Source organism: Thalassolituus sp. UBA6592 (assembly GCF_002433655.1).
GTDB lineage: Bacteria > Pseudomonadota > Gammaproteobacteria > Pseudomonadales > Oceanobacteraceae > Venatoribacter.
The window spans coordinates 1-57671 of sequence record NZ_DJIO01000105.1 but is presented as its reverse complement, the minus strand read 5'-3'; the positions used below and the strand labels follow the sequence as shown (position 1 = coordinate 57671).

The 57671-nt window shown below is 53.1% G+C and carries 49 protein-coding genes; 29 read left to right on the top strand and 20 right to left on the bottom strand.

The features are described from left to right. The first annotated feature begins 88 nt into the window (after nucleotides 1–88). The 3 genes from rep (at nucleotide 89) to B2Z72_RS09895 (ending at nucleotide 6600) form a co-directional block, all read left to right on the top strand. Nucleotides 89–2116, top strand: coding sequence for a DNA helicase Rep (rep, locus tag B2Z72_RS09905; protein WP_296986009.1), 2028 nt, complete (start codon nucleotides 89–91; stop codon nucleotides 2114–2116). A 306-nt stretch (nucleotides 2117–2422) separates the two neighbouring features. Beyond that, nucleotides 2423–3499 carry an efflux RND transporter periplasmic adaptor subunit gene (locus B2Z72_RS09900; protein ID WP_296986011.1) on the top strand — a complete coding sequence of 359 codons (1077 nt, stop codon included), beginning with the start codon at nucleotides 2423–2425 and terminating at the stop codon, nucleotides 3497–3499. Beyond that, nucleotides 3499–6600: an efflux RND transporter permease subunit gene (locus tag B2Z72_RS09895; RefSeq protein WP_296986012.1), complete on the top strand. Its 3102-nt coding sequence runs from the start codon at nucleotides 3499–3501 to the stop codon at nucleotides 6598–6600. Before B2Z72_RS09900 ends, B2Z72_RS09895 begins: the two co-directional genes overlap by 1 nt. A 9-nt stretch (nucleotides 6601–6609) precedes the next feature. On the opposite strand, the gene B2Z72_RS09890 is transcribed toward B2Z72_RS09895, so the two are convergent. Next, nucleotides 6610–7236 carry a TetR/AcrR family transcriptional regulator gene (locus tag B2Z72_RS09890; RefSeq protein WP_296986013.1) on the bottom strand — a complete coding sequence of 209 codons (627 nt, stop codon included), beginning with the start codon at nucleotides 7234–7236 and terminating at the stop codon, nucleotides 6610–6612. A gap of 100 nt (nucleotides 7237–7336) precedes the next feature. On the opposite strand from B2Z72_RS09890, the gene B2Z72_RS09885 reads away from it, so the two are divergent. Genes B2Z72_RS09885 through B2Z72_RS09870 form a run of 4 tightly spaced genes read left to right on the top strand, consistent with a single transcriptional unit; the run spans nucleotide 7337 to nucleotide 12175 of the window. Beyond that, on the top strand, nucleotides 7337–9124 hold the full coding sequence (locus B2Z72_RS09885; protein ID WP_349681243.1) for an efflux transporter outer membrane subunit: 1788 nt from the start codon (nucleotides 7337–7339) through the stop codon (nucleotides 9122–9124). Then, nucleotides 9117–10733, top strand: coding sequence for an MFS transporter (locus B2Z72_RS09880; protein WP_296986017.1), 1617 nt, complete (start codon nucleotides 9117–9119; stop codon nucleotides 10731–10733). Before B2Z72_RS09885 ends, B2Z72_RS09880 begins: the two co-directional genes overlap by 8 nt. Nucleotides 10734–10787: 54 nt before the next feature. Further along, complete coding sequence (locus B2Z72_RS09875) at nucleotides 10788–11813, top strand: HlyD family secretion protein (RefSeq protein WP_296986020.1); 1026 nt, start codon at nucleotides 10788–10790, stop codon at nucleotides 11811–11813. Nucleotides 11814–11857: 44 nt separating this feature from the next. Beyond that, on the top strand, nucleotides 11858–12175 hold the full coding sequence (locus tag B2Z72_RS09870; RefSeq protein ID WP_296986023.1) for a DUF190 domain-containing protein: 318 nt from the start codon (nucleotides 11858–11860) through the stop codon (nucleotides 12173–12175). Nucleotides 12176–12333: 158 nt separating this feature from the next. Here the strand turns inward: B2Z72_RS09870 and B2Z72_RS09865 are convergent, their stop codons facing one another. The 3 genes from B2Z72_RS09865 to B2Z72_RS09855 all read right to left on the bottom strand — a co-directional run bounded on the left by B2Z72_RS09865 (nucleotide 12334) and on the right by B2Z72_RS09855 (nucleotide 15748). Then, nucleotides 12334–12909 (bottom strand): YceI family protein, encoded by a 576-nt coding sequence (locus B2Z72_RS09865; protein WP_296986025.1) that lies wholly within the window; start codon nucleotides 12907–12909, stop codon nucleotides 12334–12336. Nucleotides 12910–13250: 341 nt separating this feature from the next. Then, nucleotides 13251–14333, bottom strand: a complete 1083-nt coding sequence (locus B2Z72_RS09860) for an extracellular solute-binding protein (protein WP_296986026.1) — start codon at nucleotides 14331–14333, stop codon at nucleotides 13251–13253. A gap of 140 nt (nucleotides 14334–14473) precedes the next feature. Next, complete coding sequence (locus tag B2Z72_RS09855) at nucleotides 14474–15748, bottom strand: serine hydrolase domain-containing protein (RefSeq protein WP_296986027.1); 1275 nt, start codon at nucleotides 15746–15748, stop codon at nucleotides 14474–14476. Nucleotides 15749–15876: 128 nt separating this feature from the next. On the opposite strand from B2Z72_RS09855, the gene B2Z72_RS09850 reads away from it, so the two are divergent. Then, nucleotides 15877–16488 carry a TetR/AcrR family transcriptional regulator gene (locus tag B2Z72_RS09850; protein ID WP_296986028.1) on the top strand — a complete coding sequence of 204 codons (612 nt, stop codon included), beginning with the start codon at nucleotides 15877–15879 and terminating at the stop codon, nucleotides 16486–16488. Nucleotides 16489–16501: 13 nt separating this feature from the next. Here the strand turns inward: B2Z72_RS09850 and B2Z72_RS09845 are convergent, their stop codons facing one another. Together B2Z72_RS09845 and B2Z72_RS09840 are read right to left on the bottom strand one after the other, a co-directional pair. Beyond that, nucleotides 16502–17170 carry an anti-sigma factor family protein gene (locus B2Z72_RS09845; RefSeq protein WP_296986031.1) on the bottom strand — a complete coding sequence of 223 codons (669 nt, stop codon included), beginning with the start codon at nucleotides 17168–17170 and terminating at the stop codon, nucleotides 16502–16504. Next, a complete protein-coding gene (locus B2Z72_RS09840; RefSeq protein WP_296986033.1) occupies nucleotides 17167–17679 on the bottom strand; it encodes an RNA polymerase sigma factor in 513 nt (170 codons plus the stop codon). Before B2Z72_RS09840 ends, B2Z72_RS09845 begins: the two co-directional genes overlap by 4 nt. Nucleotides 17680–17783: 104 nt before the next feature. On the opposite strand from B2Z72_RS09840, the gene B2Z72_RS09835 reads away from it, so the two are divergent. From B2Z72_RS09835 to B2Z72_RS09825, 3 genes are all read left to right on the top strand, one after another. Further along, nucleotides 17784–19148 (top strand): S8 family serine peptidase, encoded by a 1365-nt coding sequence (locus B2Z72_RS09835; protein WP_296986036.1) that lies wholly within the window; start codon nucleotides 17784–17786, stop codon nucleotides 19146–19148. 106 nt (nucleotides 19149–19254) lie between these two features. Further along, nucleotides 19255–20682 (top strand): DUF5666 domain-containing protein, encoded by a 1428-nt coding sequence (locus B2Z72_RS09830; RefSeq protein WP_296986038.1) that lies wholly within the window; start codon nucleotides 19255–19257, stop codon nucleotides 20680–20682. Between the two features lie 63 nt (nucleotides 20683–20745). Next, nucleotides 20746–21600 (top strand): surface lipoprotein assembly modifier, encoded by an 855-nt coding sequence (locus B2Z72_RS09825; protein WP_296986040.1) that lies wholly within the window; start codon nucleotides 20746–20748, stop codon nucleotides 21598–21600. Between the two features lie 13 nt (nucleotides 21601–21613). On the opposite strand, the gene B2Z72_RS09820 is transcribed toward B2Z72_RS09825, so the two are convergent. From B2Z72_RS09820 to B2Z72_RS09805, 4 genes are all read right to left on the bottom strand, one after another. Further along, the gene (locus B2Z72_RS09820; RefSeq protein WP_349681244.1) at nucleotides 21614–21775 is read right to left on the bottom strand and encodes an IclR family transcriptional regulator domain-containing protein; all 162 of its coding nucleotides are present in this window, start codon (nucleotides 21773–21775) and stop codon (nucleotides 21614–21616) included. A gap of 166 nt (nucleotides 21776–21941) precedes the next feature. After that, complete coding sequence (locus tag B2Z72_RS09815; RefSeq protein ID WP_349676762.1) at nucleotides 21942–22523, bottom strand: DUF411 domain-containing protein; 582 nt, start codon at nucleotides 22521–22523, stop codon at nucleotides 21942–21944. A 49-nt stretch (nucleotides 22524–22572) separates the two neighbouring features. After that, nucleotides 22573–23550 (bottom strand): copper resistance protein B, encoded by a 978-nt coding sequence (locus tag B2Z72_RS09810; RefSeq protein WP_296986041.1) that lies wholly within the window; start codon nucleotides 23548–23550, stop codon nucleotides 22573–22575. Then, nucleotides 23547–25382: a copper resistance system multicopper oxidase gene (locus B2Z72_RS09805; protein ID WP_296986044.1), complete on the bottom strand. Its 1836-nt coding sequence runs from the start codon at nucleotides 25380–25382 to the stop codon at nucleotides 23547–23549. The genes B2Z72_RS09810 and B2Z72_RS09805 overlap by 4 nt, the downstream gene beginning before the upstream one ends. 154 nt (nucleotides 25383–25536) lie before the next feature. Here B2Z72_RS09805 and B2Z72_RS09800 point away from each other — a divergent pair, with 154 nt between their 5' ends. The 3 genes from B2Z72_RS09800 to B2Z72_RS09790 all read left to right on the top strand — a co-directional run bounded on the left by B2Z72_RS09800 (nucleotide 25537) and on the right by B2Z72_RS09790 (nucleotide 28430). Further along, nucleotides 25537–26223 (top strand): heavy metal response regulator transcription factor, encoded by a 687-nt coding sequence (locus tag B2Z72_RS09800; protein ID WP_296986047.1) that lies wholly within the window; start codon nucleotides 25537–25539, stop codon nucleotides 26221–26223. Next, on the top strand, nucleotides 26213–27601 hold the full coding sequence (locus B2Z72_RS09795; RefSeq protein WP_296986049.1) for a heavy metal sensor histidine kinase: 1389 nt from the start codon (nucleotides 26213–26215) through the stop codon (nucleotides 27599–27601). The genes B2Z72_RS09800 and B2Z72_RS09795 overlap by 11 nt, the downstream gene beginning before the upstream one ends. A gap of 223 nt (nucleotides 27602–27824) precedes the next feature. Continuing rightward, a complete protein-coding gene (locus B2Z72_RS09790; protein ID WP_296986052.1) occupies nucleotides 27825–28430 on the top strand; it encodes a hypothetical protein in 606 nt (201 codons plus the stop codon). A gap of 72 nt (nucleotides 28431–28502) precedes the next feature. On the opposite strand, the gene B2Z72_RS09785 is transcribed toward B2Z72_RS09790, so the two are convergent. The 3 genes from B2Z72_RS09785 to B2Z72_RS09775 form a co-directional block, all read right to left on the bottom strand. Continuing rightward, on the bottom strand, nucleotides 28503–29243 hold the full coding sequence (locus B2Z72_RS09785) for an SDR family NAD(P)-dependent oxidoreductase (protein WP_296986054.1): 741 nt from the start codon (nucleotides 29241–29243) through the stop codon (nucleotides 28503–28505). Between the two features lie 103 nt (nucleotides 29244–29346). Beyond that, nucleotides 29347–29796: a MarR family winged helix-turn-helix transcriptional regulator gene (locus B2Z72_RS09780; protein ID WP_296986057.1), complete on the bottom strand. Its 450-nt coding sequence runs from the start codon at nucleotides 29794–29796 to the stop codon at nucleotides 29347–29349. Nucleotides 29797–29954: 158 nt separating this feature from the next. Continuing rightward, complete coding sequence (locus tag B2Z72_RS09775; protein ID WP_296986059.1) at nucleotides 29955–31898, bottom strand: methyl-accepting chemotaxis protein; 1944 nt, start codon at nucleotides 31896–31898, stop codon at nucleotides 29955–29957. A 284-nt stretch (nucleotides 31899–32182) separates the two neighbouring features. Between B2Z72_RS09775 and B2Z72_RS09770 the strand changes: the two genes are divergently transcribed. The 7 genes from B2Z72_RS09770 to B2Z72_RS09740 all read left to right on the top strand — a co-directional run bounded on the left by B2Z72_RS09770 (nucleotide 32183) and on the right by B2Z72_RS09740 (nucleotide 37407). After that, entirely contained in the window at nucleotides 32183–33079 is an 897-nt protein-coding gene (locus tag B2Z72_RS09770) for a LysR family transcriptional regulator (RefSeq protein WP_296986061.1), read from the top strand. Between the two features lie 421 nt (nucleotides 33080–33500). After that, entirely contained in the window at nucleotides 33501–34805 is a 1305-nt protein-coding gene (locus tag B2Z72_RS09765; RefSeq protein ID WP_296986064.1) for a hypothetical protein, read from the top strand. Nucleotides 34806–35044: 239 nt separating this feature from the next. Continuing rightward, nucleotides 35045–35245: a hypothetical protein gene (locus B2Z72_RS09760; protein ID WP_296986065.1), complete on the top strand. Its 201-nt coding sequence runs from the start codon at nucleotides 35045–35047 to the stop codon at nucleotides 35243–35245. Between the two features lie 10 nt (nucleotides 35246–35255). Next, nucleotides 35256–36071 (top strand): DUF692 domain-containing protein, encoded by an 816-nt coding sequence (locus B2Z72_RS09755; RefSeq protein WP_296986068.1) that lies wholly within the window; start codon nucleotides 35256–35258, stop codon nucleotides 36069–36071. Continuing rightward, nucleotides 36011–36343 carry a putative DNA-binding domain-containing protein gene (locus tag B2Z72_RS09750; protein ID WP_296986070.1) on the top strand — a complete coding sequence of 111 codons (333 nt, stop codon included), beginning with the start codon at nucleotides 36011–36013 and terminating at the stop codon, nucleotides 36341–36343. The genes B2Z72_RS09755 and B2Z72_RS09750 overlap by 61 nt, the downstream gene beginning before the upstream one ends. Next, nucleotides 36303–36854 (top strand): DoxX family protein, encoded by a 552-nt coding sequence (locus B2Z72_RS09745; RefSeq protein ID WP_296986073.1) that lies wholly within the window; start codon nucleotides 36303–36305, stop codon nucleotides 36852–36854. The genes B2Z72_RS09750 and B2Z72_RS09745 overlap by 41 nt, the downstream gene beginning before the upstream one ends. Then, nucleotides 36838–37407 (top strand): sigma-70 family RNA polymerase sigma factor, encoded by a 570-nt coding sequence (locus tag B2Z72_RS09740; protein ID WP_296986075.1) that lies wholly within the window; start codon nucleotides 36838–36840, stop codon nucleotides 37405–37407. Before B2Z72_RS09745 ends, B2Z72_RS09740 begins: the two co-directional genes overlap by 17 nt. 218 nt (nucleotides 37408–37625) lie before the next feature. Here B2Z72_RS09740 and B2Z72_RS09735 read toward each other — a convergent pair whose 3' ends face one another. From B2Z72_RS09735 to B2Z72_RS09725, 3 genes are all read right to left on the bottom strand, one after another. Beyond that, nucleotides 37626–38678 (bottom strand): lipase family protein, encoded by a 1053-nt coding sequence (locus B2Z72_RS09735; RefSeq protein ID WP_296986078.1) that lies wholly within the window; start codon nucleotides 38676–38678, stop codon nucleotides 37626–37628. Between the two features lie 30 nt (nucleotides 38679–38708). Then, entirely contained in the window at nucleotides 38709–41531 is a 2823-nt protein-coding gene (locus tag B2Z72_RS09730; protein ID WP_296986081.1) for a DUF2339 domain-containing protein, read from the bottom strand. 209 nt (nucleotides 41532–41740) lie between these two features. Next, complete coding sequence (locus B2Z72_RS09725) at nucleotides 41741–43141, bottom strand: PLP-dependent aminotransferase family protein (RefSeq protein WP_296986084.1); 1401 nt, start codon at nucleotides 43139–43141, stop codon at nucleotides 41741–41743. A gap of 423 nt (nucleotides 43142–43564) precedes the next feature. Between B2Z72_RS09725 and B2Z72_RS09720 the strand changes: the two genes are divergently transcribed. The 7 genes from B2Z72_RS09720 to B2Z72_RS09690 all read left to right on the top strand — a co-directional run bounded on the left by B2Z72_RS09720 (nucleotide 43565) and on the right by B2Z72_RS09690 (nucleotide 49536). Then, nucleotides 43565–44047, top strand: a complete 483-nt coding sequence (locus tag B2Z72_RS09720; protein WP_296986086.1) for an MSMEG_0572/Sll0783 family nitrogen starvation response protein — start codon at nucleotides 43565–43567, stop codon at nucleotides 44045–44047. 14 nt (nucleotides 44048–44061) lie between these two features. Beyond that, nucleotides 44062–45099: a Nit6803 family nitrilase gene (locus B2Z72_RS09715; protein WP_296986088.1), complete on the top strand. Its 1038-nt coding sequence runs from the start codon at nucleotides 44062–44064 to the stop codon at nucleotides 45097–45099. Next, nucleotides 45059–46210: an MSMEG_0568 family radical SAM protein gene (locus B2Z72_RS09710; RefSeq protein ID WP_296986090.1), complete on the top strand. Its 1152-nt coding sequence runs from the start codon at nucleotides 45059–45061 to the stop codon at nucleotides 46208–46210. Before B2Z72_RS09715 ends, B2Z72_RS09710 begins: the two co-directional genes overlap by 41 nt. 2 nt (nucleotides 46211–46212) lie before the next feature. Next, on the top strand, nucleotides 46213–46806 hold the full coding sequence (locus B2Z72_RS09705; protein ID WP_296986094.1) for an MSMEG_0567/Sll0786 family nitrogen starvation N-acetyltransferase: 594 nt from the start codon (nucleotides 46213–46215) through the stop codon (nucleotides 46804–46806). Continuing rightward, nucleotides 46803–47792: a sll0787 family AIR synthase-like protein gene (locus B2Z72_RS09700; protein WP_296986097.1), complete on the top strand. Its 990-nt coding sequence runs from the start codon at nucleotides 46803–46805 to the stop codon at nucleotides 47790–47792. Before B2Z72_RS09705 ends, B2Z72_RS09700 begins: the two co-directional genes overlap by 4 nt. A gap of 80 nt (nucleotides 47793–47872) precedes the next feature. Further along, entirely contained in the window at nucleotides 47873–48166 is a 294-nt protein-coding gene (locus tag B2Z72_RS09695) for an MSMEG_0570 family nitrogen starvation response protein (protein WP_296986099.1), read from the top strand. 86 nt (nucleotides 48167–48252) lie between these two features. Next, complete coding sequence (locus B2Z72_RS09690; RefSeq protein WP_296986101.1) at nucleotides 48253–49536, top strand: MSMEG_0569 family flavin-dependent oxidoreductase; 1284 nt, start codon at nucleotides 48253–48255, stop codon at nucleotides 49534–49536. 189 nt (nucleotides 49537–49725) lie between these two features. Here B2Z72_RS09690 and B2Z72_RS09685 read toward each other — a convergent pair whose 3' ends face one another. From B2Z72_RS09685 to B2Z72_RS09675, 3 genes are read right to left on the bottom strand one after another with little or no spacing between them, the layout of a single operon-like run. After that, nucleotides 49726–54498, bottom strand: coding sequence for a DUF3883 domain-containing protein (locus B2Z72_RS09685; protein WP_296986104.1), 4773 nt, complete (start codon nucleotides 54496–54498; stop codon nucleotides 49726–49728). A 52-nt stretch (nucleotides 54499–54550) separates the two neighbouring features. Next, nucleotides 54551–55879, bottom strand: coding sequence for a DEAD/DEAH box helicase (locus B2Z72_RS09680; protein WP_296986106.1), 1329 nt, complete (start codon nucleotides 55877–55879; stop codon nucleotides 54551–54553). 41 nt (nucleotides 55880–55920) lie between these two features. Next, nucleotides 55921–56523, bottom strand: a complete 603-nt coding sequence (locus tag B2Z72_RS09675) for a hypothetical protein (RefSeq protein WP_296986109.1) — start codon at nucleotides 56521–56523, stop codon at nucleotides 55921–55923. A gap of 87 nt (nucleotides 56524–56610) precedes the next feature. Between B2Z72_RS09675 and B2Z72_RS09670 the strand changes: the two genes are divergently transcribed. Further along, nucleotides 56611–56817, top strand: coding sequence for a helix-turn-helix domain-containing protein (locus tag B2Z72_RS09670; protein WP_296986111.1), 207 nt, complete (start codon nucleotides 56611–56613; stop codon nucleotides 56815–56817). 5 nt (nucleotides 56818–56822) lie between these two features. Here B2Z72_RS09670 and B2Z72_RS09665 read toward each other — a convergent pair. After that, nucleotides 56823–57671 (bottom strand): HNH endonuclease (locus tag B2Z72_RS09665; RefSeq protein ID WP_296986112.1); only part of this gene is annotated, 849 nt, incomplete at its 5' end.

The following is a 57671-nucleotide window of genomic DNA, read 5'->3' as shown; positions in this document are numbered from 1 at the left end:
AGTATGAGGCTGGTTACACAGAAGCGATTTCATAACCGCGGTGAGCTGTTAAAATGCCTGCCCATTCAGCAGGTACTCAGAGACATCCGTGGTCGATTTATCCCAGCTTAACCCCCGTCAGAAAGAAGCCGCCAAGTACATCGATGGCCCGTTGCTGGTGCTGGCAGGTGCGGGCTCGGGTAAGACCTCGGTAATTACCCGTAAGATCGCTTATCTGATTGATGTGTGTGGCATCAAGTCGTATCACATAGCCGCGGTGACCTTTACCAACAAGGCCGCACGCGAGATGAAAGAGCGGGTCATGGCGCTGACCGGTAAAGGCGGTGCCAAGGGCCTGACAGTGTCGACCTTCCACAACCTCGGCCTGAATATTATCCGTCATGAGCTGGCCACGGCTGGTTATAAGCAGGGCTTTTCGATTCTCGATCAGGACGACTGTAAAGGCATCATCCGCGATGTTATGCACCGTGAACACGGTGACGACGGCGATATGATCGAGCTGGTACAGAATGCCATCTCCAATCACAAGAACGACCTGATCACCCCGGATCAGGCCATGACCGCCGCGGCGACGCCGCAGGAAATGCTGATCGCCCAGACCTACGTTGTCTACCAGCGCATGCTGAAAGCCTACAACGCGGTGGATTTCGACGACCTGATTATGGTGCCAACGGTGCTGTTCCGTGATAATCCGGAAGTGCTCACCCGCTGGCAGAAGAAGATCCGCTATCTGCTGGTGGACGAATATCAGGACACCAACACCTCCCAGTATGAACTGGTGAAGCTGTTAGTCGGCCACCGCACCGGCCTCACCGTGGTCGGTGATGACGACCAGTCGATTTATGCCTGGCGCGGTGCGCGTCCGGAAAACCTGGTGCAGCTGGGCAAAGATTTCCCGACGCTGAAGATCGTCAAGCTGGAGCAGAATTACCGTTCCACCGGCCTGATCCTCAACGCCGCCAACCATGTTATCGATAACAACCCCCACGAGTTCGAGAAAAAGCTGTGGTCCGATATGGGCTACGGTGACCCGATCCGCATTCTTAAATGCCGCAACGACGACGTCGAATCCGAGCGCATCGCCACTGAAATCGTTGAACGTCGCCTGCGCTATGGCTGTGGCTATCGCGACTTTGCCGTGCTGTATCGTGGAAACCACCAGTCGCGTGCCATCGAGATGAAGCTGCAGGCCTATCAGGTGCCGTACAAGCTGAGTGGTGGGCAGTCGTTCTTTGGCCGCAACGAAATCAAAGACATCATGGGTTATCTGCGTCTGCTGATTAACCCATCCGATGATTCTGCGTTTCTGCGTGTGATCAACACGCCACGCCGTGAAATCGGTCCGACCACCATTGAAAAGCTGGGCGAATACTCCGCCATGCGCGGTATTTCCATGATGGCGGCCACGCAGGAATTTGGTTTAGAGCAGCAGCTGATGCCGAAGGCGCTGGATCGTCTGCGCCGTTTTGGTCACTGGCTGGAGGGGATCACCCGCAACGCCTACACCAATGACCCGGTGGAAGCGGTGAAGGAGATGATCCGCGACATCGATTATGAAAGTTATCTGTTGCAAAACTCGGGTACGCCGAATCAGGCTGAACGGCGGATGAAGAACGTCTGGTTCCTGGTGGATTCGATCAGCAAGATGATTGAAAAAGCCGATGAGCTGGGCGACGAATGCACCATCGAAGACGCCGTCAGCAAACTGATTCTGCGCGATATGATGGAGCAGCAGGAGCAGGAAGACGAATCCGATCAGGTGCAGCTGATGACTCTGCACGCCTCCAAAGGTCTGGAATTCCCGCACGTGTACATCATGGGCATGGAAGAAGAGCTGATGCCGCACCGCAACAGCATCGAAGCCGACACCATCGAGGAAGAACGGCGCCTGATGTACGTGGGCATTACCCGCGCCAAGCGTACCCTGACCCTTACTTATGCCGGCAAGCGCCGCCAGTATGGCGAAGCCATGGATACCACCCATTCACGTTTTCTCGATGAGCTGCCCCACGACGATGTGGAATGGGAAGGCAAAACCGAAGTATCAGCGGAAGAACAGAAACAGCGTGGTCAGGAGACCCTGTCCAGCCTGAAAAACATGCTGTCGGATTTCTGATCCGGCAGCGTTGTTCCTGTTCCATACCAGTCAAATCTGAGCCCGTCCCAGCGCCCCCAGTATAAAACCAGTCATGAAAGACTCAGTTCCAGCCGTTCTGCCTGAGCTTAGTCACGCTTTTCCCAACTGATCTCCCTATCTGTTTGATCTGTCATACGGGCGTGTTACTTTGCCTGTATAACCCGACCATAACTGAATATTTATATAGCGGCTGTGCGCTTTCATCCAGCGCCGCTGCGCGTTGCCCCGTCTGTTTGGCAACTGCTCGATTGTGGTCCTTCCCCTGTTCAGCCTGCGGAGTCCTTTATGAAAAAAGCCGGAATGTTTCTGTGTCTGTCACTCAGCCTGCTGCCCGTAGCAGCATCGGCAGACGGCCCGGCGGTGATCGTCGAAAGCGTGGCGCTGCAGCCGGTGGAATATTCGCCGTCCATGCTCGGGCGGGTGGTGGCGGCGCGGCGCGCCGATGTGATGCCCAGAGTCAGCGGCATGCTGGAAGACGGTCTGCACTGTGAAGGCGCTATGGTGGAAAAAGGCGACCTGCTGTTCCGCCTTGATCCTGAGCCATTTCAGATTCAGGTTGCCAGTGCTGAGGCCGGGCTGATGAATGCCAGAGCCGTGCTGAAACAGGCTGAAGCGGAACTGCAGCGGGTGCAGACGCTGCGCCGCTCCAGCGCCGCCTCGCAGTCGGATCTCGACAGCGCCGAAGCCAATCGTGATGTGGCGAAGTCGCAGGTGGCCGCGGCCCAGGCGCAGTTAAAAGAAGCCAGGCTGAATCTGAGTTACAGCGAAGTCCGCAGCCCATTGGCCGGGCGGGTTGGTAAGGCAGAAGTCACCGAAGGCAATCTGGTAACGGCCAACAGCACGCTGCTGACCAGCGTTGTGCAGACCCATCCTGTTTATGTCGAGCTGGCGGTGAGCAGCGGCGATATCCTCAAACGTCAGCGCGCATCCGGTCTGCCATCGGCAGAGGAGGTATATGCGGAGCTTACGCTGAGCACCGGCGAAACCTTCAGCGAGAAAGGCCGTTTTAACTATATGTCGCCGGAGGTGAATCAACAGACTGATACCCTGCTGGTGCGGGCGGAATTTGCCAACGACAACAACCAGCTGATTCCCGGAGAATTTGTCCGCGTGCGGGCCGGCCAGGTGCAGCCTGAACAGGTACTGATGGTGCCGCAGAAAGCGGTGCAGCGTGATAAAGACGGTTATTTCGTTCTGGTGGTGAGTGACGACAACATCGTCAGTCAGCGCCGTGTCGAGCTTGGTAGCAAGCACAACAGCCTGTGGGCGGTGGCGTCCGGCTTAGCCGCCGGGGAGCGCATCATCAGCGAAGGCCTGCAGAAGGTGCGGGTGGGTGATACTGTCAGCGTGAGGGAAGAGTAATGTTTTCCCGGTTCTTTATTCATCGGCCCAAGTTTGCGCTGGTTATTTCCATTGTCATCATGCTCGCCGGTGGGCTGGCGGTCAGCGGTTTACCGGTCACCCAGTTTCCGGAAATTTCACCACCCCAGGTGCAGGTAAGTGCCACCTATCCGGGCGCGGATGCGCGCACGGTGGAAGAGGCGGTGGCCATTCCCATTGAAGGCATGGTGAACGGTGTGGATGACATGCTCTATATGACGTCCACCAGTCGTGATAACGGCAGCTATGCTCTGACCGTCACCTTTGAGGTGGGCACCGATCCCGATCAGGCGGCGATCAATGTGCAGAACCGGGTGGCGCTGGCCAATTCATCTTTGCCGCAGGAAGTCGTGCAGCGTGGGGTTACCACAAGTAAACAGTCCGACTCCATGCTGATGCTGGCGGCGATTTCCTCGCCGGGTGGCAGCCACGATTCGCTGTTTATGAGTAACTATGTGTCGCGTTACCTGCAGGACGCCATTGCCCGTATCAACGGCGTTGGCGGCACCAGTCAGTTTGGTGGCATGGAATACGGCATGCGCGTCTGGCTCAATCCGGATCGTCTGCTGGCACTGAACCTGACGCCATCCGATATCAATGCGGCGATCACCAGTCAGAGTTCGCAGGCGGCGCTGGGTCAGGTTGGCGCACCGCCGATCAGTTCGGACGGCCAGCAGTTTCAGTACACCTTAACCGCGCAGGGGCGGCTGACCACACCGGAAGAATTCGGCAATATCGTTGTGCGGACCGCCGCCGACGGCTCTCAGGTACGGCTGAAAGATGTCGCCCGGGTGGAACTGGGCTCGCAGGAATACGGCTTTGACATGCGCATCAATGGTAAGCCAGGTGTGCCTCTGGTGGTCTACCAGGCACCGGGGGCAAACGCGCTGGATGTGGCCGACGATGTGTACGCCGAGCTGGAACGTCTGAGTCAGTATTTCCCTGAGGATCTGCAATATCAGATCTTCTACGACTCTACCGACTTCGTGCGCAGCTCGGTGCAGGAAGTGATTGTGTCTCTGTTGTTTACCTTTCTGCTGGTGGTCGGCGTTACCTGGCTGTTCCTCGGTGACTGGCGCGCCACGCTGATTCCGGCAGCGACCATTCCGGTGTCGCTGATCGGTACCTTTGCCGCGCTGCAGGTGTTCGGTTTTACCATCAATACCATCTCACTGTTTGCCCTGATTCTGGCCATTGGCATCGTGGTGGACGACGCTATCGTGGTGGTGGAAAACGTCAAACGCCATCTGGATGAAGACAACAGTACGGCGGCAGAAGCGACTTCCAAAGCCATGGGCGAAGTGTTCTCGCCGGTGATTGCCACCACGCTGGTGCTGCTGGCGGTGTTCGTGCCGGTGGCCTTTATGCCGGGCCTGACCGGCAAACTGTATACCCAGTTTGCGGTGACGATTTCGGTGGCGGTGAGCCTGTCATCGCTGAACGCTCTTACTCTGTCGCCAGCGCTGTGCACGCTGCTGCTGAAACCGGGTGTGCAGCCCCGGGGTCTGTTTGCCTGGTTTGGTCATGGTGTTGAGCATGCCCGTTCTGTGTATGTAAAAGGGGCCATGCTGCTGGCCCGGCGCATTGGTCTGGCTGTAGTGCTGTTGCTGGCAGTGATTGGCGCGGATGCTTTCCTGTTCAGCGCAACACCGACCGGCTTTCTGCCTACGGAAGACCGCGGCGCTTTCTTTGATGAACTGAGTCTGCCCAAAGGGGCATCGCTGAACCGCACCAACGAACTGGTAGAGAAGCTCGATCAGCAGATCCGCGATATTCCTGAAGTTGACCGCAGTATGACGATTTCCGGTATGGGGCTGATTTCCGGTGCCGGTTCCAGCAGCGCCTTTATGCTGCAGGTGATGAAGCCGTGGGAAGAGCGCAACGGCGTGCACTGGTATCAGACCTTCCAGCAGGTGGTGGGTATTCTGAACTCTGAGCCGGGGGCGACCGGGATTGCGTTTCCGCCACCGCAGATCAGTGGTGTGGGCATGACAGGTGGTCTGGAAGGGCGGTTGCTGGATCTGGAAGGCGGCAGTGCCGAAGACCTGTCGCAGGTGGCGCGCAGCCTGGTGCTGGCGCTTAACAGCCGCGCTGAAATTCAGCAGGCGTATACCTCGTTTGATGCTTCAACACCCAAGCTGAAACTGGAGCTGGATCGCGACAAAGCCCTGATGCTGGGGGTGACACCGCAGGCGCTGTACAGCGCGCTGCAGAGTCAGGTGGGCAGTGCCTACGTGAACGATTTCAATATGCAGGGGCGCAGTTACCGGGTGATGCTGCAGGCCGATGCAGACTTCCGCAGCACCGCCGATGAGATCCGTAATCTGCATGTGCGCTCAGATGATGGCCAGATGGTACCGGTCGGCGCGCTGGTGAACATCACGACCGTGCTGGGCGCGCAGTCGCTGGGACGCTACAACACCTACAGTGCGGCGGCGATCAACATCACTCCGGCGGACGGCTACAGCAGTGGTGATGTGATGACCACGGTGGAACTGGTGGCACTGGATACTCTGCCGGCGCAGTACCGTCTCGACTGGTATGGCAGCGCGGTACAGGAACGCCAGGCTGCCAGCGCCACGTTGCTGGTATTCAGCCTGTCGCTGGTGTTCGCTTACCTGTTCCTGGTGGCGCAGTACGAAAGCTGGAGTATTCCGTTTGCGGTGATTCTGTCGGTGACGGTGGCTGCGCTGGGGGCCTTGCTGCCGCTGTATCTGGTGCCGGGTTTTGACAACAACCTGTACGCCCAGATCGGACTGGTGATGCTGATCGCGCTGGCCAGTAAATCGGCCATTCTGATTGTCGAGTTTGCTCTGCGCCGACGTCAGGAAGAAGGGGCCGGTATTCTCGCCGCCGCTCAGGAAGCCGCCAGTCTGCGTTTCCGTGCGGTGATGATGACGGCACTGTCGTTTATTGTCGGCATCGCGCCGCTGCTGATGTCCAGCGGACCGGGTTCTATGAGTCGTCTGTCGATCGGTATGACGGTGTTCGGCGGTATGCTGTTTGCCACCGTGCTGGGGATCTTCCTGATTCCGGTGCTGTTTGTGATGTTTCAGTCGCTGCGTGAACGGACCCGTCACTGACGAACCAGATCAGTCACTCAGTTCCGTGCCGTAGGCTTTGAGAAAGGTATCTACGGCGCGGGTGACCCACTGATTGATCTGTACTTCGGAGGCCTGAGAGCCCGGATGCGTCAGCGCAATCAGCTGCGGCTCGCCGCGCACCATACCCATAAACAGCGACGCAGCCCCTTCCAGCCCAACCGACTGCACATTGATTTCCCCTGCTTCTGCCGCCACTTCCAGCAAGCCTGACACGATGGCGCTCATGGTTGCCGGACCGGCCTGATAAAAACCGTGGGCCAGATGCGGAAACTTGGCTGCTTCCGCCAGCACCACGCGATGCATGGCCAGCGCCTCATCAGACAGCAGAATGGTGAGGTAGGTATGACCGATGTCTTCCAGCACTTTGCGGATATTGCCGGGCTTCACTTCCAGCTGTTGAACGCGCTGGGTAAAGGTGGCGCATTTGTCTTCCACCACGGCGGCGAACAGGGCTTCTTTATTGGCGTAACGGGAGTAGACCGTGGCTTTGGAGACACCGGCGGCACGCTGAATCATATCGGTGGTGGCGGCACTGAAACCGTGCTGAAGAAAGACCTCGGTGGCAGCATGTAAAACGCTGAGCGATTTATTATCGGGCTGGGGTAACTTGCTCATCGGATCTTCCCGGCTGTCCCTGTTCTTCCAATTTTGGATCACACTATACCTTTAATGGGACTGGACTCAACTGTACCCATCAGTTTAAATCCGCGCCATCATGCTGCAAATTCTTCCCTCATCGCAGCAAAAATCAATGTTTATGACAAGAATTGGGGCTGCTATGCGCCTTGGGATACCTTTATTCCACAACTGTACTGAACGGTACAGTTTATCTGCTTCGTCTGTTCCTGCTGCTGGCCGGACGACTCAGCTGCGATCGCCACGGGCGATTTCTGTACCTTCCCGGCTGTCGGCCTGTATCCGCTTGCTGACTGTGGCAAGCGCAGTGTCGATGTCAGCCTGCGCCTTTATGCCGGACGAACAGCAGGATGACGACGTTGTTAATGTGTTAATGGACCAACCTGAGTATCCACAGGCAGAGACGCTGACAGATGTGGCGACTCCTGCGCAGTGGTGGCAGCTGTTTAATGACGATCTGCTGACCCGGCTGGAAGGGGAAGCCTTTGCCTCCAACCTCGATCTGATGAGCGCCATCTCGGCCACAGAGCAAAGTCAGGCGGCACTGGGACTGACTCAGTCGGCTCAGGGCATTCAGGCCGGTTTGTCGGCCAGCTACGATCGCAGCCGCATCAGTGAACATTCACGTATGGCGATGCTTGGTGCACCGGCTGAGCCGAATAATTACTGGACCCTTGGTGCTGCCGCCAGCTGGGAACTGGATTTGTGGGGACATCTGAGCAGCCTTACCGATGCGGCCGTTCAGCGTCTGCGCGCCAGCGAAGCGGCACAGCAGATGGTACGGGTTTCCCTCAGTGCCGATGTGGCGCGGACGTATCTGCTGTTGCGTGGCAGTCAGCAGCAGCTGGCGCTGGCCAGCGAAAACCGTGACATTGCCCAGGCACTGCTGGATCTGCAACTGAGCCGGGTGCGCAATGGTGTGGCGACCGATTATCAGACTGCCACCGCGCGGGCGGCCGTGGCGTCGGCAGAGGCCGTGCTGCCGGCGCTGGAAGATCAGCGCTCAGTACTGATGAACCGTCTGGCGCGACTGTTGGGAAAAGCACCGGGCGTGCTGAATAAAACTCTGCTCGACGCTCAGCCGATTCCGTCAATGCCCGGCAGCATACCGGTTGGTGTGCCATCCGAACTGGCATTACGCCGCCCGGATATTATTCAGGCGGATGCACAATTGCATGCGGCTGTGGCCGACGTGGCAGCAGCAAAAGCTGACTTCTATCCGCGCATCAGCCTGAACGCCAGTGCCGGTACAGAAGCGTTTGATTTTTCCGACATGGGCAGCTGGGGCTCCCGCACATACTCTGTGGGGCCGAGTTTTTATCTGCCTATTTTTCAGGGCGGACGTCTGCGCCACATGCTGGAGCTGACTAAAGCCCGGCATCAGTCTGCAGCCATCGATTACCAGCGTACTGTCCTCAATGCCTGGCACGAAGTCGCGGATGCGTTTAACAGCTATGACTCTGAGGCTCAGCGTTATCAGTCCCTGCTGCTTGCCCGTCAGGAAACGGATAAAGCCCTGCAGTCGGCGCAGCGTTCCTGGAAAGAAGGACACGCCAGCAAAATGACTGTGTTGCAGGCGCGCCAGTTACAGCTACAGGCCAAACTGGCACTGAATGATTCTGCAACGGCTTCGGCGCTGAGTGTGGTGGCACTTTACCGGGCGTTGGGTGGTGGCTGGCAATTAACGGACGAGCAGACACAGACGATGGCCGCTGCACAGTCTGCTGAACCGCTGGCCGGACCAGCTGGCGATAAGGCAAGCGATCAGAAAGCGGATGATACCGCTGTTCCGGCAAGCGGCCCTGCAATAAAACAGGGACCGCTGAATTACCTCAATCCACCTGAGGGCTGGGACAGTCATGAGTGATACTCAGGCTGCACCTGCATCATCTGCCGGGCAGGCGGGTGCGGCTGCTCCGGCAAAGCCAGCGGCCAAAGCGCCGCCGGCACCCATACCTTTTACACCGCGTCTGGCGATGGGCCTGTTCGGCATTCTGCTGGCGGCGATGGCATCGGGTCTGAATGGCCGTGTACCGGGTCTGGCTCTGGCAGAAATCAGTGGCCTCAGTGGTATCAGTCACGATCAGGCCAGCTGGCTGAGTGCTCTGTATTCGGCCGGTGAAATGGTCGCGATGCCTTTTTCCAGTTGGTTTGCGATCACCTTTTCTCTGCGCCGTTTTCACCTGCTGATGCTGGGTGGAATGATGTTGCTGGCATTGGTCATCCCCTGCATTCATGACTTTAACCTGATGGCGACGCTGCGCTTCACGCAGGGTGTGTTTTCCGGTGCCCTGATTCCGATGCTGATGATGTCGGCGCTGCGCTTTCTGCCGCCTCCGATCCGTTTGCACGGTCTGGCTCTGTATGCCATGACGGCAACACTGGCGCCCAATGTCGGTGTCTGGCTGGCCGCACTGGTGATGACAGACCCGGTATCGCTGCAATGGATTTACTGGAACATTCTGCCGCTGGGTTGTCTGGCGGCGGTTATGGTGTTTTTTGGTATTCCCAAACTGCCGCTGATGTTGCCGCGTATGAAGCAGGGCAACTGGTGGGGCATGGCGCTGGGTATGCCGGGGCTGGCGATGCTCGGCGTTGGCGTGTCGGAAGGTGTGCGACTGGAGTGGTTTCACTCACCGCTGGATGGGGCACTGCTGATCGCCGGCGGTACGCTGACGGCGATGTTCCTCTACAGCGAATGGCATCATCCGACCCCGTTTATGCGGCTGCAGATGTTGGGGCGCCGCAATCTCGGCCTTGGCTTTGCTGTGTTTCTGCTGATGCTGATCGCCATGAGCAGCGCGGTGGGAATGCCCATGAGTGTGCTGGCACAGAGTCAGGGGCTGAAGCCGGAGCAGATGACCGCGCTGGGTCTGATTGTTGGTCTGCCGCAGATCTTTCTGGGATCTGTGGTCGCCATGTTGCTGTATCAGCGCTGGGTGGATGCGCGCTATCTGTTTGTCGCCGGGCTGCTGATGATGGCCACCGCCTGTTTCCTGTCGTCCCGCGTGACCAGTGAGTGGATGGTGGATCAGTTCTTCTGGTCACAGGTGCTGAATGCCCTCGGCCAGCCCATCGCCGTGGTGTGTATGTTGTTCCTCGGGACCAGTGTGGTGCAGCCGATGGAGGGGCCATTTGTCTCCGGCATCATCAATACCCTGCGTGCTCTGGGAACCCTGTTGGGCGGGGCCTTTGTGGCACAGATGCAACAGAATCGTGGCCAGTTCCATCATGACATGCTGCTCAATCAGGCCGGTCTGTGGATGAGTCAGAACAGCATTACTGAGGCCACAACCAACATGTTCAGCATTGTTACAGCAGAAGCGGCGGTGTTGGCCAACGCGGATATTTTCCGGATTTTTATGGTGCTTATTCTGTTGCTGATACCGGCGGTTCTGTATCTGCAGCACATTCCTGCACCGGTCATCGTTCGCCCCCCTGCCGTCAAACCGGCTGCCAGCGAGCGTCAGGCATAAGAATTCATGCGCTGTAAAAAGGCGCGGCAATATTATTTGAGAACATCTGAGATTATGAAAAAGAAAGTAATTGTTACCACCATTGCGGTGGTTGTTCTGGGGTTAACGGGCGCTGTTGTGGCGCTTAATCATCATCCGTCAGACGCTGCCGTGCAGGCCACGGATGACGCTTACGTGCGCGCGGATTTCACCCGGGTTGCCCCCCAGGTGTCAGGCCTGATTGCCAGTGTGGATGTCGACAGTTATGAAGAGGTAAAAGCCGGCAGTCTGCTGTTTACCATCGACGACAGCGATCTGAATAATGCCTTGCAGCAGGCTCTTGCCGATGTGGCGCGGGCAACTGCAGCCGTGGGGCAGGCCGAAGCACGGCTGAAAGCCCACGACAGTATTATCAGCCAGGCCCGGGCGGTACTCAGTGTCGACGACGCCAATCTGGTTCTGGCAAAAGCTAACCAGACCCGTTTTACCAACCTGGCAGCAGATGGCTCAGGTACCGCACAGGATAAACAACAGGCCGATGCAGTGCTGGGCGTGCAACAGGCGACCCGCAAGCGCGACGAACAGGCACTGAATGCCGCGCTGGAGCAGAAGAATGTGCTGGCCGCTGAGCTGAAAAGTGCTCAGGCGCAGCTGCAGGCGGCGCAGGCCGGAGAAGCTCAGGCACGACTCAATCTTTCCTACACCAGAATTACTGCACCGGTGGCGGGGATTGTTGCAGAACGCCAGGCCCGCAGCGGCAGTTATGCCCATGCCGGACAATCGCTGATGACACTGGTTCCGCTCGACGCATTGTATGTGGAAGCTAACTACCGTGAGACGCAGACGGCTCATATCCAGTCCGGGCAGAAGGTGGATATTCATGTGGATGCCTTACCCGGTGTGACCCTGCACGGCACTGTCGGACGCCTGGGGCCAGCATCTGGTGTCAGTTATTCGTCCGTGGCGCCGCATAACGCCACCGGCAATTTCACCAAGATTGTTCAGCGCTTACCTATCCGTATCCGTCTTGATCAGGGTCAGCAGGCATTGTCGCGGTTACGTGTTGGAATGTCGGTTCATCCGGAAATTCACACTCACTGATTTTTATTGTGACCCATTCAGGGTCTTCATGTGCGGGAGATAACATGAACACAGGCTATCAGGTCACCTTTTTTACTCAGCAGGACCGTACGCATAGCCAGCAGCCACTGGCACAGTGGCTGGTCGCTAAAGCGGCAGAGCTGGGACTGCCCGGCGCTACGCTGAATGGCGCACTGGAAGGGCTGGGTCATGATGGCCGGGTACACAGCCTGAACATGTACGACTTCTCGGATCAGCCGGTACAGATCGTGATGATCCTCGGTGAGGATGAATATGAGCGCCTGATGGCGGCACTGAAAGAGGAAGGTGTGACCGTGTTCTATACCCGCACCCGGGTAGAGTATGAAACGCTGAACGGCTGAATGCTTTCAGGCAAATAAACATCCGGCCCTGCCATCGGCAGTGCCGGATTTTTTTGTCTTGCACGTATCCCGAAGAATAACAGGCAAAAAAAAGCCCGGTGGGGAAACCGGGCAGCGGAGAGAAAATTCTCTCAGGAAGGGATAGGGTGCTGTGGCTATTACTTAGCCTGTGCTTCCGTAGTGATGGTCAGAGTCACTTCATCGCTCACGTACGGTGCGTATTTACCGAGGTTGAATTCGGTACGTTTGATAACAGTGCTGGCGTCAAAACCGATAGCGGTTTTCTTGGACATTGGGTGTTCGCCCAGCTTGTTCAGAGTTGCGCTGAAAACAACTGGCTTAGTAACACCTTTAATGGTCAGGTCACCGGCAACGTCAAATTTGTTGTCGCCTTTCGCAGTTACTTTGGTGCTTTTGAACGTTGCTGTAGGGAATTTGGCAACGTCGAAGTATTCAGCGTCGTTCAGGAATTCTTCAGTCAGTGCTGGCACTTTGGTATCAACGGTTTTAACCGGGATAGTGACGTTCACAGAAGATTTTGCCGGTGCTTTTTCGTCGTAAGAGATGGTGCCGCTTACGTCAGAAAAAGATGCCGTTGGGTTGGAGAAGCCAAAGTGGTTCCAGCTGGCGATAACAGCAGTGTGAGTTGGATCGATACCGAAATCCTGAGCCAGAGCAGAACCGCTTGCCAGAGCTGCAACCAGAGTCAGACCAAGTTTGGTTTTAGTGAACATATTCATTGCCTCCTGTGTGACCGGCTCTTGCCAGCCACCTGTGTTTTTACCCGGTCGCCCGGAGTTCGTAATGTGGTATTCATCTTACAAACGGCCTGAAAAACAACAATATCGAAAAATTCATGGCTGGAATCGAAAAAATCGAAGAGTTCGGTCCCAGAGGTGGTTTTAACCCCGGTTAATCAGAAGAAAGGCCCACTGAAAGGCTGCTACTGGTGGATTATAACGTTGAATACTGAAACAGACGGATGGTGGAATTATGCGTTCGCCCAGTGTTCAGAGTGTGGCCAGAAAACAAAAAAGGGAGCCGCAGCTCCCTTTTCTTTCACCTGCCGTCAGTCTCAGCTGTCGGTTTTGATTTTGGTCCAGGCACGGGTACGGATCTTCTCAGCTTTTAACGGCAGAGCAACCAGAGGGTAAAGTTTTTCTTTGATCTCATCGGTTGGATACAGAGCCGGGTTGCTGCTCAGGGCTTCATCAACCAGTGAATCGGCCGCTGTGTTCGGGTTGGCGTACATCGCCATATTGGAACAGCGGGCGATCACTTCCGGACGCATCAGATAGTCGATGAACTTGTGTGCCGCCGCTTCGTTTGGCGCACCGGCCGGAATCACCATGCTGTCGAACCACACTGGCGCACCGCTTTCCGGCAGTGTCAGGTCGATGGTGAAGTCTTTACCGGCCTTAGCTGCATTCTGACCGGAAACCGCCAGAGCACCGGACCAGGCAACGGCAACACACACTTCGCCGTCGGCGAGGTTGGCCATAAAGGTGGAGGAGTTGAAGCTGCGGATATAAGGACGGATGGTTTTCAGGTAGTCCTCAACTTTTTCGTAATCCGCTTTTTTGGTGCTGTCCGGTGGCAGGCCCAGGTAGGACAGGAAAATTGGCATGATTTCGGATGGCGAATCGAGGAAGGTCACACCACAGCTGCTCAGCTTTTTGATGTTATCCAGCGCCAGAATATCGTCCCAGGTGCTCAGGGTATCTTTACCGGTTGCTGCTTTTACCGCTTCTTTGTTGTAACCAATGATGTTGGTACCCCACAGGTACGGCACAGCATATTCGTTGCTGGTATCGCCGGCACTGCGTTCCAGTTTCATAAAGGCTTCGCCGATATTACCGAGGTTGGAGAGTTTGCTCTTATCCAGCTTAACAATGGATTTAGCCTGAATCAGACGGTCGATACCCACCGCGCCGGAAAATGCCAGATCATAGCCGGAACCGCCGGTCAGCAGTTTGGCTTCCATGGCTTCCTGACTGTCGTAGGCATCGTAAATTACCTTGGTGCCGGTTTCTTTTTCGAAGTCACTGATCACATCATCCGGAATGTATTCATACCAGTTGTAGATACGCAGTTCGTCGGCATGGGTCATGCAGCTGACGGAAACCATCAGAGCGCTGAATAAACGAAGTAATTTCATAATTTAACCTGCTATTTCAGTTGTTAAAGGCTGTTATACGCAGAGCAATTTCTTGTTTTAAAAACGTGTAATTTAAAACTTACGAAGGGGAGGTCTTTGCCTCCCTTTATCGTTTAAAAGGGTATCGCTTGAATCCGGTATTATTTGTCCAGCATACGCGCCAGCGTACGGAACATATAAGGTGTATCGGTATCCTCTTTCGGCTCGGCTGTTGGCAGTGATGATTGCTTCACAATTACTGTGCCGGATTTAAAGTCGATAAAAATATACTGGCCGTGAATACCGCTGCCGAGCATGCATGGATAGTCATCGTTATAGACGTACCACTGGCTCTTGTAAGACGCCCCTGGCAGCCAGAAATTAAAGTATTTATCGGTGGCAAAAATCTCCGGTTTGGCACCGGCCGCGATGGTTTCTACCACAGCGGCAGGCACAATCTGCTGACCGTTAAATTCACCTTTATTGGCGATCATGCTGGTGTAGCGGGCCATGTCCCGTGCCGTGGCATTAAAGCCTGCACCGACGCCACAGCGTCCGGCATTGTCGGTCAGGAAAAAAGCATCCTGCTCGCAACCCAGTGCTTTCCAGATAACGCTCATGGCTTTTGCCGGAGTGTCGCCGGTGATGCGTTCGTAAACCCAGCCCAATACTTCAGTAACCGCCGTCACATAGTGGAATTTATTACCGTGTTCGCCTTTCTTTTTCAGCGCCGGTAAAAATTCATACATGCTGAAACTGTTCGGATATTCTTTCGGTGCTTTTTTGTAGTTACCAACATAGAAGAACTGACACACGGTGGAATCCGGGTCGTTGTAATCTTCGACATAGTCGATGCCCACCGCCATATTCAGCATGTCGCGGATGCTGGCGTCGGCAAAAGCAGAGCCTTTTACTTCCGGCAGAATTTCTTCAACCAGAGTGTCTTCGGCCAGTTTGTTTTCGTAAATCAGAGTTTCCAGTAATACGCCGGTCAGCGACTTGGTGACGGAAAACATGATGTGGCAGTCGTCAGCCTGCTGGCCGTTAAAATAATTTTCGTATAGCAGTTTGCCGTGCTGCATCACCACAAAGGCATCGGTACGGGTAACGTGCAGATGATGCAGTAAATTCTGTTCGCCACCGCCAATGGACGGGAACATCAGTCCTTCAATTTCTTTGCTCAGATCATTAACCGGCAGTTCGCTGATTTCTTTGCCGCGCTTAACCGGTGTGCCCGGAGCCATATTGCGCACATTGTGCATTCCCCAGCGATTGTACGGAGCTGTCATCCAGTTGGCATAAGTCACCAGATTTTCCGCTGCCGGCGGGCAGCCTTTCATCAGGTCAGGGGTGAGAAAGGTGTTCTCGTCGGTGGTGGCGTACATGCCGGCAACGTGAGCTGCAATTTCCGGTGTCAGATGCGGATGGTCTTTCATAATCATCTCCGATTAATTCTTAATCAGAAATTATGTCACTCTAAAATTTTGGTCAATCAAAAGTTTTTGTGATGCAAAGAATGTCCGGATTGTGCAGAATGCAGTCAGAATAAATTGAATGGTGCGATATGGCGGGTTTACGCGAGCAGAAAAAACAGCGCCGGCGGGAGGCTATTGCCCAGGCCGGAATGCAGTTGTTTGTGGAAAAAGGGTTTAACAAAACCCGTATGGAAGACATTGCGGCGGCGGTCGATGTTTCGGGCCAGACCGTGTTCAACTACTTCCCCAGTAAACAGACGATTCTGTTCGAATTCCTGCGCCGCGCGGATAACTCCGCGTTGGAAGAGGTGTACAAAAGCCTTGATCCGGCGGGCGATCCGGTGGATGTGCTGTGCGGTCTGGTGGAGATTATTACCGAGCTGGAACTGCAGCTGATGCCAGCCCCGCTGTGGCGCGAAATCCTGCCGATGATCATGTTCCACCCGAAAGATGAACTGCCGGAAACCTATGCCCGGGGCAACGACGAGCTGGTCGCTGAGATCCGTAAGTTCCTGCAGGCGATGCTCGATGCCGGCAGCATCAGCGCCGATACTGACCTCGATTTTGCCGCCTTTATGATCAACGACTATGGCCACCTGCAGCTGGTGCGGCTGGTGACCTCAGACGAGCCTGACTGGGATGCGTTCCGCCAGAATGTGCGCAGCAGCATTACCCTGTTTGTGCAGGGCATGCTGGGCTGACGTGGCTGGCAGATCAGCGTTGTAGCCACTGGCGCTCTTCATCGACAGTTAACCGCTGATCAGTGGCGATCATCGTGTTGCCACTGGCAGTCTGATACTGCACAGGCGATGCTATTTCCTGCCATTGCCAGTCACCTGGCTCACCACAGGCCGTCATTATACGGGTATGTGCTGAAGTATGGCGGCGAACCTCACGGCAGCGTGTGCCATCTGCAGCCTGCCAACTCATCACCAGCTCGGCTTTCCATTCACCACTATCGAGAACGTCTCCACTGAGAGCGGTATCAGCGAACCGGTTCAACTGCGGATCCTGCAGCTGTGACGGCTCCATTTGCCACAACTCCATTTGCCACAACAGGGTAACTGCCAGCAGTACACTGGCGGCTATGCCATACACGGGGCGGAATACTTTTCGCTTTACTGATGGGAGTGTCACGACGTTCGTTTCTGCGTGAACCGGCATAGGTGCTGAGCGGATCATCTGTTCCAGGCCCGAAGGCAGAGGAGACTCATCGATATCACTGAACCATTCCTGAGCAGCCTGATTGGCGAGGCGCAGTTCCTCCAGCTGCTGGCGTAGCGGTTCGGAGTTCTGCAATGCCTCATGTACTTTGTGCTGTTTGTCTTCTGCCAGCTCATCGTCGAGGTAGGCGGATAGCTCTGACTGGGTAATCTGCGTCATTCTGATGCCTCCTTCATCTCGTTGTTCTGCTGACATATCTGTGCTCTGGCACGGGCCAGACGGCTCATTACTGTGCCTGTGGGCACATTAAGAATCTCTGCCGCTTCCTGATAGCTGCGTCCTTCAACGGCAACCAGATACAGAACCATGCGCAGGTTTTCACTGAGCAGACCCATCCTTTTCCGTGCCTGCTGTAACAGTTGTCCGGTCTCTGCCAATTGCTCTGCTGATGGCCATGATGAGCTGTCTGTGTGCTCGTCCTGCAGTTCTTCAGTCGGTGCGGAGGTGCGCATAGTATCTATCCAATGGTTACGGCACAGGCGGTAAATCCAGCGGTCAAACTGACTGCCGGGCTGGAATTGCTGCCAGCGCAGCAGCGCCTTTTCAGCCGCAGCCTGCAACAGGTCGTCAGCGTCATGGCGGTTATTAGTCAGCACATAACAGTAACGTCTCAGGCGCGGCAGAACAGCGAGTAACGCCTCGCGGAATGCCTGTTCTTGGTTGTTCATACTGTCCTTAACGATAGCGACTGAAATTTATTCCCCCATCCGGAAATAAAATCTGTGTTTGTTCGTTATAGTGAAGACAGAGAACTTCCGGGATTCAACTTACTATGACCATTCGCTTTTGGCTCACCACATTATTGGCTGCTCACCTGTTCATGACACCGGCGTCAGCGCGGGCGGATGATGATGTCGATAATGCCGCCTCCGTGAGCGAAGAGGAGCTGGAGGATGAGCTTGAGGACGAAATGGAAGATGAACTGGAGGAAAGCGAAGAGCTGGAAGATGAATTCGAAGATGAACTTGAGGATATGCTGGAGGATCATGACGACTATGAAGATGAGCTGGAAGATGATCTTGAAGACCGCCTCGAAGATCAGCTGGAGGATCTGCAGCGCTACAACGAAGAACTGATTGAGCGAGAAACGGAGCGCTTGCAGGATCTGTGGCAGATTGAGGAACAGCTGGAAGATCTCGAAAGCTTTGTTATCCCCGACGAGTACATCGCTCTGCTGTCAGAGGCTGAGCTCCAACAGTTACAGCAGAATGGTGCGGAGATCATCAGCAGTGAGCCTTTATCTGAACTGGACGCTGTGCTGGTAACGTTTGCCGATGCCGACCAGGCTGCGGAGTATCAGAATGACTCCAATCATCTGTACCTCCTCGATGATGCCCCGCCAGTGGTAACAGCAAGTCCGGAGCCGGTGAGCCGTTTGATGACCATGCTGGGTATAACCAGTCAACATCCTGCATCGTCTGTGATAGGTATGATGGATTCATCCATCGAGCTCAATCATCCATGCTTCAGTGGGGTTGCTGTTCACGAGCGGTCTTTTTATCCGGATCATCTGCACGCGGATACAGGCCATGGTACAGCTATGGCATCTGTGATGGGGGGTGCCTGTGGCGTATTGTCCGAAGCCCGCATCGTCAATGCTGCTGTGTTTGCCCGTTCACCCCGGGGATTGGTTGTCGCCTCTGCCCGGGAAATGATTACCGGACTCAACTGGCTGGTCAGTCAGCAGGTCGCGGTGATAAACCTGTCTTTATCCGGCCCTCCGAACCGTATCCTGGAAATGGCACTGCAGCGTATCGCTGACCGGGGCATCGCGTTAGTCGCTTCGTCCGGTAATGACGGAGCGGCTGCGTTCCCGCGTTATCCTGCCGCTTATCCACACGTGCTGGCGGTCACCGCAGTTGATCGCCAGCAGAATATTTACCCTTTGGCGGTGCAGGGGAAGCATCTGGACTTTGCTGCTCCGGGGGTTGATGTAGAGGTAGCCGATGGGGCTTCTGACCAGATGCGCAGCATGAGTGGAACCTCGCTGGCTGCGGCATTTGTGACTGCGGCACTGGCCCAGACAGAGCAGACGCCTGAAGAGCTGCGCAGCCTGACCACAGATCTGGGTGAACGCGGGCATGACGCCATATTCGGATACGGTCTGCTGCAACTGAATAAAAAAACAGAAAAATAATGGAATAAAAATATTCCGTCATCGTTATACACCTCAAAGGGCAGTCAATGCCCATGAGCCAAAGCCTGCCGCCAATGGCAGGCCATTGACCCGATGAGGTGATGCAATGAATAAGTTAAATAAAATGCCACTGGCCCTTCTTTCTTCAGCCATTCTGCTGGCTGGCTGCAGTAATAGCGGCAGTAGTTCTGATTCAGGATCATCCCCTGCAGGAGATGAACAGACCCCGGTAAACCGCACAGTCCAGGGAACGGTGGATGGTTTTGGCAGTGTGATAGTGAATGGTGTTCATTACGAAAGCACTGCTGCTGATTTCAGTATTGATGATGCGGCCGGTTCTGAAAGTGACCTGCATGTTGGTCAGGTGGTTACCATCATTGGCTCTGACAACGGCGTGGAAGGTGTCGCGCTCAATATTATCTATGATGTGGAAGTTGAGGGGCCGGTCGCATCGCTCGATGCCCTGGCAGGAACTTTCACGGTATTGGGGCAGGGCGTCGTGTTTGATGGCATGACTGTTTTTGAAGGGATTACGGCCGCTACGATAAGCGATGGTAGTGGTGTGGAAGTGAGTGGTTTCAGTGATGGTAATGGTCAGATCCGTGCCACCTTCATCAAGGCTGATGACAGCGGAGAAGCAGAGTTGCGCGGACGCATCAGTTCGCTGGATGAAGGCGCTCAGACTTTCACTATCGGTAGTCAGCAGATCAGCTATGCCAATGTTATTGAGCTGGATCTCGAAGGCGCTGCATTAGCGAATGACCTGCTGGTTGAGGTGGAGGGCGGCGTGTCCGGAGCCGTGTTGGACGCCGCCAAAATTGAGGCCGAAGATGAGCATGATTTCGCTGATCATGAGGGTGAGGTCAAACTCAGCGGATATATCACTGCACTTGGTGATGGCAGCATAACGGTTGCTGGCATGACTGTTCGTTACAACACGGCTACGGAATTTGAACATGGCAGTTCAGCTGATTTGGTTGTTAATACCTTCGTCAGAGTCGAGGGGCAGGTAGGAGCAGATGGCTCCATGCTGGCGGAAGAAATTGAATATGAAGCGTTGGTAAAACTGGAACTGGAAGGCCCGGTAACGTCCGTCGGTGCAGATACGGTGAGTGTTATGGGGGTCAGTGCCAGTGTTGATACGCGCACCCGTATCCGTGATGAACGGGACGACATCACGTATTTTAATCTGAGTAATGTTGCCGTCGGTGATTATGTTGAGCTGCGTCTGACCGAAGAAGCGGATGGCAGCCTGCGCGCCCTGCGACTGGAAAGGGATGAAGATGATCGGGAAGTTCAGGTAACTGCGCGTGTGGGTAGTGTAGATGTTGCTGCTGCCACGATCACTCTGTTGGGAATCACTGTGGATATGAGTGCCATCATAGCTGTGGATCTTTCGGCTCTGTCTGTCGGTACCTATCTTGAGGTGGAAGGTAGCTATGACGGGTCTATGATTACTGCAACAGAAGCAGGAGAAGACGACCGCTACGAAGACCATGAGGACGATGATGACGAAAGCGACAGCGACGACTGAGACTGATCCTTCAAAAGGGCTGATTGCTTGACCTCAGGTCGTGTAATACTCCGGGCTGCCACTTTGTGGGCAGCCCTTTCTGCGTTCTCTGTCCAGGCTGGAATCAGTGCAGGTGTTCAGCTCAGTGCTCAGTATGACAGTAGTGTATTGCCGGATCCTGAACTGACCGACGCCACGACTCAGGCGGCCTGGGGACAGAAATTCTCAGGCTATATCGGTGCTGATACTATGTTGAGTGAACGTTGGCGTGTTCAGGGGCGATTCGATCATAGTCGCTCGCAGTGGCAGGATATCACTGGGTATGACAGTGATATTCAGAGTGGATTTATCCGCCTCAGCCGAAGAGGCGTCTGGTCTCCAGAGCTGGCATTACTTGCGGCGGACGCTCATGTGGACGGGCGTGATTTTCTGCAGCTGCGCCGCGTAAGCCCAGCTTTTGGATACCTGATTTCCCCACGCTGGTACCTGCGCCTGCAGGGCGATATCAGTGATAAGCAATTCAATGATTATCCCGACCGGGACAGCCAGCAAGTGCGTGTACGCAGTACTCTTTACTGGCTGATGGATAAAACCGATCGGTATCTTTCTTTGCAGGGAGGCATCAAGCGGGAAAACGCCAAAGCAGATCTCTATAGTTATGATGCGTTTTTATCGCGCCTCAGATGGAAGCAGGCGGTTGGCTCATGGTTCTGGTTTTTAACTCTGAAAACCGAGTACCGGGAGTACCAGCAGGAGCGGGTATCGCTCGGCGAAGCCCGGCAGGATATGCGCTGGCGTTTGTCGAGCTCCGTTGAATGGCCCCTTTCAGTCGGTTTCCGACTGACGGTTGAGGCCGGACATGATATCTACCATTCCAATCTGGATGTTGCTGACTACTCACAGAACCGCTTTGAAACTGGCCTGCACTGGGACTATTAGTTCGTGAATCCTTTCACCGCACCGCACGGTGAATCGCGGCGGCACTGTCCAGCAGTTTGGGCAGATAGCGGTTCATCAGTGTATCCATGCTGACCCGCGCCGCATTGGTGCTGATGTTGATGGCCCCGAGCAGCTCGTTACTGCCGGAGAATACCGGCACTGCCACGGATCTCAGACCCAGGTCCAGCCGTTCTGGGCACTGCCTTTACTGGGCGATAAAAAAGCCGTAATCAGCGCGGTGATTACGGCAAACAGTCAGCGGCGTACCGCTGAACACAGGGACATATTTCTGCAGGAGCCCGGGACTGGCCCGGGTTATTTAAGGGTGGGTAAACCGGCGATCAGTGGTGTGGCATCTGCTCATGATTCATGCCGTTATGGTTCACGGCATTCTGGTTAATGCTGTGATTCATATTGCCGTGATCCATGTTGCTGTGATCCATGTGGCGCTGTGTCACCTGATCCTGAGGGCTGTCGATGCTGGCATACACTTCGGTGTTGCCGTCCTGCTTTAACAGCAGTACCTGATACGGCATAAATTTATCGCCCATTTCCATGCCCGGACTGCCCACCGGCATCGCCGGTACGCTCAGACCGATGGCTCCCTGAGGTGGTGCAGCGAGAAACTGCCGTACGTATTTCGCCGGCACATGACCTTCAAACACAAAGCCTGCCTGTGAAACCGAGGTATGGCAGGAACGCAGTTGCGGGCCGATGCCAAGCTGCTGCTTTACCGCGGCCAGGTTTTGCGGATGCTCAACATGGGAGTCAAAACCATTGGCTTTCATATGGTCGATCCAGTCGCCGCAGCAGCCACAGGTCGGACTTTTAAACACCGTTAATTCGGTGGCTGCTGCCCGTGGTGACAGGGCAGCAAGGGGAGAAAGAGCGAGCAGAGCCGAAACAAGTAACACTTTCATCATTCAGTATCCTTTTATCCACAGCGGCAACAGACCGCTGCAGGTACGCAGTTCAGAACCAGAATTTAATTCCGGCCAGATAATGAGTGTCGGTGACCGGCGCACCGGCATCGTCAGCCATATCGGCGGTTTTGCCAAAAGCTCTGGTCCATTCAACACCAATATAGGGGGCAAACTGGCGGCTGATTTCATAACGCAGACGCAGACCTAAGGCACCATCGGTAAAGCCAGCGTATAAGCCATTTTCTTCATCATCTTTGCCATAAGCAGTTAATGCCGCGCGGGTCTGCAACACCAGACGCTGGGTAAACAGCAGATCGTATTCAGCTTCGCCGGACAACGCGCTGCGGCCTTCGTCACCAAGGTAGAAGGTCAGGCTGGTTTCGAACCAGTAAGGTGCAAGCCCCTGAATGCCCAGCGCTAACCACTGACGGTCGTCGCCTTCATCGCCGTTATAGGTATCGAATCTGGCACCCAGCAGGGTATCAAAGTAGCCGGTCAGTGCGTGGTTCCACAGCACTTCGGTTTCTGCTTCTTCCAGCGAACCATCGGCAAATTCACCTTCGGCATTCACCTGCAGACGGTTCCAGGTGGTGCCGTACCAGGCCGTCAGATCGTAAGCGCCGCGATCATCATCCGGTTCGTATTCCAGACGGTCACCGATCACTGACCAGAAACGGTGCTCGTCTGCCATTTTCATCTGGCGCGGGCCGGGCAGGGCGTAAGGGCCTTTGCTCAGGGTTAAGCCATCGGAATAGGCGTGAGGATCACGGTCGTTGCTTACCACAGGAGCGCTGGCTGTTTGCTCGCCGTGCATCCCCTTATGCATGCTGTGATCCATGTTCTGATGCATCTCATGGTCCATACCCTGGTGCATACTGTGGTCCATGCCCTGATGCATTGGCATGTCCTGCATAGTGCCAGCGCTCTCTTCAGCCTGTGCGTTCTGAGTGACGATCGCCGCGCTTAACGCCGGAACCAGCAGCACGGTGGTCAGCAGAGATGGGGAGCCTTTGATTACGTTTTTCATACGACAGCTACCTCGCGGAACATACCGGCATCCATGTGGAAGGCCAGATGGCAGTGCCATGCCCAGCGCCCCACTTCTTCCGGGGTGGTCAGAAAACTGATGCGCTGCGCAGGCTGAACCTGAATGGTGTGGCGGCGCGCCAGCAGTTCACCGGACGGTGCTTCCAGGTCACTCCACATGCCATGCAGGTGCATGGGGTGGGTCATCATGGTGTCGTTCTGCAGAATAACGCGCACCCGTTCACCGCGTTTCATTGCCACTGGTGTGCTGTCGCCGAATTCAACGCCATCAAACGACCAGGAGTAGCGCTCCATATTGCCGGTCAGATGCAGTTCGATTTCACGGCCGGGTACGCGCTTGTCGTTCAGCACGCCATCACGGGATCTCAGGTCAGAATGGGTCAGAACTTTATGGCCAGCCGGGCGGCGACCTTTCTGGCTGAGGCCGCGCAGGCCAACGCCGGGGTCGTCCAGGTTGGTGCGTGGCGTATCGACCAGCATATCGACCTTGCCACCGCGCTCGCTGCTGGCGTGGCGTACGTTCTGTGATGGTTTTGCCAGAGGATTCATCGGCATGCCGTTCATGTGTCCGTCATGCTTCATCTGTGAATGGTCCATTTGGGAATGATCCATCTGAGAATGGTCGGGCATATCGCCCATGCCGGCCATACCCTGCATGCTGCCGTGATCACCGTGCATATTACCCATCATGTCCTGCATGCCGAGCCATTCCACCGGGTCCGTATCCGGTACCGCAGCAGTTAAGCCCTGAGCGACGGCCAAGGTGCCGCGGGCATAACCGGAACGGTCCATGCTCTGGGCAAAAATGGTGTGGGCATCATCGGTCGGGCGTACGATCACATCGTAAGTCTCACCCGGACCAAAGCGGAATTCATCCACAGTGACAGGTTCAACCGCCTGGCCATCGGCTTCCACCACGGTCATGCGCAGACCGGGAATGCGCACATCATAGAAAGAGTTACTGGCTGCATTAATAAAATGCAGGCGCACGGATTCGCCACGTTTGAACAGGCCGGTCCAGTTGCCTGCCGGTGTCGTGCCATTCATCAGATAGGTCAGCACGCTGGCGGAGACATCGGCCAGATCCGTTGGGTTCATGCGCATCTGATTCCACATGCGGCGTTTCTGCAGGGCGCTGGTAAAGCCCAGCGCAGAGACGTCTTCAAAGAACTGACCAGCAGTTGGCTGGTTGTAGTTGTACACATCGCTCTGGGTTTTCAGACGGGCAAACACCGCCATCGGGTCGTCGTCGGTCCAGTCACTGAGCTGGACCACGTGGGCACGGTCGGCTTCGATGTTTTTGCCGTCACGAGGCTCGATAATCAGTGCGCCGTACATGCCGGTCATTTCCTGAAAACCGGTGTGAGAGTGATACCAGTAGGTGCCGGTCTGCTGCAGCGTGAAGCTGTAAACAAAGGTCTCACCGGGGGCGATGCCTCGGAAACTCAGACCCGGAACACCGTCCATATTGTGCGGCAGGATAATGCCGTGCCAGTGAATCGACGTCGGCACGGACATACGGTTGGTGACGCGGATGGTCACCGTATCGCCTTCGCGCAGACGGATGGTCGGTGCCGGAATGGAGCCGTTGATGCTGGTGGCGCGGCGCACATTGCCGGTGAAGTTGACCAGAGTTTCTTCAACCACCAGATCAATGGTTCTGCCACTCAGAACCGGTGCTGTGCCGTGTAAAGCTGACTCTGCAGCAGCGGCCCGGCTGAGGCCCGGAAGTGCCGCCAGAATGCCGCCGGCGGCCAGTCCCTGGACAAAGCGCCGCCGCTTCAGCAGCGGCAGCTCAAGGTGTTTGCTCATCGCAATGACTCCATCAATATCGGTATCTTACCCTCAGGGTAAAGCGGCCTGCCTGACACCGGCATGACCCGAACATTACAAAAGCGTAATCCAGCGGTCATTTGTGTGACGGCTGTCATCAGCCATAATGCGGCTGTTAACAGAGGTATAGACGATGCGCCTGCTGGTGGTGGAAGACGAACATAAAACCGGGAATTACCTGCAACAGGGTCTGACAGAGGCCGGCTTTCAGGTCAGTCTGGCGCGTAACGGGCTGGACGGTCACCATCTGGCCATGACCGAGGATTTTGATCTGATCGTGCTCGATGTGATGCTGCCGGATGTGGATGGCTGGCGCATTCTGCAGTCCCTGCGCGAGGCCGCACGGCAGACGCCGGTGCTGTTTCTGACTGCCCGCGACAGTGTCGAAGACCGGGTCAAAGGTCTGGAACTTGGGGCCGATGATTATCTGGTGAAGCCCTTTGCCTTTGCTGAACTGCTGGCGCGGGTGCGTACTTTGTTGCGTCGTGGTTCGGTGCCGGTACAGTCAGACCAGCTCAGTGTGGCGGATCTTATGCTGGATATGCCCAAACGCCGGGCGACCCGCGACGGCAAAAAAATTCAGCTCAGTCAGAAGGAATTTGCTCTGCTAGAATTGTTGGTGCGCCGTGAGGGCGAAGTGCTGACCCGCTCGCTGATCGCCTCACAGGTGTGGGATATGAATTTTGATTCCGACACCAATGTGATCGATGTGGCGATCCGGCGCCTGCGCGCCAAAATTGATGACGGCTTTGAACCCAAACTGATTCATACCGTACGCGGCATGGGCTACAAACTGGATGCGGAAGCCAATGATGAGTAAGCGCCAGCCACTGTCGCTCACCCTGCGCGTGCTGCTGTTTGTCAGTATCGCTGTGGGTATCGGTCTGCTGGTCATGGCCGGGCTGATCATGCGGTCGATTGAGCATCATTTTGCTCAGCAGGACGCCGGTGAAATCAAAGCCATTGTGCATGTAATTCACGATGTGCTGGAGCAGCGCGGTGCCGACACCGCGTATCTCAGCAATGAACTGCCGGCGCTGGTGGCCGGGCACCATGGCACCCGCTTTGAGATTCGTGACGCCAGCGGGCTGTTGCTCAGCAGTAAAGACCCTGCGGATGCTGCTCCGCTGGCGGATGCATCCTCAGCCGTGGTGCAGGATATCCGCCCGGACACCTTAAGCACCTGGCAGCGGAGCGGGCAGACCCTGCGTGGTGTGGTCACAGAGGTGCAGACATCCACAGCCCGCTACCGCCTGACGGTTGCCATTAATATGGAATTCCACCTGCAGTTTCTGCAAAGCTTCCGCGAAAGTCTGTGGTTGATTATGGCGGCCACAGGGGTGCTGACTCTGCTGGCTGCCGCCTTTGCTGTGTATCAGGGGCATCTGCCGCTGCGCGGCTTAAGCCGCAGCATGGGCGAGATTCAGGCGCACCGGCTGGATGTGCGTATTGATCCACAAACCCTGCCGGCCGAGCTGCGCGAACTGGCGGCATCGTTCAATACCATGCTGGCCCGCCTGCAGCAGGGTTTTGATCAGTTGTCGCATTTCTCCTCGGATATTGCCCACGAGCTGCGCACGCCGCTGACCAGCCTGATGACACAGATTCAGGTGACCATCAGCAAGCCGCGCAACGATGGTGAATATCAGGAGGCTCTGTATTCCGCGCTGGAAGAACTGGAGCGTCTGAGCAAAATGGTGGCGGATATGCTGTGGCTGGCGAAAAGCGATAACCAGCTGATTAAACCGGAAGCGGAAGCGCTCAATGTTCGCGCTGAAATTGAGCAGCTGTTTGAATTCTTTGAAGTGCTGGCAGCAGAGAAACTGATTTCCCTGCAGCTCGATGGTGATGTGCCGCAGGTGCATGGCGACCGCTCACTGCTGCGCCGGGCGATTTCCAATCTGTTATCCAATGCACTGCGCCATACACCGGATGGGCAGTACATCCGCGTCAGTCTGCAGACTCAGGGGAAATACATCGCCATTCATGTCAGCAACCCGGGCGACACTATCGCCGCTGAACATCTGGATAAACTCTTCGACCGTTTTTACCGCGTTGATCCCTCCCGTCAGCGTCATTCCGAAGGTGCCGGACTGGGGCTGGCCATTGCCCGCTCTGTGGTAAAAGCCCACGGTGGTGACATCAGCGTCACTTCGGCCAACGGCATTACCTGCTTCACTCTGCTGTTGCCCGCCTGATTCGGATTTTGCTGAACATTTTCACCGGATTTTCACCACTACCCGTTAACCTGAGTAAAAGTTGAGGAACGACAGGGTCCTGAGACTGTCTTCGTTTCACACTGTGCATGGGTTCCCCAAAGAATGTGACATGCATCCAAGAAAGGAACCGGGCTGACGGGTTTACAATGTAACTCCATCAGGCACTCATCCATCATCCGCTGAATCTTTGCCGGGAGGCGCTATGAAAACCAAAACTGTCCCTGTGATTACTTTCTGTGCCGGTGTGCTGTGTGGCATGGGAGCGCTGGCGCTGACCGGTAATTCATCGCCGTCGGCACTGTTATCACAGGACGTTGTGGGCGCCAGTATCGCGCCACACAATTTGATGGCATCTCTGACAGCGGGCGATCAACATGCGCAGGATCATGTGTACAACAATATCCGCTATGGTTTTACGCTGAATTATCCACAGACGCTGCACCCGCAGGGCGAGTCGTTTAATGGTGATGGCCAGACGTTTACCTCTGCTGATGGCAAAGTCCGGGTGCAGGTGTACGGCGCCAACCTGTTAAATGAAGAGCAGCTGGATGAACTCTATCAGCGTGCTGCCAAAGATGATCTGTACGGCAATCACTCGCGCCTGGTGACGGACAAAGAACTGGGTGAAAACTGGTTCCGGGTATCCGGCTACACCGAGGGTGACAAAGTGTTTTACAGCAAAAGCATTCTCGCCGGCGAAACTCTGGTGACCTTCACCATTTCCTATCCGGAAGAGCAGGAGTCACAGTGGCAGTCGGCGGTCTCCATGCTCGACAACAGCTTTGCCCTGAACGAAGTGGACTTTTAACAGCGAGCGGACTTTCAGAAAAACAAAAAAACCGGCCCAAATGGCCGGTTTTTTTTATGGCTGAAGCCAGGCTTATGGCAGGTAGGCACCGCCACATACCGGAGTATAAGTACCGGTTACATGACCGGCAGCTTCACTTACCAGGAAGCGGATGGTGCTGGCGACGTCTTCCGGCTGCGCCAGACGCTGAGTTGGAGTGAACTGAATAATCATGTTCTTGAACTCCTGTGGCGCGTCTTTAGTGGCGTCGGTTTCCACCATGCCTGGGGCAACGATATTGGAAGTAATGCCGATTGGGCCCAGTTCCTGCGCCAGGTATTTATTGAAGCTGTCCAGCGCGCCTTTGGCGGAACCGTGAGCGATAAACATAGGCGCAGGGCTTTCGGACAGGGTGCTGGAAATAAACACCAGGCGACCGTATTTCTTCTCCGCCATCTGAGCGGTGGCCAGTTTTGCCGAGGCATAAGAGGCGTGCAATTCATCATTCAGTTTCTGCGCGAACTCATCCCAGCTCTGTTCCATGAACGGCTTTGGCGTGAAGTTCATATTGGCGTTGGACACCAGAATATCCACACCACCGAATTCCGCGACTTTGGCGAACATGGCTTCCAGCTGACTGTCATCACGCACGTCGGCCTGCAGCGGATAGGCTTCGCCGCCGGCAGCGGTGATTTCTGCTGCCAGATCAGCCGCTACCTGAGCGCTGTTTACGTAGTTAATAAAAACACGGTGACCGTCTGCGGCCAGTGCTTTTGCGGTTGCCGCGCCAATACCACGGGCGCCGCCTGTGATCAGAGCATTACGTTTTGTCATTGTTACCTCCACCATTGCTGGTTGTCATTCCGTGGCGGTTTCGCGGGCGGATTAAAACGCTGTAAAACGGCCACACCATAAAATTGTGATGCGATCTCAGGCGTCAGCCATTCAGATCGCGCAGATTACCAATCACCTGATTGAGCACAGACTGTCCCTGTTCCAGGTCGTCTGCAGCGATGCCCTGCTGAACGTCGCTGAGCACCGCATTCGCGATAGCCGAACAGCGGCTGGCTTCTGCCAGTGCTCTTTCAGTCGGAATTACGCGCTTGCGCCGGCTGTCTTCCGGGTCTGGCTGTCGTTCAAGCCAGCCTTTCTTTTCCAGTCCGTCGAGCAGGCGGCTGACACTGGATTTTTCCAGATACAGTTGCTCGCTCAGTTGCTTCTGTGTGGTTGCTTCGCCTTTGCTCAGCAGCATCACCACACCCCATTGTTCTGCGGTCAGATCAATACCGGCTTCACGGAAACGCCGGGCGATCAGGTTGTTGAACAGGCGGCTGGCGAGACCGGTGAGGTAACCCAGAGAATGATTGTGATCGTAAGATAATTTCATAATGGTTGTATATACAACTAAATGATCCGGGTCAAGTTACAGGCCGGACAGCTGACGATGTGGGCATTCTGAAAAGTAATGCTGAGGGTATGGGGAGGCGGACGCGAGGAAAGGGGACGGAGGCGGTATCCGCGATGTGCGGATACCTGCCTGATGGCTCAGCTCAGTGAGAAACGACCAACCAGTTTCTGCAGTGAGTTGGCCAGCCCGGACAGCTGATTGCTGGAGGCGGCACTGTCATCCGCGGAGGACAGGCTGTCTGCGCTGATATCGCGCACCTTGATCACACTCTGATTGATCTGTTCGGCAACCTGGCTTTGCTCTTCCGCCGCTGTGGCAATCTGAGTCGCCATTGAATACATCACAGCAACCGATTGGTTGATGTCCTGCAGAGCGCTGTTTGCATCATCAGACAGAGATACGCAGGCGTTGGTCAGCTCTTCACCTTTTTCCATGGAAGCCACTGCCTGATTGGCACCGTTTTGCAGACGCTCGATCAGAGCCTGAATTTCTGACGTGGATTCCTGGGTACGCTGCGCCAGAGAGCGGACTTCATCGGAGACAACCGCAAACCCCCGGCCCTGATCACCGGCACGGGCCGCTTCGATGGCGGCGTTGAGAGCCAGCAGGTTGGTCTGTTCGGCAATACCACGGATCACATCCAGAATACGCCCGATACTGATGGTTTCATTGCGCAGCTCATCGATTTCACGGGCGGTATCTTTCACGCTGCTGGCCAGCAGATGAATATTATTCTGCGTCTGAACCACAACGTTCTGCCCTTGTTGTACCTGACCTTCGGCTTTTTCCGAAGCTTCCGCTACCTGAGTCACGCTGGCGGATACCTCATGGGCAGTGGCTGCCATTTCATTGACTGCAGTGGCCACCTGATCGGTTTCTGACTGTTGTTCCTGAGCGCCAAGACGGCTGCGTTCAGTCAGCGTCATCAGGTTGCCGGCCGACTGGCCGATTTCGTTACTGGCGCCAAGAATATCGCGCACCATGTCACGCAGATTGCCGGCCATATTATTCAGTGCCGTGAACAGTTCGCTGATCTCATCATGGCCCTGATCGGTGGACTTCACGTTGAGCTGGCCAGAGGCCAGCGTATTGGCCAGGTTTTTCGCTTTGTTCAGACGACTGGTGATGTGGCGGGTCAGCGCGATGGAAGCGAATACCGCAACCGCAATGGCAATGGCTGATACCAGCAGCAGAACCCTGGTGGAGGTGCTGTTTTCACTCTGCAGTCTCGGGCCGAGTTCATTCTGGTCATCCATAACAGACAGTTTGATGGCTTCCAGTTTGTCGGCAATCACCGGGCCGATAACGTCCAGCGTACGCAGGACTTTTTCATCACGATCAGCAACCAGCTTCTTCAGTTTCTCCAGCCCGCTGAGGTAGTCCGTGCGTTGTTTCATAAAGGTCGCCAGAGTGATATCCAGCTGCACCGAGACGGTACTGGCGCGCAGCCCTTCCACCTGTTGTGGAATCTCTTCACGCAGCAGACGCTCACTGGTTTCGATGTCACTGGCCTTGTGCTGGTCGTACCATTTTACGATATTCAGTCTGGCCAGCAGCAGGGCGGAGGTCAGATTGCCCAGCAGTTTTTCATCTTCCACTGAAGTGGTTTGTTTGTGCGCCTGCTCTAAGGTTTGCAGCATAGCGTTGCCCAAACCGGTGAGATCACCGTAATAGGTAGTCTTTTCCTGCTCCATCAGGCTGCGGACGTCATTAAATGTTGCCTGGTATTCCTGCAGCAGTGGCGCAGTTTCCTGTACAAGCTTTACCCGTTCTGGCTTTTTGATCTCTGCCTGGGCCTGGGCAAACAGCTCGTTGACTGCGGCAAACCGTTCTGTGTACTTATCCAGACCGCGTTCACCACTGCTGAGCAGGTAGTTCTTCATTTCCAGACGGGCAAGCACCAGGTTGGCCTGTACCCGTCCGGCCAGGTTGGTGTCACGTGCCAGAGTGCGGTAATGGCTGAAGCCATCACTGGCACCGCTCAGACTGATGACAGAATTGGTGCTGGATATAGCCAGCAGCAGTACGACAAGAACAAACCCGGCAGAGAGTTTCATCCCTAAGGTCATACGTAATTTCATCCCTGCGTCTCCGTTTTGGTTTTGATCGCTGGTAAATTCGAAGGTTGAGACTTAAAGGTTAGTAAAAGGTCAGTAAGCTGCAATAAATCCCCAGCGCTTTTCCGCAGTGCGCAGGTCAGAATTGACATCTGCCGGATGGCGGAAGAGATTAATGAGTGAAATAGCTTAGTGTATGCGGTTTATTCGTATAGTTAATGAATGGAACTGCTGGAACAATGCAGCGTGTGCCCATCTGTCCGCATTCTCTGGGGTACCTGGTGAAATGACTGGTGGAGTAACTGACAATGGCGCGCGACAACTATCACGAACTGCAGGCGTTTATCGCGGTGGCGCGCGAGCGCAGTTTCACCCGCGCGGCGGCTCAGATGGGGGTATCACAATCAGCTCTGAGCCATACTATCCGTGCCCTCGAATCCCGTTTAGGCATTCGCCTGCTGACCCGCACCACGCGCAGCGTGTCGCCGACAGAAGCCGGTGATCGTCTGCTGCAGACCGTAGCCCCGCTATTTGAAGACATCGACGCCGAACTCGCAGCGCTGACGGAGCTGCGCGATAAACCGGCCGGTACTGTGCGCATTGCCTGCAGTGATCACGCGGCTGAGTTCACCATCTGGCCGCGTCTGAGTCAGCTGATGAAGGACTATCCGGATATCAATATTGAACTGCGCGTCGACAACGGCCTGACGGATATCGTTGGCCAGCGTCTAGACGCTGGTGTACGTCTCGGTGAACATCTGGATCAGGATATGATCGCCGTGCCACTGATGCCACCGTTACGTATGCTGGTGTTTTCCTCGCCAGAGTATTTTGCTGAACATGGTGTACCGCAGGAACCAGAAGATCTGGTGCAACATAACTGCATCAATTTCCGCCTGCCGAGTTTTGGCGGCCTGTATACCTGGGAATTCGAAAAGGATGGTCGTGAGATTAATGTCAAAGTACCCGGGCAACTGGTGTTCAATACCAGCTCGCTGATTCTGAAAGCGGCCTTGCAGGGTAACGGGATCGGCTATCTGCCTGCGGATATGTTGGGCCCGCATATCGCCAATGGCTCACTGATGCAGGTGCTGGATGAATGGTGCCCGCATTTCCCGGGATACCATCTCTACTATCCTAATCGCCGTGATCCATCGCCTGCGTTCCGTAAAGTGGTGGAAGCGCTGCGGCTGAAGTCGCAATAATCTTATAAGCGGTTGCTGGTCTGTCTGAAGAGTGATTCTTCTCAGGTCTTATGTCCGACACTTTTCTAAGTTTTCCTGTGTATTTTTTGGTACGTTTGATCTGGGTTTTATGCGCCATTTTTAAGTTTGGGCGAAAATGGTTACGAATACGGTATTTATTAACGAATACCCATTGCAGTCCTGATGAACGTACAGTTAGTGCATAAAAACTCATTCTTATGAACCAAAAAAATAATTCAAATTATTGAGATTGCTGACGTTATTCCCCAGCGGTTATTTAACTGGCATTAAAACTACTGCTGTCTCTTCTTTTTATAGTGCCGTTATCTTTTGACGAGCGCTGCATCTGCACAGAGCATAATCAACAGCTGACAAGCATTCTGATCTGAATGGAATTACACAATTTTAAAAGGGATAAAGAATGAAAAATCTGCATTTATCACATCTTATTTTCTGTTGCTTCAGTGGCCTTGCATTGACTGCCTGCGGAGGCGGTGGTGGAGGTGGTTCCTCTGATAATGATAACCCTCCCATCGTTGATGATGAAAACGAACCCGGGGATGAAGTCGTTTTTGAACCAGTTATTTTCAGCAACTTTCAGCGTGCAGATTTCGTATTGGCAACGGACGATGAGGGCACTGATTTGTTCAGCGATATCTACGCTAACCCCTTAGTGGCTGAAGATGGTTCATTGTGGGTAGGGGATTACAGCGCCGGTCAACTGGTTCGCTTCACCACCTTGCCCGAATCCGATGGTGTTGCCGCTACCTATATTGACAGTATTCAGTACCGGGACGGCGAAAATGTCCTGCAGGACTATCAGCTGTCCGGTCCCAGCAGTCCGGCGGTGTCCGCCGGACGTATGATTGTGCCCCTGTATAGCGATAACAGTGTAGTGATTTTCGATAGTATTCCGGTTACCGGAGCTGAGAACACAGGGATTATTCTGGGGACCGGCAGTTTTGAGGAAGAGCCCGCGGCAGACTGTTCGGCGCTGGGGCTAAGTGGCCCGGAGGGTCTGGCTGCTGCCGGAGGAAAACTGGTGGTAACAGACAGCGGACATAACCGGGTACTGATCTGGCATACGGTGCCAACGCAATCGGGAACGCTGCCAGACATAGTGCTCGGGCAGAACAGCTTCGATCTGTGTGATTCTAATGATGATAATCAGGATGGCGATACTGATTCGCAGCCTTCAGCACGTACATTATCTGTTCCAGCTGGTGCCTGGACTGATGGAGAAAAATTGCTGGTAATCGATGCTGTGAATAACCGGGTGTTGGTCTGGAACACCTTCCCGACGGAAAACTTTGAACCTGCAGATCTGGTGTTAGGGCAACCTGATTTCGCCAGTAATAATGCAAATGATGCTGACCAGGATTCTTCGGAAGATGATCCTTCAGCGCAGACGATGAATTATCCATTTGATGGTATTTATTCTAATGGTGAACAGATCTTTGTTACCGACGGAGATAATAACCGCGTACTGATCTGGAACAGCTGGCCAACAGAAAATGGTCAGGCTGCCGATGTGGTCTTAGGGCAGGATAGCTTCACCAATACTGCAGCTAATGATGACAACCAGGATGGTGTTGAAGACGTTATTGGAGAAGAGCATGTGAGTACCGACAGAACAATGGCTTACCCATCCGGACTGCGGTTGCATGAAAAGACTCTGATCGTTATCGATAATTACAACCGCCTTATGTTCTTTAACGGCGAGTAACTTTCTTCAGACTGGATTCAGTCACCGTTAAGCCCCCTGGACTCAGATTCAGGGGGCTTTTTTGTGCCTGACCGGCGGTTTTTCACTCCTCTTGTCTCGTCAATTGGATCTTAAGTGTTTGAAATTAATTGGTTTTTAAATAATTCAAAAAAAGTTGTCAGGATTCCATGAGCAAGTACGACTGAACAGATAAGCACGTGATGTGCTGACTATCTGACTGTTTATATGAGGAATGCTCCATGAATATCCGTTCTGCTGCCGCTATGGCTTTGACTGTTATCTCTTCTGCTGCGTTTTCTGCTTCGGCACTGGCCGGAGACCGCAGCTGTGGTGCCGGTACCTGTGGTAAGAAAACAACGTCTGCCGATAAGGGCGATGGTTCGTGTTCAAAGAAGGACAGCTCTTGTTCAAAAGCTGAAGGCTCCTGCAGCAAAAAGTAAGGAACTGACCATGGCAGGCTTAGGTTACCGCAGAGAAATGTCAGACTGGGATATGTCTGATGTTCAGGCAGACTTCTTTGAAGTGATTGCCGAAAACTGGATCCGTCGCGATCCTGCTCCGCTGCTGCAACTGATTGACGCCGGGCGCGCTGTGCATCTGCACGGCGTGTCGCTCAATCTCGGTGGCTCATCGCCCATCAATGCAGAATTCGTGCAGCAGGTGGGAGTATTGCAGCAAACACTGGGAACACCTTTTTACTCCGACCATCTGGCCGCCAGTGGCGATGCGCATCAGCTGTATGATCTGTTTCCAATACCGTTTTTTGCCCGTGAGGTTGTCCGCATCGGTGATCGTATCCGTGAGGTTCAGGATATTCTCGGACGGCGCATGGCCATCGAAAACCCGACTTGGTACACCAATATCGGTGACATGCCGGAAGCTGAATTTCTGGCTGCGGTCGCAGACTATGCAGACTGCAATATCCTGCTCGATCTGAACAATATTGATGTGAATTATAAAAACCACCAACAGCAGACTGTGGATGATTACCTGATGCGTATCGATTTTAGCCGGGTCAATTATATGCATGTTGCCGGTCATGAATACGACCCGCGTTTCGGCCTTTATGTTGATACTCACAGCCGTCCTGCTGAACCACATGTTCGTGATAAAGCTCTGGAACTGCACAAAAAGTACGGGCTGCCCATACTGCTGGAATGGGATAACGATGTACCGGATATTCAAACTATTAATCAGGAGTTGTTATGGCTGACATCCGGCTATGCCACAGCGCCGACCCACTCGCAGGAGAGTCTGGCCTGCTGACCTCTGCATTTTACGATTATGTCCGTGGTCTGAGTGACGAGGTGCCCGCCGGGTACAGTGAAAACGGCATGCGCCTGTACCGGCATCTGGTGTATCTGGGCGCCGATCAGATGCTGGGTGGCTATTTCCCCGACGTCAAACAAACACTGGGCGATGAAAGCTGGCGCTCTTTGTTGTGTGCATTTATTCAGAGTTCTGCCTGGCAATCGCATTTTTATGGAGATATGACCGATGAGTTTATTGAATTTCTCAAACAACAGGCCGCTGACTGACAGCCTGTCACCATTGCCTGTGTTTATTCTGCGTCTGTGGCTGGCGCAGGAGTTTATTCATGCCGGTTGGGTGAAAGTCAGCGATGGACTGAATGCCCCGGAATTGTTTGCCGGTCTGGATTTCCCTTTCCCTGTCAGTCTTCTGCCTGCCGATCTGAACTGGGCTGTAGCAGGCTTTGGCGAGCTGATTCTGGGTGTCGCGCTGCTGCTCGGTATTTTTTCGAGGTTATCTGCAGCAGGACTTATGTTTATTATCTGGGTGGCTGTGTACTCAGTGCACTTCGATCTGGGCTGGCATGGCTGGAATCAGATTGATACAGAAAGCGGCTATGGTTTTAAAGTACCGTTGATGATGGTCATTATGTTATTGCCTGTGCTGGTCAACGGTTCCGGCAACTGGTCGGCAGATAATTACCTGAAGCATCTCAGCAGCAGCCTATGGTTATCGGTATTAACAGGAATGAAGTCCGAAAGAGCAGGGAGCGGAAAAACCCTTGATTACCACTCATGATATTTCGCAATGGGTACACCAGTGGCGCACACCTATGCTGCGCTTTGCTCAGCTGCACCTGTCGTCTGCCGATGATGCGGAAGATGCCGTTCAGGAAACTTTTGCCGCCCTGGTAACTTTTACCGGCAATAAAAAGCCCGATGATATCCGTGCCTACCTGTTTGGTATTCTGCGCAATAAAGTGAAAGACAGATTGCGCCAGCGTTACCGCCAGCCATTAGCGGATGAAATCAGCAGTGATGAATTTGATGAACTGCTTTTCGACCGCAAAGGCCATTGGCATTCCGGCGTTGCGCCAGCGCGCTGGTCTGCGCCGGATGAGGACACAGAAAGCAGCCAATTTTTTAAGGTGCTGGATATCTGTGTGAATAAGTTGCCGGAAAAACCAGCGCGGGTATTCACCATGAAAGAATTTATGGAATGCGATGCCGAGGAAATTTGTACAATTATTAATATCAGCAAGAGCGATTACTGGCAGTCAATGAGCCGTGCCCGTAAGCAGATTCATATCTGTCTGAATCAAAGCTGGTTTGATGGGGAGACATTATCATGATGAAATGCCAGGAGTTTATATTTCTGCTGACATCAGGCCAGTTAAAGGAAGGATCGGCTGTTCTCAAAAGCAGTGCCTTTATGCATCGGATGATGTGCCGCCGTTGCAGTGCGTTTTATCATAATGATAATACGCTGGCTCATCAGATTGATAGCTGTAAGAAATTCTTGCAGCAGAAGCCAGGCGATGACCTTAATGAACCGGACGAAAAATAATCGTCAGTCCAGACTGAAACCGAAAAGATTAATATTGGTCTGGTAGGGAATTTCTTCAGCCTGATTTCTGAGGTTGCTCAGCTGATCAATATAGGTCGAAATTTTATGAGCATTCAGGTTCTCTTCGCCCGGTATTGCGGTCATGGATTTCGTTGCCCGCAGCATGCTTTTCAACCCCTGAGTCTGTGAATACTGCTGATCATTCAGCAGAATAATTTCACTGCCGATATGCCAGTAAATATCCATATTTTTAATCTGCAAAGGACTCAGTGGCGGCACTAGTGGCACCAGGTCTTTTTCGGTAACGACACGGGTTAAAGGAATATCGGCGTAGGTATTGGCACCGGTGACATTGGTTACCTTAGGTTGTCCAAAGGTAATGACCCGGCTCGCCGGATGTCCATCCTGCTGGCAATACATAGCCAACACTACGGCGATAGCGCCACCGAGACTATGGCCGGTAATAATCAATGGTTTGTCGGTTTTCAGATAGGGTTTTACATCCTGATAGACGGCAGATGCCGCCGAGCGAAAACCTTTATGCAGGGTTATTCCCAGGGCTTCATCGGCTTCCAGGTTTACACTCAGGTCGACCATAACATTGGTCAGGTTTGCAGTACCGCGAATGGCAATGGTCTGAATGCCGTTGGCTTCGGCGAGAAAATAGCTGACCTGATGATCCGCAATCAGTGACTGGTGAATAAGCGTTTGTTGCTGATTTTCGAGCTGTGCTGCCAGTTCATTATCTGGCAGATAGGTATCTGAGGCGATTTGAGCATACTGATGCAGCACCGAGAATTCGCTTATGTGTTGCTGCCGTTCGTGTTGTTGTTCCTGCTGTTGTTCGTGCGCAGCTGTGTTGCCGGCAGAATCACTTTTTTGTATTCCCCCCGCAGGCGTTTTATCTGTGTCCGTTTCTGCAGCAAGTGGAGAAGTACAGGTAAAAGACAGCAAAGCAGCAGTGGTGGCAAACGCTGTCAGGATCCGGTGTGTAAAAAAGTGCAGCATATCTTTCATGTTGGTTAAAACGTTAAAAAGTTTTCTTACTGCACTCATTCGAAGCTCATGTGAAAGGTTATGAACAGGCTATTTTACCGCAGCTTCATTTTTACCGGTTTCACCTTTACCGTCTTTATCCTGGCCGGTTTCACCTTGGGCAGGTGCGAAGCGCTGATGTAACCATGCCAGCCCCAGCAGTGCCAGACCAAGCCCCATGAAAGATGCTACCCGCCAAAGCCCCGTGAGCCCTGACATATCGACTAAAAACAGTTTGGCGACCACGACCAGCAGCAATGCCATACCTGCACGGTACAGGGTTTGTTGCTGCAGTTTCTGTGCGGCGGTCATAACCGCAGCGGCGATTAACATCCAGACTACCGAGTAGGTATAAAGTTCACCGTCACTGGTGTGCTGGTTCAGGCTCATTGCACCCTGTTGCCAGAGGTGACGGATTTCCAGCGAGATAAACAGCAGCGCATTCAGACCTGCGGCGGCGGCTGCGTAGTAGCGATATTGATCACGACGCAGATACCACCAGGCGGCCATGATCAGTGTTGGGATGCCGTAGCTGAGCAGTAACAGGTTCCACAACGGCAGTATTCCGATCTCACTGCTTATTGCGGAATTATGGGTCCACAGCGGGTTATCTCGCAGCAGTATGATCAGCGCATAAGTCGCTCCGGCCAGACCCAGATGAATCAGGCTGACAATATGATAAAACTTCTGCATGTACTGGCTTTGCCCGGCGCGCCAGAAATAAATCAGCGAAGCCGTACCCCAGATAAATACGTCGAGACTGGCTTCGGTAAAACTGAATTGCTGGCGGAAAATATCGCCGTCGTACAGCCAGTAGCGGATTTCAGCTGCCAGAGTTAATACCAGCAGATGAATGGCACCGCCCTGTAGCCAGGCCTGCATTTTGCGGAATTCCGGAGCGCGCAGAATCCATGCTGCAGCGGCGCTGCAAAGGGTTGAACCACCAAAGGTCCACAGCGACCAGTGGCTGCCCGGCGGATAGCTCAGCAGCCATGGGTTAAAGGTAATACGACAGACGACGATGGCCAGTACGGCGCGGATCACCCAGGGCATAAAGGCAAGCTGATAATGTCTTTGTAACGCAGCCATAGATACCAGTTGTGCCGCCACTGCCAGCGTAAGAGTCGCTTCTTCCAGCATAATTACAGCTGCCAGTGAAAAGCCCACATGGGCGGCGGTAATCAGAACCACAGTAACCAGATCACTGAGGTTTTTGCTGATGCGGGTCAACCATAAATACAACAGGCCTAATAATGCAGCAATAAGCCCCCAGGCCCAGTCGCTGTGAAAAGCACTGAATAAATAGTAGCCGGCTGCCATTAACAGCAGCGGTGTGGCGCTCGCCAGTCCGCTCCAGAAAGCCGGGTAACGCACATGCCGGCGCAAAAGCCATAAAGACACACTGCAATACAGAACCGCCAACAACATAAAGCGTATTGCCAGTGCGGATTGATCAGCAATATCCGGGGCGATAAACAGCAGCTGATTCTGCTGCTCACTGAGATAGCTGACAAATGTGGCGAGCACAATGAGTGGCAACAGCAGTGCCGTCAGAGGATTTAGTTCAGCGCGGCGGTTTGCGCCAAGCAGCAGCGCCGGTAACAGCAGAACAATAAAGTAGTGACTGTCAGCAACGCCTTCTATAGTCAGGGTAATGGCCTGGGCGATAACGATAAGCACCAGCCCGGCAAGGGCAGGCCAGTCTGCGTTTTCGCGGATGTAATGCTGCATATACTGCAGCCAACTGCGCTGGTCTTCTTTCTCGCTTTTTTGAGTCAGTAACCAGTCAAAGCGCGGAACAGCAAGGAACAGATACGCCAGCGCCAGCAAATACAGAGAACGCACACCATCTGCCGGCGACGCTGCGAGACTCAGCAGCCACCATAACAGGCTGCCGGCAATCACGCCGGCCCACAGCCAGCGCTTCTGTACATAGGCAACAAGCCACAACGAAAAGGCTGTGAGTATGGTTATATAAATCAGCGCCATGGCGATATTGCCTGAGCCGGTATTCACCAGCAAAGGCACGATATAGCCGCCTAACATGCCCAGAGTTGCCAGCACCGGACCGTGCCTCAGCGCCAGTGCCAGGGTAGCAAAGGACACCAGTGCCAGAGCGGCGAAAATCAGCGTTGGCGACACACCGGGTAATAATTTAAAGGCGGCAAATAAGGCTGCATAAAGAATAATGCTGGCACCACCGGCCAGAGCGGCAAACACCGGATTCTGGCCTTTATTGCGGCGCAGCCATTCTGCGCCCATGTGTAAACCTGTGCCGGTCAGCAGCGACAGAATAATACGAGCCTGCGGCCCCAGCAGGCCCTGTTCGATGGAATAGCGCACCATAAAAATACCGGCCAGACCGACACAGATGCCGCCCAGCCACACCATCCAGTGATTACGCATATTATCGCTGAGGCGATCAATAAAACCCGGTTCCTTCGCTGCTGATGGTGTCGCTACTGAGGGAGCTGAGGAGGTTTCGGTAACGGAAGAAGCTTCGGTAATGGAAGCGGCAGGTGCTGATGCAGCTGCAGCGAATGGCACGGCTTGCGCTTCAGGCTGAGTCTCTGCAGCAGCTTCAGCTTCCGGTGCTGTTTCTGATGCTGTTGTTGGTGGTTTTGATGCTGTTAATGGCGCAGTTGCTGGTGTTGTTAATGGTTCAGTTGCAGAAAGCTCAGTGTCGCTTGTCTGTGTATGCTTCTGCTGTTGATTCAGCATCAGCTGCCGCAATGCTTTATCAAACTTCTTTTCCATACTTTGCAGCTGTTGCTGCAGACTGCGGACACGAAAAAAAGCCACACTGCCAAGCACCAGTGCGGTAAAAAACAGCACCACAATCAACAGGGCGAATAACGATAAAAGCGCTTCCATTTGCAGGTATCCATCAACAATTCAGAAATGAACCGGAGGCGGCACTATAGCCTTTGGCTGTGCTGATTGAAATGAACTGCGTCAGGCTTTGCACTGTGCCCTTACTCAGATACAAAAAACGCCGCTGCTGTTGGCGACAGCAGCGGCGTTTTGTCAGAACGGTTTCTGTAGCGGAATTATTCGACCGTAACAGATTTTGCTTAATTGCTTTAATGCATACCGGTACTCAGGTAACTCGGATGTTCAATGATTTCAGCCACCTGATGCACATTTTCCTGCCATTGCTCACGTCCGATCGGCCCGCCGAAACATAAACGCACCGCATCAGGTGGATTATTGTCAGTGGAAAATGCAGCACTGGAGACTGCACTGACACCCTGCTGGCGCAGATGAACGGCCAGTTCGGAAGGGTTCCAGTCGGAGTGTTTGGGCAGTGGCAGCCATAGATGGAAAGCGCCATCGGCAGAGCGGATATTATTTTTTCCCAGTTCCTGTTCGGCTATGCGCAAGCGGGCAATGGCTTCGCGGCGGATACTTTTAATCATCTGATCCGCTGTGCCATCCAGTATCCACCGGCTGACCAGTGCATCGGTCAGTGGACTCGACATAACATTCAGTACGCGCATGACGGCAGCCAGTCGCTGGCCTTTGCGTTTACCGGGTGTGTGCAGAAAAGCCGAGCGTACGCCAGGACCGAAGCATTTTGAGGTTCCGGTAATATACCAGCTCAGATCCGGTATCAGCTCACTGAAACTGACCGGGGCTTCTTCCGCCAGCATGGTGTAGGCCTCGTCTTCAATCACCGGAATACTGTAACGCAGACAAACATCGGCGATGGCTTCGCGACGATTCTTGCTGATGGTGGCAGTGGTCGGGTTCTGCAGGGTCGGATTGAGGTAAATGGCTCCGACATTACCGAGTTTGCAGATCTCTTCGAACGGTTTTACCAGCGGCCCGTCATTATCCCGTGGCAGAGAGTAAAGACTGATACCGAGATGAGAGGCGATGGCTTTAATACCGGGGTAGGTCAGTCCTTCCACACACAGCACCTGATGCTTTTCGACCAGGGTGCTCATCAGACCGACCAGTGCAGAGTGAATGCCGGGGCAGATCAGCACCTGTTCCAGCTGCGGATTGGGTAAGCGGTTATCGAGCCATACCAGTGCCGCCTCGCGATTATCCTGAGTGCCGCCAAAAGGCTGATAACGCAGCATGGAGTAAATATCGCGTTGCGCCATAACGCCGATGGCGCTGTCGCGGATCTGCTCGACCAGCGTCGGAATGGCCGGCTCGATCACCAGGTTCATGGTCATTTCATAATTGCCCAGATCCGGGCGGACAGTGGCCGTCTGACCTTTAACAAAAGAGCCTGATCCCGGGCGGGAATCTATCAGCCCCCGGGTTTTGGCTTCCTGGTAAGCACGGGCGGCGGTGGTGTAATTGATACCTGTGGCTGTGGCCAGATCGCGTAATGGTGGCAGCCGGTCGCGGATCTGCAGTCTGCCACTGTCGATGTCTTCGGCAATCAGGTCGGCAATCAGCCGGTAGGCAGGAATACCTTCACTGTTTTTCAGACGGCGCGCCCAGCGCACGAGTTCTGTGTTTTTCATCGTTTCCCTGGTGAGAGATTCTCCATGTGTGGAGACTCTCTTCTTGTATGTAGATGCGATCAATTTTTCAATGATTGCATCTATTGCCACAGCGAGCCAGTCATTATTTCAGGTTCTGTCAGTCAGATTTCAGTATATAACTATATTTGCATAAAGGTGGCGTTTTCTCTGGGCAGAACGGTATTTTTGGGCACGGATATAGTGCAAAAAACCATATTAATTTGATCGGGTATTGATTGTATTTCCATCGTTTTTAAAAAAATTTTCTCTCTTCTGAGGAGTTTGACAACTCATTGATTGCATATTGATAGCAATCACTTAACGCAATATTGGCCCCCTGATTGCTCTGACTTGATTGCACTTATTGATCGCATCGGGAGATGCCCATTGTGATCAGCTTATAAATCCAACAGGAGCAGAAAAATGCCAAAAGTTACTCAGCCAATGCATAAAGACGGTGATTTCTTCGTCGATTACGAAGAAAAAGTGTTTGAGGATGTTAAAGCTAAAGAAGGTGAAAAAGCCCTGGTGACCTTCCACACCGTGGCCTTCGAAGGGTCTATTGGTCTGGTGAATATGCTGCAGGCAACCCGTCTGCTGCGCAAAGGTTACGAAACGTCCATTCTGCTGTACGGCCCGGGCGTAACTCTGGGTTTGCAGCGTGGTTTCCCGACACTGGGTGATGAAGCTTTTCCGGGTCATCAGAACTATGCCAACCAGCTGAAAAAGTTTATGGCGGAAGGCGGTAAAGTTTACTGCTGCCGTTTTGCTCTGCAGGCGCTGTACGGTCACGGCGAACCTTCACTGGTGGAAGGTATTACCCCGATCAATCCGCTCGACGTGATGGATCTGAAACTGCTGCACATGCGTGATAACGCAGTGATCATCGATACCTGGACTCTGTAAGGAATACGCGGCCCATGACTGCTAACAACAACAGCAGAACCGTCAGGGCCGCGGCCGTTCAGATCGCTCCGGACCTCCGCAGCGCCAACGGCACGCTGGCCAATGTATTGAACGCGATGGATGAAGCCGCCGCCAAAGGCGTTGAGCTGATTGTGTTCCCGGAAACCTTTGTCCCCTGGTATCCGTATTTTTCATTCGTCCTGCCGGCGGTGCAGTGTGGTCCCGAGCACCTGCGCCTGTACGACGAAGCCGTGGTGGTGCCCGGCCCGATCACTGATGCTGTGGCAGAGCGGGCGCGCAAACACAGCATGGTGGTGGTGCTGGGCGTGAACGAACGTGATCACGGCAGCCTCTACAACACTCAGTTAATTTTTAACGCCGACGGTCTGCTGGTGCTGAAACGCCGCAAGATTACGCCGACCTATCACGAACGCATGATCTGGGGGCAGGGCGATGCGTCTGGCCTGAAAGTGGCGGACACCACGGTCGGCCGCGTCGGAGCGCTTGCCTGCTGGGAGCATTACAACCCGCTGGCGCGTTATGCGCTGATGACGCAGCACGAACAGATTCACTGCAGCCAGTTTCCCGGTTCTCTGGTGGGGCCGGTATTTGCTGACCAGATTGAAGCAACCATCCGTCATCACGCACTGGAATCCGGCTGTTTTGTGGTCAATGCCACTGGCTGGCTGACCGATGAACAGATTGAATCCATTACCCCGGATGAAAAGTTACAGCAGGCGCTGCGCGATGGCTGTAACACCGCGATTATTTCGCCGGAAGGCAAGCACCTGGCACCAGCGCTGACACAGGGCGAAGGTATGGTGGTGGCCGACCTCGATTTCAGATTGATCACCAAACGCAAACGCATGATGGATTCCGTCGGCCATTACGCGCGGCCGGAGTTGTTGCGCCTGGCGATTAATGATCAGCCCGCGGATTACCAACAACCAATGCATCCGCAGGATGTCCGGGCAGAAGCTCAGACAACATCCGCTATTGCAGGAGAACATAATGAATCCCTCTGCCGAATCGACTCAGCGTCTGCTGACTGAGTTGCAGACCCGTGGTCTGCGTCTGACCCGCCCGGAACAGCGGCATATGGTCCGCCGTGGCGGTGCGGGGCCGTCCGATCATCAGCCGGTGACAGTGGATGGCACAACCGTGATGGTGCCCATTTACACTGAATCGGCCTGGGATTCGCCGTTTTCTGTGGAATCACTGACTGACGGTGAGCAGATTATTCAGCATCAGGAAAACAGTCTGATTCCGCTGCATAACGTCAGCTTTACCAGCGAGCCGCGCTTTTATCAGGGCAAAACAGCGGATGGGATTCCCTATTCTCATATCGCCACCCTGCACGGCCGTGACGTGCTGGCCACGACGATTCTGCAGACCTGCATCCGTTACGAAAGCCGTAAAAAAGCCTGCAAATTCTGCTCAATCGGGCAGTCGCTGCGCGCCGGACGGACGATCGCGGAAAAAACGCCTGCGCAGTTGGCAGAAGTCGCCAAAGCAGCGGTGGAACTGGATGGCGTCAGCCAGATGATTATGACCACCGGCACACCAGCGACGCCCGACCGTGGTGCGGCAGTGATGGCTGCCAGCGCGCGGGCAGTGAAAGCTGTGGTGGATATTCCCATTCAGGGCCAGTGCGAGCCGCCGCGCGATTCATCCTGGTATCAGGTCATGAAAGACGCCGGCATCGACAGCCTCGGCATGCACCTCGAAGTGCTGACGCAATCCGTACGCGAACAGATTCTGCCAGGTAAAGCCGAAGACACGCTGGAAGATTATTTCGCAGCCTTCCGTGACGCTGTCGCCGTGTTCGGGCGCGGGCAGGTCAGTACTTACATACTGGCAGGATTGGGTGACAGCGCGGAATTTATTCTGCAGGTCTGTGAGCAGCTGATCGACATCGGCGTTTATCCCTTTGTCGTGCCCTTCGTGCCGATCAGAGGCACGCCGCTGGAAGATCATCCGTCGCCGGACGCCGCCTTTATGGAAAGTATTCTGCGGCCACTGGGCCAGCAACTGTATGCCGCCGGCATGACGGCAGAAACCGGCAAAGCCGGGTGCAGCAAATGTGGCGCCTGTTCGACGCTGTCACAGTATGAACAGGCTGCCGCTGCAGAAGCCAGCGATTCCAGCGGCAGAGGGCAATAGCGATGCATCATCCCGACTACTCAGATTACACCATCAAGTGGGCCACGTTACCGTGGGAAGTGGAGCAGGCTTACGCCCTGCGGCGGCAGGTTTTCTGCGCTGAACAGCATCTGTTTGAAGCCGATGATCACGATGCAGTGGATGATCGCGCGCGCACCCTGGTGGCGCTGGGCAATCACGGTGGCTGGCATCAGGAAGTGGTCGGCACGGTACGTATTCACTGCGAAGGCGAGCGTCTTTGGTATGGCTCGCGACTGGCCGTCAGCCCGCATTTCCGCAGTCAGGGACAGCTGGGTTCCACGCTGATCCGGCTGGCGGTGAGCAGCGCCCATGCACTGGATTGCAGTACCTTTCTCGCTACGGTTCAGGTGCAGAACGAAGTGCTGTTTAAGCGCCTGAACTGGCGGACCATTGAATACCGCGAAATCCATGGAATGGAGCACGCCCTGATGCAGGCAGACCTGGCGGCTTATCCACCCTGTTACACGCCACAGAGCGGCTTCGTGGTGAAAGCCCGTAACCCATACCGCCACACCGGTATCTGGGGAGGTCTTCTGGACAGTAGCTGGCAGCAGCACAAGGTAGCGGCATTATGAACACAATCGCCTCAGCCGACGCACTGCAGAGACTGCTGGCAGACGTTGCACAGCGCAGCGGTATCGGTATGAAGCAGGATATCGCCGCAGTAAGCAGACACTTACCGGCATTACCGCCGGGCTGGCATCCGAACGGCGACGATTGCGCAGCCATTCCGGCCGGTCCGCACGGTGACAGTGGTTATCAGCTATTTGCCATTGAAGGGATGCAGGGCCGTTTCGTGACGGAGCAGCCGTGGTTTGCCGGCTGGTGCAGCATCATGGTGAATTGCAGCGATATCGCCGCTATGGGCGGACGCCCAACTGCGGTGGTTGATGCGCTCTGGTGTGACGGTGATCAGCCGCTACTGGCGGAATTACTGCGCGGTATGCGCGATGCAGCATCTGCTCTTGGCGTTCCCATCGTTGGCGGCCACACCAATATCCGTTCTGACCAGGCCAATCTGGCAGTGGCTGTGCTCGGTCACGCTAAACGTTTATTTAGCGCCTTTGCCGCGCAACCGGGACAGATACTGGTGGCGGCGATTGATCACCGGGGGCAGTTTGAACACGACAGCCTGAACTGGAATGCCGCCACCCGCGCACCGGCTGAACGTCTGCGTGGCGATATGGAATTGCTGCCCTTGATTGCCGAACAGGGACTGGCTGACGCCTGCAAAGATATCAGCCAGGCAGGCTTGCTGGGCACCAGCATTATGTTGCTGGAAAGCTCGCAGTGTGGCGCCCGTATCAATCTGGATCAATTGCCTGAACCGCCGCAGGTTTCCATGGCGGATTGGCTGTGCGCATTTCCCAGCTTCGGCTATCTGCTGACCACGGACGAACAAAGGTTACCGCAGTTGCTGGAGACTTTTGCGGCACGCGGCATAACCGCTGCAGCAATCGGCAATATCACCGACAGCCGGATACTGCAGATCAGTCAGGGTAATGCAGAGTACAAATTCTATGACCTTTATACAGACAGTCTGACAGGGTTTTGCCGATGACAGATTGCGGCTGATTTTTAACAGGCCCTAACAAATATCCATTTATTTTTATGGCGGCACCCGTCCGTCAGGGAGAGCTTATGCCCGCAGTTAACTTTTATATCCGCTGGCCAGATGGCGTAGAGCAGCAATGTTATTCACCTTCCACTGTTATTTTCAGCGCTTTCAGCCCCGGTGATGAAATGCCACTGAGCGAATTTATGCACAAAGCAGAAGAAGCGCTGACGCAAGCCAGTGAACGGGTAAAAGCCAGTTATGGCTATTACTGCTCAAGCGCTGCGGATCAGCTGGGGCAATTAAAAATAAAAGCGCAGAGCTATAACGATCAGAACGCTACGGTAGCCATTCTGGCTATGTCAGAAATTTCGCGATGAATAAAAAAATTATTAAAGACGAAATTAAATAACCGGAATTAAAAAATATTATCCGGCAAATAATGAGTGAAATAAGAGAGAATGTTATGATAAGCACAAAGCACAATCACGTTGATGTTATTATTGTTGGTGGCGGACAGGCCGGCCTGAGCATGAGTTATTTTCTGCAACAGGAAAATATAAACCATGTCGTATTTGAAAAAAATACAGTCCTGCACGGCTGGAAAAATGAACGCTGGGACTCATTTACACTGGTAACACCTAACTGGCAGTGTGATCTTCCTGGCTTGCCTTATGACGGTGATGATCCGAAGGGGTTTATGACCGGCAAACAGACTATTGAATGGCTGGAACGCTTTGCGCAACAGGTCAATGCGCCGGTGCATGAAGGTGTGACCGTCAATCTGGTCAGCATGGACGATAACGGCGTTTACCACGTTAACACCTCAGAAGGTGATTTTACTGCAGACCAGATTGTGGTTTCTTCCGGTGGTTATCACGTACCGGTTATTCCGCGCATGGCCGAACGTATTCCGGCAAGCGTTCAGCAACTGCATTCTGCACAATATAAAAATGCCGCGCAGCTGCAGGAAGGTGCCGTGCTGGTGGTTGGCTCCGGTCAGTCCGGTGCTCAGATTGCAGAAGACCTGCACCTGGAAGGTAAAAAAGTATTTCTCGCCACCGGTGATGCACCACGGGTAGCGCGTTTTTACCGTGGCAAAGATGCCGTCGAATGGCTGGATGATATGGGCTATTACGAAATGTCCGTCAAACAGCATCCGTTAGGTAAAAACGTTGCGCAAAAAACCAATCACTATGTCACCGGACGTGATGGCGGCCGCGATATTGACCTGCGTAAATTTGCTACTGAAGGTATGGAACTGTTTGGTCAGATGACCGAGTTTGATGGCGAGAATCTGCTGTTTAAACCTAACCTCACCGATAACCTGAAAAAAGCCGATGACACCTACAACAACATCAATGCCCGCATCGACAGCTGGATTGAGCAGCAGGGAGTAACCACGGAAGAGGGACCATCCCGCTATCAACCTGTGTGGGAAGTTGCAGAAGAACGCACACACCTGAATCTCGCCGAATCCGGTATTACCTCTATTATCTGGTGCATTGGCTTCCGCCCGGACTTCAGCTGGCTCGACGCCGCAGTCTTTAATGGTCAGGGGCATCCCTGCCACGACCGTGGAATCACCAGCGAACCTGGTCTGTATTTTATCGGACTGCCATGGTTACACACCTGGGGATCAGGCCGTTTTGGCGGGGTAAAACAGGATGCGGAATATCTTTGTAACGCCATTGTGAAATACAAAGAGTCGTTGCCTGCAACTGAAAAAGAAGTGGCTTCAGTCGGCTGAATTTGATTCTGTAAGTGGTGCTTTCTCCTGCGATAAAAGCAGTTGTAGTTTCGAAATAAAGTTGGTAACTAAACCTGCCTGGAAAGCCCATTTAACCGTACTGGGAATGGGCTAAGAAATAATAAAGTTGGTAACTAACCAACCTGGATTCTCTCCTGAGGCTAAAAATCACGTTAATAAAGTTGGTAACTAACTATTTTCTGGTAGTGCTAGCTCCATCTCATAGCGGTTGTAACGCAAATTCGGAGTAGTGGTTGCTTTTCCATCAAAAAGCACGTCTAGCAGTGTATCACTTCCTTTTTCATGTACAGCCTGGATCACTCCAGATCCAAGGTGCATGTGTTTAATAATTAATCCTTCCGCACATAGTCTCGCCGGAGACTCTTCTTCTTTTATGACTGCCTGTTTCCAGTTTTTATCGAACATGTAGCTGTCGATGTGACTCGTAGGGCTCTGTAAAGGATGAACTATCGGATTATGGCCGTTCCCTGCATTTTCAACAACGTATAACCAGAATCGATCACTTTCTCTAGCTGCAAATTGATATTGAGTATGTGAGATTCCCACTCCGGCAGCATCCCAAGCCCCTGACTTTCCTTTTACTTCTATATAACGAATCTCACCCGTATGGGTATCTGTACTTTCGATGTCATAACCAGGATGTGTTTGAGACATTTCCTTTGGAATACGCCCCCTCAAAAGTTCATATTTGCAGACTGCGTCTCGAGCAATGGCTTCTATTGCCAGGTTTTGACGATGTTTGTCGCTGCCGTTCTCGGACTCTGAGTTAGACTCTGAGTCTGATCGGACATAAGAAAGCAGCTGATGATCTCTGGCTTTCTTGTGCTCCGCCTTTTGCTGAGAGCGTCCAGTCTTTTCAGTGTGTTGCTCCGAAACCTGAGTTGAGCTGGGGCGGCTAGAACTGCTTGATCGAGAAGATGAAGGCGAACTTGAGTAGTTAATATCGGCGACTTGGTTTGAATCGTACTCTGTAGGGGGGAGGGTAGATCCATGCGGAACCGCGCTATCTGCCTGCTGGGCGTTGGGTTGAGGATATATTTCATCAGCTTCGACCTCACTTGTTGAGTATGAGTCGCTATCGTCAAATGGAATTACAGACTCATCATCTTCACTCTCAACATTCGGTGAAGTAACCCCTTCCAGAGTCTCTAGCTCCGTTTGCGAGAGGGGTTTGATACCTGCGTCAGTTTGATCTTCAGCAGCATCGGAGGCAGAGAGATCCATCAATTTACTCAAGCCAAGAATAATCTGTGGAACTGACTCCCCAGAAGAACCAGGCAAGCAGCTATGAAGGAAAACCTCGAGTAGTTTGCTCCATCTTTTTCTGCCCAAATTTGGAAGGATGTAAAGCTTGTTTGCGTCTCCAAGATAATGAGTATCAGCGGTCACCTCGGGAGAGCGATGAGCGTCACCACAGATATCTACCGTCGCTACTACTTTCAACTGTTCTACTGTAAAAATACTTGCTGCTGCCGCTGCTTTTCCTACTGCAGATGCAAGACTGGATGGGTAGTTGTACAAAGATCTTTGGATTGTGCCTGCATGTAATCTAAACTGCTTTTGCATTTCAGTGCAGGGTGCCATTTCACCGGCTACCTGTGACATCTCAACGCCGCACATTTCTCTTAGAGATGCGACACCAAGAGCTTTTAGCAATGGAACGTCTTCAGGCTGATAGTCGTAAAGAGCAGTATCTAGTTCATCACCAAAAAATGATTGATGCCAAGCACTATCAGCCATGAGTAATTCATCAGGATAAGCAAATACTCCAACTTTGCTGACCAGACATTGCGATTCTTTCAGGCGGTCAAGTTCCCCCTCTGAAAGCTCTTCAACTGCTAAGCGGATCTGCTGAAAGCAGTAGAGGTAGATTTGCTGGTATTCTTTCGACAAATCAAGCCAGACGCCCTTACTGGAAATATCCAGAATGACCTGAATGAAGTCCCGTGATTCCGGTGCTTCTCTGACTCCAAACTCATCTAATAAGCTGCTGTAGTTAACAAACTGCTTTGGCACTTGATAGCAAAGAGAGCCCAGTTTTGGGTTACTGAAAAATAACTTTGATGGACCTATATAAGCGTTTAAGGCATCGACATAGATGCTGGCACTATTTCTGAACTCCTCAAGGACTGAAGAATAATTCCCTCGTAGTTCATCCAAGCGGCTGTTCAGAATCTTGTATGTTTCTATCGAAGGGTCAATATTTTCTTTGACGCACTCTTTAAGATGAAGCACTACAGTCCAAGTATTTGGTTCCATGGTCAAGCCGAGAGTTTCCAGAAAATTTCGGCTCATCCTCTTCCAATTGCGGAATCTCAGGACTGGTGCCACATCGCCTTGAGTTGAAAAGGCGGCATACTGGCTTGGGGAGAAGAGATTTGCGGGTTCAAACCAGTTCTCTGAAGTATGCATTGCAGGTAAACAAGGGGTGTACTCCAAGGAAGAGATGGCTGATTCAACAATTGCTCTGGATTCATGAGAATCGAATAATTCAGCCAAAGCATAAAAGCATCTCTCTACCACACTCAGAGTACCCGTGTCAGAGGGCGTATGTTTCTCAGTGAGGAACAGCACTCGATCCACCAACAGCTTTGCGGGAGGCTGGCTCGGTACTCCTAATTCAAAGAGAAATTCTTTGAAAGCCCTTTGCCTATTCTGCGGAAAATAGCTTGAATCAACCCAGATCTCATCCGCGTCCCCAATAAGCTCTCTGGTTTCTTCACTCTCGTATAGAACATTGCTTACAGAAGACCAATCTCCCGATTTTGTCGGGATTAAAGGTAGGTCTCGAAGGCTTCGACTTGATGCTGTATCTGCCAGAATTTCATCGGAGTGTACCTGTAGTTCAGCAAACAGCTTTGGCATTAGCTCTGCATTTCGTGGGCCTGTTTCATCGAAGTAGCGTGGCAGGATCTTCTGAATGAAAGCACCAAGGGTTTGCTCTTCTACATTGAGTTTATTTCGAAGAAAGCTTCTGGTGCGCTTGTTAAGTACGTCGACATTTATTAGCTTAGCCTGAGAAAAAGGATCCTGATAATTCCCGGGTAAAAGAGCCTCTGAGGATTTAATCATTTCCTTTCCGGATGGCCATAGAGGGATTTTGGCAAGTCTGTCCAAGTCTGACTGAGACAGACCAGAATCGTCAAACTCGAGAAGCGCACTGTACACAGCTTTTAAAATATCGAGCCTGCCTTTTTTCAAAGAGGAAGACAAAAACTCAATCTGTTGGGCCGACTCCATGTGTGCGATAACATCATTAGCGCTCAGTTCTTTGACGAGTGCTTTGATATTCGGGTACTCATCCAACTCTGGTGTTAATAGGTTCAAACCAGGTAACCCTTGCTGGAAGTTCGCGATAGCCATAGTGTCAGGCAGAACTCGACATCCCTGAAGCTGAGCTGGTTTACTATTAACTGTAAGAAAAATACTCAGGCACTGCAGACGTGTAACCGAAACTTTTTCAGAAGCTGAAGATTTTGGAGAGTTAGCTGATATCAAGCCTTCAATAATTTTCCACAGGGGTGAATAAAAGGCTTCTAACGTTCTTTCTTTCGCGGGGATGAAATCTAAACGATTCTTTAATTTATCAACCAATATCGCAAGAGATAGATGTTGGGCTTTTAGATTTGCCAATACGTCTCTGTAACTGTTCAGTGATGAGTCAACAACACGTATATTCAGCAAACGAAGAAGATACTGCTGTTGTGAATCAAACCCTGGCTTGGTTATACAAGTGAACTTAGCTAGCTCCAGGCTGCCATCGCTGGTTCTTACAATGGCTTCATTAAATAATTTATCCTTGAGCTTTTTCCAATAAGCTTCATAAATGTCAGGGTATCCGAGCTGGGAAGATGTGAATCGAAACGCTCGTTGAATCAATGTCCAAAACGCCTGGTCTCCCAGTTCCTCCAGCAAAAATTTCGAATTATTGGCAAGAAGGGATGCAGACTCATGAATCAACATCTCATTCCAATGCTGCTGGTACTGGTTGCCCTTGAAGACAACTTCTTTCCTATCAGTTTCCGGGAAAAAGTCTCCATTGATATGAAGAGGTAAGCCACTGGCTTGAGCAGTCGGCAGAAAGGCATAAAGCAACCCTTCGTCCAGAGTTTCGGGCGTTTTCCTGATAGCGACGGTGAACTTTGGAGAGCGGTTTTGCTGCAGAAGTATCTCAGAGCGGGAATAAAGCTGTTCAGCGGCTTCCGTTGCATCTCCACTGAGAAGTAACCAATCCTCTGAGTAGTCATCAGGTGCATGGATCAACCGGACTGTTTCAGCGCCAACTCGCTCTATCGAGCAAGAAAGAAGCATTGCACCATTACGGCTTACAATGGCCTTCCGAAGGTGTTTTAGAAACAACAAGCTCTTTTTAATAGACTGCTGAAATTCCAGAGCCAATTGCTCAATAAGCTTGTCAGTGATGTGCCCTGTCGCGAGCCTCATCCGTCCCTGGCTTTTGGGATTTTTGGCCCAAGGCAGAAAGAACCGGGTTCCCGTGGTATCGGGTGATGGCGTGTATTTCCAACTGGCAATCTCTGGCTGCAAAGTCAGCGTCAGACCGGATGAGGTTATTTGTGGGTTATCAGTAACCTGATAAGACGAAACAAACCCGATCCCAAATCGTCCGATATTCTCGCTTTTCGCTGCTTTCCCACCGCTGCCAACATTCGTGATTCTGTGAAAATCACAGGCATATCCGTCGTTCGTCAGCCAAAGGCATTCCCCGTTAAGGTCTCCGCAGTATGAAAATTCTCTGTTGTTGTAGATGTAGAGGCCATCGTCACAAATATCGAAGTGCACCTCATCAGCCTTAGCATCATCAGCGTTCTGAAGTAATTCCAGAGCCATGACGTCGTAGCCCTGCAGTGAGGCTAAATGACTTTTGATGTTTCCCAGAAGGTCAGCCGTGTAGTTACCGGAGCGAGTCTCGGTTGATTCCATTTATCCGTTCCATGTTATTGGATGCTAATACACATTCAACAACATCCTGATCTCAAAAAAAAGCCAACAGTCTTTCCCTGAAGTTCCCATCCAGAACAAGCTGGCAAGCAACCCCTGAACGAGTACCAGGCAGTAGAGAGTTGGCTCCCTTCGTTGGTTTTTCGTCAATGTTCGCCAGCGCGACCATTGAGAGACTACTGTTTGGGGGTTGAGGTGACTGATAGCCATCAGCGTCGAAGGGGACCTGTTGCAAGTGTTCACCGCTGGCTAAATGGCCGGGCAGGTCTTCAAGCAGTCGTTCCGAAAACTGTTTGAGTTCAGGCTCAGCAAGCATGAACATCCAGGCCTGATCATCACCGACGCTCCTGTGTCTTAGTACTCTGCCCAGCACTTGTCTGAAGTACATTTCAGTACGTACCCGACTCAGGTAACAACAAACCGACAGGCGCGGAATGTCTGTGCCTTCCGAGATCATACCCACAGCAATAATCCACCGTTCCGAACTGACTCGAAACTCGTTAATCAGGGAGCTGGCATCAGGTCGATGGGTCGTTACAACTTTTCCGACCTCGCCCATTTCCACCAGATATTCGGCGATTTGATGGGCATGACTGATATTTGTAGCCACGACCAGGCCTGCGGCATCAGGCGTACTTTCGCGAACAGAATTCAGCCGGGTTTGAGCAAGTTTGAGTAATTTGCGGTTGATGTCGGGGTTGGTGACGAGCGTTTCGAATGTTGCATCTGACTTTTTCAGTAACGCGGCGAAGTCCTGATACGTTTTCAGTACGCCCGCAGAGCCTTTTAAGCCCACTTTTAGATGGTCCAGCAAGGTAATATTCGGAACTCTGCAAACTTTTTCTTTAACAGCATCCGTTAGCGAGTAGCAATAATCGACGATCAAATGCCCTTCAGGTGTTGAATATCGTGCAAGCGCGATGGACCCGAAGTCAGAGCGCCATGGAGTACCTGACAGCGCCAATGTGAAATTAGCCGCATCCTGGATTCGTTGAATGATCTTTTGTCCCCAGATGTTTGGCCCTTGAACGCTGCTGCCTCCCGAGCAGTGATGAATTTCATCGAACACAGCCAGCACCCTGAGATCATCAAACAAGCGCCAGAATGACTCATCCCGATATTCCAGCGATTGGTATGTCACTGCCATTCCAGCTGCATTGATTTGGCCATCGAATGGCTTGCCAATGACTTCGATGAACGTACGCTGAAAGCCATCGACAACCTGACAGGATGGAGCGAAGCAAACGACGGCATCGATTATCCCTTCACAAAGCAGGCGCTTGCCCAATTCAGCCGCCATCCTTGTTTTTCCAGCAGCCGGGGTCGCTTGGCAGAAAAAATGTTGTTGATTACGATAATGCATAAGTGCCTGATCAACGCACTCTGACTGCCAGCGCCGAAGTGTCATCCCATGGCCCCAATTTTCTGCAAAGCCGATTCAAGAGCATTGATGTGCCCGAGTAGACGAGAGCTGTTGTCACGGGACGTAACCAAGTCTGATTCCAAGGTAGCTTTCAGTTCTGGAAGGTCCTGAATCATCTGGGCATATCGTTCTGTTTCGCCGTAGGATGTGAGCAGATCCAGCCGGGTCTCTCTGAGCATTTGTTGCAGAACTTCAGCAGTGTTCTTTTTCTCTTTTGGTTTTTCGCACTTGCTGATGTCTGGAGACATATCTACCGCTTGCTGCTTTGGCTCAGCAGGAGTTTGCTTTACCTGCATTCCTTTACCGGGCTGAGTCAGTTTTGGTGATATCCCATCGGGCTGCTGCAAGACGACAAAACGTTGGCCACGAGCTTTTCTTTCGGAATGGTGTTCTACCCATCCGCAATTGATCATTTTTCGAACCTGATCATAGAGATACATTCTAAGGTCGGGCAGTGAAACTCCATTTGGATCAACGCGCTTCAGATAGCGATCGCGCAGCTCCATGACAGTGAAACAGCCAGATTCCTCTTCCATGAGAATGTGGTAAAGAACTTCATCGATGGTTACAGAGGAAGGTTTCATTCGCTTACGCCTCTAAAAAATACGGATTATAATCCGTGGTTATATAAGCCGCAAAGTTAAACATTACTGCTCTTTAGGAGAGCAGTAATGAATGATTTGGCAAAAGCCCTTGGGGCCAATATCAGGGCGAAAAGAAAGGAGAGTGGCATCTCTCAGGATGCTCTGGCGCTGGAATGCGGGCTGGACAGAAGCTACATGGGGCGAATTGAGAGGGGGGAGGTGAATATCACTATTGAGAAGCTTTATAAAATTGCAGCTCAGCTCAATTGTTCAGCTGGAACACTTCTCCCTTAAATGGACTACTTACAGACCTTCATAAAGGTATCGTAGTGGCGTTTCAGGAACTGCCGTGTCAGGTTTGTGACCGTAATGGATAGAGAACGACCTGACAGTGACTGGTAGTATGCATCATGTATATTTTTGCTGATCGCTAAACTCAGGTCATCCGGGTTTACAGATATAAGAAAGCGATCGAACAGGCGATGCAGATCCACGCGCAGCAGTAAGCCATTGTCTATCAGATTAGAATGATCACCCATGTACGGCATGATATGAGCAGCTTCGAGTACGGCGGCCTCTGTGCAACCAGTGAAGCAGCATTGTCCTGAATATCTTCTTACTACTAAGTCGCGAAACTCTTTTTGGCCAATGCGCAGAACCTGTACTCTGCTTGATCGCGTGCGTTGGTCAAGACCGATAAGAGATGACTCTGCTTCAGGGGTAGCTCTCAGTGGAGCCGAATCACTATCGTCTTCAAGTTGGTCATACATCGCCTGGATGATGTCGCTTTCTGTAAAAGCACTCCATGGTTTCTTTTGAGGATCAATGCCTGAAAGGAACCTGATGCTGGCCAGAGCCTCGCTGGCCGCTGAAAGTGTCAGAAATGAATGTGGTCTTCTTTCCCACGCAGCCTGCAAAGCCGCTTGCGGCAGTTTCAGGACGTCATCTCTGTTGAGGCGATGAGGGCTGATTTGTTCTGCGGAATGAGATGGAGCAACATCAGGGGTTACCCAAGGTAGTTGTGATGGTTTTGGGTTTTCAGCGGGTGCCGCTTTAATATTAATCTGATCAAGAGCATATAAGGATGGAAGCTCATTTCTGAGAGGCTGCAGCTCGCTATCGTTTATATGTAGTAGTTCAGACCCAAT

Coding starts and splice junctions, on each gene's coding strand:
- B2Z72_RS09890 (WP_296986013.1), bottom strand. CDS start 7,236: ATGAGCAAGTTACCCCAGCCCGATAATAAATCGCTCAGCGTTTTACAT.
- B2Z72_RS09710 (WP_296986090.1), top strand. CDS start 45,059: ATGAATCCCTCTGCCGAATCGACTCAGCGTCTGCTGACTGAGTTGCAG.
- B2Z72_RS09785 (WP_296986054.1), bottom strand. CDS start 29,243: ATGACAAAACGTAATGCTCTGATCACAGGCGGCGCCCGTGGTATTGGC.
- B2Z72_RS09815 (WP_349676762.1), bottom strand. CDS start 22,523: ATGATGAAAGTGTTACTTGTTTCGGCTCTGCTCGCTCTTTCTCCCCTT.
- B2Z72_RS09795 (WP_296986049.1), top strand. CDS start 26,213: ATGATGAGTAAGCGCCAGCCACTGTCGCTCACCCTGCGCGTGCTGCTG.
- B2Z72_RS09805 (WP_296986044.1), bottom strand. CDS start 25,382: ATGAGCAAACACCTTGAGCTGCCGCTGCTGAAGCGGCGGCGCTTTGTC.
- B2Z72_RS09780 (WP_296986057.1), bottom strand. CDS start 29,796: ATGAAATTATCTTACGATCACAATCATTCTCTGGGTTACCTCACCGGT.
- B2Z72_RS09875 (WP_296986020.1), top strand. CDS start 10,788: ATGAAAAAGAAAGTAATTGTTACCACCATTGCGGTGGTTGTTCTGGGG.
- B2Z72_RS09705 (WP_296986094.1), top strand. CDS start 46,213: ATGCATCATCCCGACTACTCAGATTACACCATCAAGTGGGCCACGTTA.
- B2Z72_RS09670 (WP_296986111.1), top strand. CDS start 56,611: ATGAATGATTTGGCAAAAGCCCTTGGGGCCAATATCAGGGCGAAAAGA.
- B2Z72_RS09700 (WP_296986097.1), top strand. CDS start 46,803: ATGAACACAATCGCCTCAGCCGACGCACTGCAGAGACTGCTGGCAGAC.
- B2Z72_RS09720 (WP_296986086.1), top strand. CDS start 43,565: ATGCCAAAAGTTACTCAGCCAATGCATAAAGACGGTGATTTCTTCGTC.
- B2Z72_RS09860 (WP_296986026.1), bottom strand. CDS start 14,333: ATGAAATTACTTCGTTTATTCAGCGCTCTGATGGTTTCCGTCAGCTGC.
- B2Z72_RS09745 (WP_296986073.1), top strand. CDS start 36,303: ATGAGTTTATTGAATTTCTCAAACAACAGGCCGCTGACTGACAGCCTG.
- B2Z72_RS09695 (WP_296986099.1), top strand. CDS start 47,873: ATGCCCGCAGTTAACTTTTATATCCGCTGGCCAGATGGCGTAGAGCAG.
- B2Z72_RS09690 (WP_296986101.1), top strand. CDS start 48,253: ATGATAAGCACAAAGCACAATCACGTTGATGTTATTATTGTTGGTGGC.
- B2Z72_RS09685 (WP_296986104.1), bottom strand. CDS start 54,498: ATGGAATCAACCGAGACTCGCTCCGGTAACTACACGGCTGACCTTCTG.
- B2Z72_RS09750 (WP_296986070.1), top strand. CDS start 36,011: ATGGCTGACATCCGGCTATGCCACAGCGCCGACCCACTCGCAGGAGAG.
- B2Z72_RS09770 (WP_296986061.1), top strand. CDS start 32,183: ATGGCGCGCGACAACTATCACGAACTGCAGGCGTTTATCGCGGTGGCG.
- B2Z72_RS09755 (WP_296986068.1), top strand. CDS start 35,256: ATGGCAGGCTTAGGTTACCGCAGAGAAATGTCAGACTGGGATATGTCT.
- B2Z72_RS09850 (WP_296986028.1), top strand. CDS start 15,877: ATGGCGGGTTTACGCGAGCAGAAAAAACAGCGCCGGCGGGAGGCTATT.
- B2Z72_RS09840 (WP_296986033.1), bottom strand. CDS start 17,679: ATGAACAACCAAGAACAGGCATTCCGCGAGGCGTTACTCGCTGTTCTG.
- B2Z72_RS09790 (WP_296986052.1), top strand. CDS start 27,825: ATGAAAACCAAAACTGTCCCTGTGATTACTTTCTGTGCCGGTGTGCTG.
- B2Z72_RS09775 (WP_296986059.1), bottom strand. CDS start 31,898: ATGAAATTACGTATGACCTTAGGGATGAAACTCTCTGCCGGGTTTGTT.
- B2Z72_RS09900 (WP_296986011.1), top strand. CDS start 2,423: ATGAAAAAAGCCGGAATGTTTCTGTGTCTGTCACTCAGCCTGCTGCCC.
- B2Z72_RS09730 (WP_296986081.1), bottom strand. CDS start 41,531: ATGGAAGCGCTTTTATCGTTATTCGCCCTGTTGATTGTGGTGCTGTTT.
- B2Z72_RS09675 (WP_296986109.1), bottom strand. CDS start 56,523: ATGAAACCTTCCTCTGTAACCATCGATGAAGTTCTTTACCACATTCTC.
- B2Z72_RS09765 (WP_296986064.1), top strand. CDS start 33,501: ATGAAAAATCTGCATTTATCACATCTTATTTTCTGTTGCTTCAGTGGC.
- B2Z72_RS09895 (WP_296986012.1), top strand. CDS start 3,499: ATGTTTTCCCGGTTCTTTATTCATCGGCCCAAGTTTGCGCTGGTTATT.
- B2Z72_RS09810 (WP_296986041.1), bottom strand. CDS start 23,550: ATGAAAAACGTAATCAAAGGCTCCCCATCTCTGCTGACCACCGTGCTG.
- B2Z72_RS09725 (WP_296986084.1), bottom strand. CDS start 43,141: ATGAAAAACACAGAACTCGTGCGCTGGGCGCGCCGTCTGAAAAACAGT.
- B2Z72_RS09735 (WP_296986078.1), bottom strand. CDS start 38,678: ATGAGTGCAGTAAGAAAACTTTTTAACGTTTTAACCAACATGAAAGAT.
- B2Z72_RS09885 (WP_349681243.1), top strand. CDS start 7,337: ATGCTGCAAATTCTTCCCTCATCGCAGCAAAAATCAATGTTTATGACA.
- B2Z72_RS09680 (WP_296986106.1), bottom strand. CDS start 55,879: ATGCATTATCGTAATCAACAACATTTTTTCTGCCAAGCGACCCCGGCT.
- B2Z72_RS09835 (WP_296986036.1), top strand. CDS start 17,784: ATGACCATTCGCTTTTGGCTCACCACATTATTGGCTGCTCACCTGTTC.
- B2Z72_RS09855 (WP_296986027.1), bottom strand. CDS start 15,748: ATGAAAGACCATCCGCATCTGACACCGGAAATTGCAGCTCACGTTGCC.
- B2Z72_RS09715 (WP_296986088.1), top strand. CDS start 44,062: ATGACTGCTAACAACAACAGCAGAACCGTCAGGGCCGCGGCCGTTCAG.
- B2Z72_RS09870 (WP_296986023.1), top strand. CDS start 11,858: ATGAACACAGGCTATCAGGTCACCTTTTTTACTCAGCAGGACCGTACG.
- B2Z72_RS09865 (WP_296986025.1), bottom strand. CDS start 12,909: ATGTTCACTAAAACCAAACTTGGTCTGACTCTGGTTGCAGCTCTGGCA.
- B2Z72_RS09830 (WP_296986038.1), top strand. CDS start 19,255: ATGAATAAGTTAAATAAAATGCCACTGGCCCTTCTTTCTTCAGCCATT.
- B2Z72_RS09845 (WP_296986031.1), bottom strand. CDS start 17,170: ATGACGCAGATTACCCAGTCAGAGCTATCCGCCTACCTCGACGATGAG.
- B2Z72_RS09800 (WP_296986047.1), top strand. CDS start 25,537: ATGCGCCTGCTGGTGGTGGAAGACGAACATAAAACCGGGAATTACCTG.
- B2Z72_RS09760 (WP_296986065.1), top strand. CDS start 35,045: ATGAATATCCGTTCTGCTGCCGCTATGGCTTTGACTGTTATCTCTTCT.
- B2Z72_RS09880 (WP_296986017.1), top strand. CDS start 9,117: ATGAGTGATACTCAGGCTGCACCTGCATCATCTGCCGGGCAGGCGGGT.